This is a genomic window from Streptomyces sp. NPDC127097 (genome assembly GCF_042724075.1).
Taxonomy (GTDB): Bacteria; Actinomycetota; Actinomycetes; order Streptomycetales; family Streptomycetaceae; genus Streptomyces.
Window position 1 is genome coordinate 1 of record NZ_JBHXFI010000005.1, and the last position, 57,671, is coordinate 57,671.

A 57,671-nucleotide genomic window follows, 5' to 3' on the forward strand; every position below is an offset into this window, starting at 1 on the left:
CACGGGTCCCGGCCCGCGCCCGTTGTCCGTGTGACGGCGGCTCATTCCCGGTCCGAGTACCGGTGCAGCACCCAGGCGGGCAGCGCGAACCAGCAGAGCATGAACCAGGCGACGAGTCCGGCGACGATCCAGGGGACGGCGGTGTCGTCCATCGCGATGCGCAGGATCAGCAGCAGTGCGGAGGCGACCGTCGCCAGGAGCAGCACGATCCCGACCATCGACAGCCGCGCGGCCCAGAGCACCGTCTCCGGCTTCAACCGGTGCCCGGTGACCAGCCGGTGGAAGGTCACCGTCCCGATCAGCGCACCGGTCGTGGCCGCCCCGAGCAGGACCGTCACCACGTAGATGGTCTGGTCGGTCTGACTGAGCGTGGGGAAGCGCGGGGTGAAGGCGACGGTGAGCAGGAACCCGAAGAGGATCTGCACCCCGGTCTGGATGACCCGCACCTCTTGCAGCAGCTCGTTCCACCGCCGGTCGGCACGCTCCTCCGGCGACTCGTGGCGTCCCTGCGAGGTGTCCCGCGGGCCCAGTGGAGTCACCCGGACTCCTGCTGCCGCTTGGCGGTACGGAACGCCAGCTCGTTGGCGTCCACCTCGATGCGTACCTCGTCCCCGTTCATCAGGGCGCCGTCGAGCAGCAGCCGCGAGAGCATGTTGTCGATCTCGCGCTGGATGGTGCGCCGCAGCGGGCGGGCCCCGTATTCGGGCTGATGGCCGCGGTGGGTGAGCCAGTCCACGGCGCCGGGGGTGAACTCCACGGTGATGTCCTGGGCGTGCAGCCTGCGACGGGTCCCGTCGAGCAGCAGCTCGGTGATCTGGCGCAGCTGGTCGTCGGTGAGCCGGCGGAAGACGATGATCTCGTCGAGCCGGTTCAGGAACTCCGGGCGGAAGTGCTCGCGCAAGGAACTCAGCGCCCGTTCCCGCGCCCCGTCGCCGGCCTCCGCCCCCGAGATGTCCGGGCCGAACCCGAGCACCCCGCGCCCGCCGCTGAGCGCATCGGACCCGAGGTTGCTGGTCATCACGATGACGGTGTTCTTGAAGTCGACCGTGCGGCCCTGGGAGTCGGTCAGATGCCCGTCGTCGAGGACCTGGAGCAGCATGTTGAAGACATCCGGGTGGGCCTTCTCCACCTCGTCGAGCAGCAGCAGCGAATAGGGGTGGTGGCGCACCGCCTCGGTCAGCTGGCCGGCGTCCTCGTGGCCGACGTATCCCGGGGGCGCGCCCACCAGCCGGCTGACGGTGTGCCGCTCCTGATACTCACTCATGTCCAGCCGCACCATGCGCTCCTCGCTGCCGAACAGCGCCTCGGCGAGCGCGCGGGCCAGTTCGGTCTTGCCCACGCCGGTCGGGCCGAGGAAGAGGAAGCTGCCGATCGGGCGGTCCGGGTCGGCGAGTCCGGCCCGGGAGCGCAGGATCGCGTCGGAGACGGCCGTCACCGCGTCGTCCTGTCCGATCACCCGGGTGTGCAGCCGTTCCTCCAGCTTGAGCAGCCGCTCCTTCTCCTCCTGGGTCAGACTGCTCACGGGCACGCCGGTCTGCCGCGACACGATCTCCGCGATGTCCTCCGCGGTGACCTGCACGATGTGGCAGTCGCTCGGCGGCTCCGCCTGACCGGCCTCGATCCGCGCGGTGAGGTCGGCGATCCGGTCCCGCAGCTCGGTGGCCCGTTCGTACTGCTCCGCGGCGACCGCCTGGTCCTTGTCCCTGACCAGCTGCTCCACCTCGCGTTCCAGATCGCGCACATCGGTGGCCTTGGCGCCCGTACGGAGCCGGACCCGGGCACCGGCCTGGTCGATCAGGTCGATCGCCTTGTCGGGGAGGAAACGGTGGGCGATGTAGCGGTCCGAGAGCTCGACCGCCGCCACCAGCGCCTCCTTCGTGTAACGCACCTGGTGATGGGCCTCGTAGCGGTCCTGTAGTCCGCGCAGGATCTCCACCGTGTCGGCGACGCTCGGCTCGGGCACCAGGATGGGCTGGAAGCGACGGGCCAGCGCGGCGTCCTTCTCGATGTGCCGCCGGTACTCCTCCAGCGTGGTGGCGCCGATGACATGCAGTTCCCCGCGCGCCAGGGCGGGCTTGAGCATATTGCTCGCTTCCAGGGAGCCGCCGTCCCCGCTGCCGCCGCCGGCCCCGACGACCGTGTGCAGCTCGTCGATGAAGACGATCAGCGAGTCGGGGTGCGCCCGGACCTCCTCGATGATGCCGTTCATCCGCTCCTCGAAGTCGCCGCGGTAGCGGGTCCCGGCGAGCACCGCCGTCAGGTCCAGGGCGACCACCCGACGCCCCGCCAGGGTCTCGGGGACGTCCCCGTCGGCGAGGCGCTGGGCCAGGCCCTCGACGATCGCCGTCTTGCCGACCCCGGCGTCGCCGACCAGCACCGGGTTGTTCTTCCCGCGGCGGGAGAGCACCTCGATGGTCTGCTCGATCTCCTCCCCGCGGCCGATGACCGGGTCGATCCGGCCCGCGCGGGCCAGGTCGGTCAGATCGCGGCTGTATTTGTCGAGCGTCGGGGTGTCGTGCTTCGGCGGGGCGCCGTGCTCGGAGCCCGGGTGCGGGGCCCCGTGGCCGCCCTGCGGGGTGGCCTGCGGCTCGAAGTGGGCGAGGTGGAGAATGCGCCCCGCCGCCGAGTCCGGATTGGCCGCCAGGGCGTCCAGCACATGCTCCGGGCCGATGTACGAGGCACCGTTGTCCCGTGCCAGCTCGTGCGCGCTCAGCAGGGCCCGCTTGACCGCGGGCGTCACGGCGACGCTGGACTGTTTCGGGCCCGAACCGGCGGCCCGGTCGATCTCGGCCGCCAGCGCATCGGGGTCCGCCCCGGCGTGCTGGAGCATGCTGCGGGTCGGTTCGGACGCCAGGGCGGCCCGCAGCAGATGCTCGGTGCCGAGCTCCGGACTGCCGTGCTCGGCGGCGTAGGCGGCTGCGGAGGTCACCAGATCCCGGGCGGGGGCGCTCATCATGCGCGCGATGTCCGCCTGCCGGGGCATGGCCTTGCCCTGCTCACCGCCGGCGGACTGCCCGGAACCGAAGAAGCGCGCGAGGAAGTCACCGAACGGGTCCGGGCCGTAACCCTCCGGACCCATGAATCCATTGCTCATGTGTGTCCGTTCCGCTGTCACGGCGGTACCGCGACATGCTGCCTTGTCGGGTGCCTTGTGCTGTTGCCTGGTGGCTCCTGCCCTGCCGGGTGCCCGGGAGAGGCGACGCGACACGTCGTACGCGGCCCCACTGCTTCAGGATCAGGGCCAGCAACTCCATCCGCACCCGGGCGACGGGAGCCCCCGCCGGTGCCATACGTCCTGCCCCACCGGCACCACGGCCCCGCACGGCGGGCGGCCGCGGCGGCGAGGCTCCCCGGCACCGGCGGCAACGGCGTCACATCTCCTTGTGGAGACGGGTCAGATCGGCGGTCAGCGCGTCGAGCCAGATCACCGAGTCGAGCAGCAGCGCGGCCGAGACGGCGCGGGTCTCCGTGTCGGGGCTGTGATGCGGGATGGCCGGCGCGACCGCCAACAGGGCGCGGATGTCGAGTGGTTGCGGAGCGTCCCGGGGCGTGCCGTCGTCCGTGCAGAGGTGTTGGGCGAGGGACCGGTAGTCGGCCGCCGTCCGGTCGGCCGCGTGCCGCAGCCAGGCACCGACCTCCGGCGAGGCGATCCGGCCGGGGCGGCCGGGCAGCAGCCGTTCACCGCGCCGCGCGTCCTTCCCGGCGACCAGCAGCGCGGGCCAGTCCGGCTGTACGGCGTCCTCCCGCGGCTCGGACTGGTACTGGGCCAGGCTCTCCTGCGCGAGGACGAGAGCCCGGTTGAGGGCGAAGAGCTCGGTGCTGCCGGAGCGTTCGACGACCCGTGTGGTGGTGTGCCCGATGGTGTCGGCGATGGCCGAGCACAGCGCGGCCATGCTGCGGCGCACCTCGCCGCTCGCGCCCCGTGGCCAGGCCACCAGCCCGCACGCCAGCCCGATGAGGCTGCCGACCAGCACATCCACCAGCCGCACCGGCGCCAGCTGCCAGGTGACGGGGGAGACCTGGGCGAACAGCGTGGCGACGACCAGCGTGAAGCCGCCCTGCGCCCAGGCCAGCCCGCGCAGCGGCCCCGCGGTGAACGCCACCAGCATCACCACGGGCAGGATGACGGCGTACACCGCGGGCCGGTCGTGGACCAGCGCCAGCATCCCGCCGGCCAGCACCGCACCGACCAGCGTGCCGGTCAGCGCCTGCCGGACCGCGGACCAGGTCTCCAGGCTGGTGGTACGGGTCAGGGTGAGCGTGGCGAGCAGGACCCAGAAGCCGTGCTGGAGGTCCAGGAGACCGGCGATGGCCCGCGCCGCGGCAAGCCCGAGCGCGAACCGGCAGGCGTTCTGGAAGATCACCGAGCGCGGGGTGAGGTGCATGGTCAGCCGCTGCCACCACAGCTCGACGGCGCCGGCCCGCGCGTAGGCGAAGGTGTGCCCGGCGGGGTTCCGTTCGACGGTCCGGTCACCGAGCACCAGCCGGGTGGCCAGGACGAGGACGACGGCACAGTCGGCGGCCTGCACCACCTGCGACCGGCGCCGCAGATAGACCAGCCGGTCATCGGTGCTGAGCCGTTCCAGGGTGTCCACGGCCCGGTGGGCCCGGACGGGGGCCAGCTCCGCCTGGAGGGCCGTGGCGGACGGTCCCTCGCCGGGCCACAGCCGCTTCCTCCGCTGCCGCAGCGCCCCCGCTGCCTCCCGGGCGGCGACGCTGATGCCCTCCAGCAGCGTCACCGTCTCCGGCTGGTACGCCCGCTGCGGCCCGGCCCCGGTGTGCAGGGCGTCCAGCCGGGCCAGCAGGGTGCGGACGGACTCGGCGGCGTGCGCCATGGCCTTGTGGGCGACGCTGGGGGAGGCGGGCCGGTCGGCGGGCGGCACACAGGAGGGACGCAGTGCCTCCCCGGCCGTGCGCGCCTCGGCGAGCGCCTGTACGGGAGGGGGCCCGCCGTGGTGGTCCGCCAGACGCGCGGCGGCGTCCGCGGCGTCGGCCAGCAGCCGGCGGAAGGACGGGGTGGCCGGTTCGGGCATCACGAAACGCTCGCCCAGGGCGAGCAGGACCGCTCCCAGCAGGAAGCCGGACAACCGCTGCCCCAGGGTGTCCGGGGCGTACGGCGGGAAGCACGGCAGGATGTAGAACAGCTGCATCCCCGGTGCCGCCCCGGCGATCCGTGGGCCGGTGGTGCCCGCGTACGCCACCATGAAGCCGATGACGAGCATGCCGACGACGGCCGCCCAGGTCCGGACGGCGAGCAGGGTGCCCAGCGTGATCAGCACGAGCCCGGCGGGGAGCGCGGTGAGGACGGTCGTGGCGCGCTGCCGCCCGGAGCCCGGAATCCGGGCGAGCGCACCGAGCGACACCACGGTGAAGGTGGCGTAGACCGACATCACCGTCAGCCCGAGCCCGTAGCGGCACAGATAGAAGGCGGCGCAGGAAGCGACCGTCACCCGGACCGCGTTGCCCACCACCGTGTGGTGTCCCTGCACTCCGTGTTTGCCGTGCTCCAGCAGGTAGCGCAGCCTGCGCAGCCCGGCCCTGACGGGCCCGCCGGCTGAACGCCGCGCCCCGGCCCCCGGGGAAGCCTCCTGCTGCGGACTCACCTTTCCACTATTGGCCAGCGGGTCCGGGTCCGCACCGCGTGACGCCTGCCACCCCCACACCTCCCGCCCCGCGGCGCCCGGTACCGCGCCCGGCCCGCCTCCCCGCGGTGTTTCCAACCGACATAGCTCTAGCAGGAATGCCAAGAAGCGGAACGGGAGTTGGCGCTGAGCGGTCGGGCAGCGGACGGGCGCGGACCGTAGGATGCCGCACGTGACGGAGAAGAGGGCGGACGCCGCGGACCCCGGCGATGCCGAGCGACCGGCGCTGCCGGCGACCAGTTGGGCGGTACTGGGCCTGCTCTCCTTCGGCGAGGAGCTGTCCGGCTACGACCTGAAGAAGTGGTCCGACTGGTCGCTGCGCCTCTTCTACTGGAGCCCGTCCTTCAGCCAGATCTACGGCGAGCTGAAGCGCCTGGAGAAGGTCGGTTACGTCACCTCGCGGATGGTCGCCCAGGAAACCGGCAACCGCGACAAGCGCGTCTACGTGATCACCGACGCCGGAATGGCGGCCGTGCGTCACTGGGCCCGCGAGGCACCCGTGGAGCCCCCCGTCCTCAAGCACGGCGTGATGCTGCGGATGTGGCTGGGCCACCTGCTGGAGACCGACCGGATGCGCGACGTACTGGGCCAGCACCGCGACTACGCGGAGACCATGCGGCAACGCGCCGAGGTGGACGCCGAGGACACCCGCGACGAGGAGGCATGGGCCTACCCCGCCCTGGTCCAGAAGTGGTCGGAGCGCTACTACGCCGCCGAACGCGACCTGGCCGACGCCATGCTGGCTGATTTGGACGAGCGGGAGCGGCGGCGCTTTTAGGAGGTGTCCGGCGAGTCAGGGCGGGGCGCGAAGACCCTGCGCTGAGCCGACGAGGTGGCGGGCCTGGAGTGCGGCGGCGGTGCGATCCCTCTCGGGCGTGCCCCGCCTCACCCCGTGAGGACGCGCGCGCGGCAGTCGGCCGGCGTGCCCCAGGCGTCGCGCAGGGGGCGGGCCTTGCGGATCCAGAGGGAGAGGTCGAGCTCCTCCGTGTAGCCGATGGCGCCGTGCAGTTGGAGGGCGGTGCGCGCCGCGGCGTACCCGGCCTCGCCTGCCGCGACCTTCGCTGTCGCCACCTCCCGGCCCGCCGACGGGGCGCCGGCCGCCAGGGCCAGGGCCGCCGCATGGACCAGCGGCCGGGCGAATTCCAGTCCGATGAGGGTGTCCGCCAGGCGGTGTTTGACCGCCTGGAACGAGCCGATGGGTACCCGGAATTGGGTGCGCTGCCGGACGTAGGAGACCGTCGCCGCGAGCAGGGCGCGGCCGAGGCCGAGGGACTGTGCGGCGGTGAGCAGCCGGGCGACCTCGGTGGCGTGCGCGGCGGCCGCGGTCACCGCGGGGCCCCGGGCCAGCACCGTGCCGTCGAGCGGGCGGGCCAGACGCCGGGCGGGGTCGAGGGAGGACTGGACCGGGCCGTGGGTGTCCGTACGGGAGACCGTGTCGCCCCGTATGACGAGGACGGCATCGGCGGCGTCGGCGTCCAGGGCGTACCGGGCCGGGCCGTTGGCGTCCGGGGCGTACCGGTCCGGACCGGCGGCGTCCGCGTCCGGGGCGTACGGGCCCGCCCCGGCGCACAGGCTGAGGACGGCCCCTCCCGAGGCGATCCGCGGCAGCCATTCCCCGGCCTCCGTGTCCGCGCCGAGCCGCTCCAGGAGCACCGCCGCCGCCACCGTCTCCACCAGTGGTCCCGGGACGGCGTGGCGGCCCAACTCCTCGAAGGACAGCGTCAGTTCGACCGGTAGTAGCCCCGACCCGCCGTGCTTCTCCGGAACACCGAGGCCGAACACCCCCGCCCCGGCGATCCGCGTCCACAGCGCCCGGCCCGGCCGGTGGTCGCCGGCCGCCCAGGCCCGTGCCACGGCCGGGGTGCCGGACGCGCCCAGCATGCCGTCCAGTGCCTGTGCGAACTCCCGCTGCTCGTCGGTCAGGAGGAACCGCATCAACGGCGTCCCTTCGGCAGGCCGAGCAGCCGCTCGGCGATGATGTCGCGCTGGATCTCGTTGGTGCCGGCGTAGACCGGACCGGCGAGGGAGAAGGTGTAGCCCTCGGCCCAACTCCCGTGTGCGGGCGCCTCGTCGGCGTCGTCGGCGAGCATGCCGTACGGGCCGAGCAGGTCCAGGGCGGTCTCGTGCAGGGCCAGGTCCAGCTCGGACCAGAAGACCTTGTTCAGGCTCGACTCGGCGCCGAGGCCGCCCGCTTTCGGCTGTGCGCGACCGGGGGCGGCCCCCTCGTCGGACGCGAGCCGGGAGGCATGGGCGTAGGTGAAGAGCTGGTAGGCGCGGGCGCCGATCAGGGCGTCGGCCACCCGGTCGCCGAGGGCCGGGCCGGCCCCCTCGGGGGCCTCGTGCCACAGCGCGGCCAGTCGCTCGGCGGCCGCGGTGAAGCGGCCCGGACTGCGCAGCGTCAGCCCGCGTTCCTTGCCGGTGGTGCTCATCGCGATCCGCCAGCCCTGGCCCGGCTCGCCGATGACGTCCGCGTCGGGCACGAAGACCTCATCGAGGAAGAGTTCGGCGAAGGCGGGCTTGCCGTCGAGGCGGCCGATGGGGCGTACCGTCACGCCCGGTGCGTCCAGCGGGAACATCAGATAGCTGAGCCCCTGGTGCGGCCGGGCGGTGTCCGGGTCGCTGCGGAACAGCCCGAAGGCGCGGTCGGCGAACGCGGCGCGGGACGACCAGGTCTTCTGCCCGCTCAGCAGCCAGCCGCCGGCGGTCCGTACGGCGGCCGAGCGCAGCGACGCCAGATCCGACCCCGCCTCCGGCTCCGACCACGCCTGCGCCCAGATGACCTCGCCACGCGCCATGGGGCCCAGCACCCGGGCGCGTTGTTCCTCGGTGCCGTGCTCGAACAGGGTCGGGGCGAGCAGGCTGACGCCGTTCTGGCTGACCCGCCCGGGGGCGCCCGCGGCGTAGTACTCCTCCTCGAAGAGCAGCCACTGCCAGAGCGAGGCGCCCCGGCCGCCGTACTTCTCGGGCCAGGAGACGACCGACCAGCGGTCCGCGGCGAGTTGGTGCTCCCACTCCCGGTGGGCGGCGAAGCCTTCCGCGGTCTCCAGTGACGGCAGCGGGGTGGTGGGTACATTGCCGGCGAGCCAGGCGCGGGCCTCGGCCCGGAACTCCTCCTCGGCGGCGCTGAATTGGAGGTCCATCAGGCGTCCGCCCCCGGTGGGCAGGGGAGTGGCCCGGCACGCGGGGGCGTCTTGTCGTGGGCAGCGGGCATCGCCATCGCGCTCCTTCTCTAACAAGTGTTTGGTAGGTTAACGTAGCGCCATGAGCAGCGTCGAGGCCCCACCGCCGGCGAGTGCCCGCGCTGTTCCGTTACCGGACCGCCCGGACCCGGACCGGCCTGGAGACCATCCGCTGGAGGCTCGCGTATGACACCGCCCCCGTACGTGCCCGGCCACCAACTGCTCGACGGCCGGACCGCCGTCATCACCGCGGCCGCCGGAGCCGGAATCGGCGGCGCCACCGCCCGCAGGTTCCTGGAGGAGGGCGCCCATATCGTCATCGGCGATGCCCATGAGCGCCGTCTGAAGGAGAGTGCGGCGGCGCTGGCCGCGGAGTTCGGCGCCGGAAGAGTCGCCGCCCTGCCCTGCGATGTCACCGACGAGGGCCAGGTCAACGCCCTGCTGGGGCTGGCCGAAGAGCAGCACGGTCGGCTGGACATCGTGGTCAACAACGCCGGGCTCGGTGGCACCGCCGACCTCGTGGAGATGACCGACGCGCAGTGGAGCAAGGTCCTCGATGTGACGCTGAACGGCACCTTCCGCTGCACCCGGGCCGCCCTGCGCCGGATGAAAGCCACCGGCGACGGCGGAGTGATCGTCAACAATGCCTCCGTCGTCGGCTGGCGTGCCCAGCGGGGCCAGGCCCACTACGCCGCGGCCAAGGCCGGGGTGATGGCGCTGACCCGGTGCGCCGCGATGGAGGCCGCCGCGTACGGCGTCCGCGTCAACGCGGTCTCGCCCAGCCTCGCCCTGCACCCGCACCTGGTGAAGGTGACCACCCCCGGGCTGCTCGCGGAGCTCACCGAGCGTGAGGCGTTCGGCCGCCATGCCGAACCCTGGGAGGTCGCCAATGTCATCGTGTTCCTGGCCGGCGACTACGCCTCGTACATGACCGGCGAAACGGTGTCCGTCAGCTCCCAGCATGCGTGAGCCGCGGCGGCCGGACCCGGTACGCGCCACCGCCGGGTTCCGGTGCCCGCCACCGGCCGGGCGCACCGTACGGCCCCAGCAGTTCGCCGCCCGCACCCGCTGGCGCGACCACCTTGCGGAACCGGCCGGCACCTCCGCAGAATCTGACCAGGGAGACCACCATGTCCGAGGCATACATCGTTGACGCGGTCCGCACCCCGGTCGGCAAGAAGGGCGGCGGGCTCTCCGCCGTCCACCCCGCCGATCTGGGCGCCCATGTACTCACGGCGCTGATGGCACGCAGCGGCGCCGACCCCGCGGCCGTCGAGGACGTGGTCTTCGGCTGTCTGGACACGGTGGGACCGCAGGCCGGGGACATCGCCCGGACGTGCTGGCTGGCCGCCGGGCTGCCCGAGGAGGTGCCGGGCGTGACGGTGGACCGCCAGTGCGGCTCCTCCCAGCAGGCCGTCCATTTCGCGGCCCAGGGCGTCCTCTCCGGCACCCAGGACCTGGTGGTCGCGGGCGGCGTACAGAACATGTCGCAGATCCCGATCGCCTTCGCCAGCCGCCAGGCCGCCGCCCCGCTGGGACTGACCGACGGTCCGTTCGCCGGCTCGGAGGGCTGGCGGGCCCGCTACGGCGCGGCGCCCGTCAACCAGTTCCACGGAGCCGAACTCATCGCCGCCAAGTGGCAGATCTCCCGTGCGGAGATGGAGGAGTTCGCGCTCCGTTCGCACCGGCGGGCCGTCCGCGCCATCGACGAGGGCCGCTTCGACCGCGAGCTGGTCGCCTATGGGGACGTCACCACCGACGAGGGGCCCCGGCGCGGCACCTCGCTGGAGAAGATGGCCGCCCTGCCGCCGGTCGTCGAGGGCGGCCGGCTGACCGCCGCGGTCTCCTCGCAGGTCTCCGACGGCGCGGCCGCCATGCTCCTGGCCTCCGAGCGGGCGCTGGCCGACCACGGTCTCACCCCGCGCGCCCGTATCCACCATCTGTCGGTGCGCGGCGAGGACCCGATCCGGATGCTGTCCGCACCGATCCCGGCGACGGCCTACGCACTGAAGAAGGCGGGCATGTCGATCGGCGACATCGATCTGACCGAGATCAATGAGGCGTTCGCGCCCGTGGTGCTGGCCTGGCTGAAGGAGACCGGCGCCGATCCGGAGCGGGTCAATGTCAACGGCGGTGCCATCGCGCTCGGCCACCCGCTCGGCGCGACCGGCGTCCGGCTGATGACGACGCTGCTGCACGAACTGGAGCGCACCGGCGGCCGGTTCGGTCTCCAAACCATGTGCGAGGGCGGCGGCCAGGCCAATGTCACGATCATCGAGCGGCTCTGACGGCTCTGTACGACGACCCCCGTACGACGACCCCATGCACCTGGCCCTGGCCCTGGCCCGGCCGGAACCCGCTCCGGCCGGGCCGCACCGGCCCGCTCAGCCCGCCGCGCCCGGCGGCAGCCCGGCCAGTGTCCGGCGCGCCTCGGCCATGATCCGGTCGACGAGCTCCGCGCACGACGGCAGATCCTCGATCACCCCGGCGACCTGGCCGGAGGCCATCACCCCGAGATCGGTACGTCCCTCGACCATCGACGCCTTGAGCAGCATGGGGGTGTTGGCCGCGAGCAGCAGCTGGCTCCAGGAGAGGTCCTTGCCGTGTCGCATCGCCAGGCCGTCACGGACCATCTGCGCCCAGCTCAGACCGGACAGTTTCCGGAACGACGCGGCATGGCGGACCGCGCGGAGCAGCGTGGTGGCGCGCCCGGACCGCTCCAGCGCCTCGACCAGTTCGCTGCGCAGCATCCGGTGCGGCAGCCCGTCCACCTTCGTGGTGACGGTGATGTCCTTGACGGCCGCCGCCAGATAGCGGGCCTGGACGGCCGGCGGCACGGTGCTGTCGGACGTCAGCAGAAAGCGGGTGCCCATCGCGATCCCCGCCGCACCGTACGCCAGCGCCGCGACCAGCCCGCGGCCGTCGAAGAAGCCGCCCGCGGCGATCACCGGGATCCCGACCGCGTCCACGACCTGCGGGAGCAGCACGCTCGTGGCGACGTTCCCGGTGTGCCCGCCGCCCTCCCCGCCCTGGACGACGACCGCGTCCGCGCCCCAGGCCGCGACCTTCTCGGCATGGCGGCGGGCCCCGACGGACGGGATGACGACCACCCCCGCGTCCTTGAGCCGGGCGATCAGCTCACGGGAGGGGGCCAGGGCGAACGAGGCGACCCGTACGCCCTCCGCCACGACGAGCCGCACCCGCTCCGCCGCATCCCCCGCGTCCGCCCGCAGATTGACCCCGAACGGCGCGTCCGTACGGGACTTGACCTCGCGGACCGCCGCCCGCAGCTGCTCGACGGTCATGGTGGCCGAGGCGAGGATGCCCAGGGCGCCCGCGTTGGCCGCGGCGGAGACCAGCCGGGGTCCGGCCACCCACCCCATGCCGGTCTGCACCAGCGGGTGGCGGACGCCGACGAGCCTGGTCAGCGGGGTCTCGATACCAGTAGTGGCCGTCATGCCGGCGGCACCTCGCGGTCGCGCAGCCCGTCCGGGTCGAGGACCGTACGGATCAGCCGCAGTTCCGTGGCGGTGGGCTCCCGGGTGCACGGCACCTCGGGGAGCCGGGCGAGGGGGAACCCGGTGGCCGCCTGGACCTCCTCGGCGGTCACCCCGGGATGGACGGAGGCGAGCCGCATGGTCCGGTCCGGCGTCTCGAAGTCCAGGACGGCGAGGTCGGAGACCACCCGCGGAATGCGGTGGTAGCGGGTCGCGGACGGGCCGGCGGCGGCCGCGCTGTCGTAGCCGACCCCGCTGATCATGTCGACCTTCTCGACGAAGACCCGCCGCGAATGCTTCGGCACCCAGTAACTCACCGGATTATTGAGGGTGTTGACGGGAGCGCCGCGTACCCCGAGGAGCTGGCGGGCGGGCTGCTGCCAGTCGCCGATGCAGGAGATGTTCTGGTTGCCGAAGCGGTCGAGCTGGCTCGCGCCCATCATCACATGACGTCTGCCGCCGGTGACCATGGTGAGATGCCGGCGGTACGGCAGCCAGCCCTCGGCCTTCCCGTCGAGGCCCACCAGCGTCGCCTCGCCGTCGGTGAGCAGCAGATCGGGCGAGAAGGTGTGCTTGGCGAGCCGGGCGCCGATCGACGGGATCAGGCCCATCGGACTGGCGAGCACCTCGCCGTTGCCGCGCCAGGCGTCGGCGCAGGCGAGCACGCAGTACTCGGCGCGGGTCGTGGTGGTGGTCCGGCTCACGTCTGCTCCTCGTGCCAGGTCTCGACCGCGGACTGGTAACTCTTCTCGTCCCCGCGCAGGAACCGCTCGGCGAACTCCGGCCAGGGCGTGGTCGCATACAGCTTCTGGAATGCCTCGTCACGGCCGTAGTCCGGGACACAGGAGGTGAAGTGCGCGCCGTGCGGGGCCTCGACGACCCCGGTGACCGAGTGCCGGTTCACCAGCAGGGTCTGCGGGGCCGCGCCGGCGAAGTCGTCCACGAGCCGCTCGCAGGAGAGATAGGCGCGGTCCGCGGCCTCGCAGAACAGATCGTCGAAGTACGGGTCGGGGCCCAGGTACTGGCCGTTGCCGAGGCGGTCGGCGCGGTTCAGATGAACCAGCGCGGCGTCCATGCGCAGGGCCGGCACGGCGACCAGGGTCTCACCGTCCTCGTACGGTGAAGTGACGGTACGCAGGCCCGGGTTGACGCGCATCACATCCGAACCGATACCGGCCCGTACGGGCAGGAACGGCAGCCGGTTGGCGGCCGCGTGCAGGCCCCACATGAACATCGCCTCGTCGATCTCCATCAGCTCGAACGCCCCGCGCTGCCGGGCCGCGCGGAAGTGCGGTTCGAGGGGGATCGAGTCCAGCGTCGCGAACGCCGCGACCAGCTTGCGGATCCGGCCCGCGGCGGCGAGCAGGCCGACATCGGGACCGCCGTACGAGATCACGGTGAGATCGGTGAGGTCGGAGCGGAGCAGCGCCCGCACCAGCGCCATCGGCTTACGGCGCGAGCCCCAGCCGCCGATCCCGAGGGTCATCCCGCTGCGCAGGCGGCCGATGACGTCCTCGGGCGTCATGGTCTTGTCGGTCATCGCTCAGCCCTCCCTGTCCGGTGCGCCGTGCGGCGTCCCGAAGGTGTCGCGGACGCGGTCGGCGACCCCGCTGAGGTTCGCCTCGAAGGTGAAGCCCTGCTCGAAGCGGTAACTGCGCCGCACGTCGACCGGGTCGATGCCGTTGAGGGCGGCCTTGGCGAGCCGCAGGAGAGCGCCGTCCTTCCGCGCGATCTCCCGCGCCAGGTCCCGTGCGGCGGTGTGCAGTTCGGAGCGCGGGACGACCTTCCAGACCGAGCCGTGCGCATGCAGCTCGGCGGCGGTGGCGGTGCGCGAGGTGTAGTAGAGCGCGCGCATCAGATGCTGGGGGACCAGGCGCGCCAGATGGGTGGCCGCGCCGAGCGCGCCGCGGTCCAGCTCCGGCAGCCCGAAGGTGGCGTCCTCGCTCGCCACGATCGCGTCCGCGTTGCCGGCCAGGCCGATGCCACCGCCCAGACAGAAGCCGTGCACCGCCGCGACCACGGGCACCTCGCAGGCGTACACCGCCGAAAACGCCTCGGCACAGCCGTGGTTGGCGCCGATCAGGATGCCATGGCCGCCGGCCGCGGTGTCCCGCTGCATCTCCTTGATGTCGACGCCCGCGTTGAAGCCGCGGCCCGCGGCCGTCAGGACGACACAGCGGATGCCGGGGTCGTGGCCGGCCGCGCGCACCGCGTCGGCGAGGTCGTACCAGCCCTGTACGGGAAGGGCGTTGACCGGAGGGAAGTCGACGGTGATGACGGCGACGCCGTTGTCCGGTGTGGAGGTGGAGACACCCATGAGGCGATCAGCTACCTTTCCACCAAGCGTTTGTTAGGTAGCGAAGCTAGCAGCGGATCGCGCGCTGCGGGAGGGGTGCCGAATGAGCCTGACGCTCGATCTGACCGGACGGGTGGCCGTCGTCACCGGTGGCACCCGGGGCGTCGGCGCCGGCATCGCCCGGGCGTTCCTTCAGGCCGGCGCGGAGGTCGTGGTCTGCGCCCGCCGGCCGCCGGACACCCCCGTCACCGCGGCCGGCCGCACCGCGCACTTCCGTCCCCTCGACCTGCGCGACCCGGCCGCCGTCCGAGCCTTCTTCCCGGAGGTCGCGGCGGCGCACGGCGGGCTGGACTGCCTGGTCAACAACGCCGGGGGCACCCCGTACCGGCTGCTCGGGCAGACCGCCGCCGAACGGCACGCCCGGGTCGTCGAACTGAACCTCCTGGCGCCGCTGAACGCCTCGCTCGCCGCGTACGAGGTGCTGCGTGACCGGCCGGGCGGCGGCTCGGTCATCATGATCGGCAGCGTCAGCGGCACCCGTCCCTCGCCGGGCACCGCCGCCTACGGCGCGGCCAAGGCCGGCCTGGACCAACTGGCCCGCTCGATGGCCGTCGAATGGGCCCCCAGGGTCCGGGTCAACACCCTCGTCCTCGGCATGGTGCGCACCGAACTCGCCGCTCTGCACTACGGAGACGAAGCGGGCATCGCCGCTGTCGGCGCCACCGTCCCGCTCGGCCGGCTCGCCGAACCCGCCGAGATCGGCGACGCCTGCGTCTTCCTCGCCTCCGACCGCGCCGCGTATCTGACCGGCGCGAGCCTGCTCATCCACGGCGGCGGCGAACGCCCCGCCTTCCTCGACGCCGCTACGGTCAACCACCCCGGCGCCCCCGAAGCCACCGAGGAGATCCGCCATGACGGAACAGGAGACCTGACATGACCGGCACCGGCATCTGCGCGGGACGCGTCGCCGTCGTCACCGGAGCGGGCCGCGGCCTGGGCCGCGCCCATGCCCTGGCCCTCGCCGCGGAAGGAGCGGCAGTCGTGGTGAACGACCTCGGAGTGGCGCCCGACGGAGCCGGCGCCTCGGCCGGACCGGCCCAGCAGGTCGCCGACGAGATCCGCGCCCACGGCGGCCGGGCCGTCGCCCACACCGGCGACATCACCACCACCGACGGCGCCGCCTCGCTCGTCACCACCGCCCTGGACACCTTCGGCCGCCTCGACGCCCTCGTGAACAACGCCGGGTTCCTGCGCGACCGGATGCTCGTCAACCTCGACGAGGACGACTGGGACGCCGTCGTCCGGGTCCATCTCAAGGGCCACTTCCTGCCGTTGCGGCACGCCGCCGCACACTGGCGCGCCGAAACCAAGGCCGGCCGCACGCCCGACGCCCGGATCATCAACACCGGTTCGGGCGCCGGCTTGCTCGGCAGCATCGGCCAGGGCAACTACTCCGCCGCGAAGGCCGGCATCATCGGCCTCACCCTCGTCGCCGCCGCCGAGATGGCCCGCTACGGCGTACAGATCAACGCCATCGCCCCGGCCGCCCGTACCCGGATGACCGAGCAGACCTTCGCCGCGACGATGGCGGCGCCCGCCGACGGGGAGTTCGACGCGATGGCCCCGGAGAACGTCTCCCCGCTGGTCGTCTGGCTGGCGTCCGCCGCCAGCGCCGGCGTCACCGGCCGCGTCTTCGAGGCCGAGGCGGGCCGGATCACCGTGATGGAGGGCTGGCGCCCCGGCCCCACCGCGGACAAGGCAGGCCGCTGGACCCCCGCCGAGGCGGGCGAAACGGCCCGCGAGCTACTGGCCGCGGCGGAGGCCCCGCGGCCGGTGTACGGCGCGCGGTGACGGGGCCGGCGGCGGGTAGCGAACTGGCTGCGGGGCAAGGGGGTTTGGGTTGCGTCAGGCGGCGTCCTCCGCCGCCACGCCTCGTGCCCGCAGCCGTGGTCGGCGGATGGCGAGCAGGCCGAAGGCGCCGAGGAAGGCCAGTGCGGACGTGCCGCGCAGGACGGACTCGATGGCGGGGCCGTCGGCGGCCGCGGTGGTGGGGGAGCCGCTGACGGCCTCCAGTACCGTCGCCGCGATCGTCACGCTCACCGCACCGAACAGCACCAGCGACGTCAGCACCAGACCCGACGCCGCGCCGGTCCGCTCCGCGGGGACATGCGCCTGGGTCGCCACATTCGTCAGCGCCCATCCCAGCCCGATGCCCACCCCGCAGATCACGAAGACCACCGCGTACCAGCCCAGGGGCCGCACCCAGGTCAGTGCCAGCAACCCGGCACCGCTGGTGAGCATGCCGCAGGCCATCAGGGTCTCGGCATGCCAGCGCAGCGCCAGGTGCCCGGCGCGGTAACTCGCGGCTCCGACGCCGCAGGAGAGGGCCAGGAAGATCAATCCGGCCTGGGACGGCGACAGTCCCCGTGCCTGCTGTAGATAGAGCGCCGAGAGCACCGCGATCAGGCAATAGACCACATTCGACAGCGAGCCCGCGAGGGTGATCACATCGAACTTCACATTGCGGAACAGCGACAGCTCGATCAGCGGCTCCGGCGCCCGCCGCTCCACCGCCAGGAACAGTACGAGGAAGGCGACACCCAGCGCGAAGGTGGCCAGGGTGGGTGCGGAGGCCCACCCCCAGCCCGGCCCCTGGTCGACGGCGAGCATCAGACATGCCAGACCGAGGGCGACGGTCGCCGCGCCGGGAAGATCGAGACGGCGGGTAGCCTGCGCGTCACGGCTCTCGGGGACGAAGCGCAGCACCAGCAGCGTGGCCGTCAGGCACACCGGCACGTTCAGCAGGAACACCGCGCGCCAGCTGACGTGTTCGGCGAAGACACCCCCTACGAACGGCCCGAGGGCGGTGCCGATGGAACTGAACGCGAGCACCGTCCCGACCGCGGGCGCCTGCCGCGCGTCCCGGAAGTAACTGGTCACCACGGCAACGGACACCGGGAAGATCAGCGCCGCACCGGTCCCCTGCACCACGCGCGCGGCGACGAGCCAGGGGGCGTTCTGTGCGGCGCTGCACACCACCGACATGACGGCGAACACGAGCAGGCCGATCACGATGACCCGCCGTCGCCCGTGCACATCGGCGGTCCGGCCGCCGACGATCATCAACGCGCCGATGGCCAGCATGTATCCGCTGACCAGCCACTGGAGGTCGGTCGAGGAGGTCCCGAAGTCGCGGGCGATGACCGGCAGCATCAGATCGAGCGCGAACCAGTCCATCTGCACGATGAGCATGGACAGCGCGGCAGCGGCGATCACTGCCCGGTCCTGGCGCGAGAAGGAGCCGTCCGAAACGGCCTCCTCGACCTTGTTCGCCACGCGCACTCCTCTGCGTTCCGCGGAAAGTGCCGAGCGGTGATGCCTCTGCGTCTGCATCTGCTTCGAACGGCTGCGTCGTGGCTGGTCGCGCGGTTCCCCGCGCCCCTCCGGGCGCACCACGCGCCGGTCCGCGCAGCCGTTCCGCTCCAGGATAGAAGTCGGTGTCCGGGGCCGCACGGCGGCGGAGTCGTGGGTCGCGTCCTGCTGGGCGGCGCCTGGTGCGGCCTCGGGAGTCAGCCCGCCGGCGGGGTCAGGCCGGCGGCGTCGGCGGCCCGGGCGAGGAGTTCGGTGAGCATGGCGGAGGTGAGCCGGCCGGTGAACGTATTGCGCTGGCTGGGGTGGTAGCTCCCGAACACCTGGAGTGCGCGCCGCTGCCCGGTGGCGGGCAGGGGCAGCCGCACCCCGTGGCCGAACGCGGGGCGGGGCCGGGGGAGCGGCCACCCCGTTTCGCCGAGTACGGGCAGCAGCGCCTGCCAGCCGAAGGCGCCCAGGGCCACGACCGCGCGCAGGCCAGGGCTGAGGAGTTCCAGTTCCGCCGACAGCCACGGCCGGCAGGTACGGCGCTCGGCGGGCGTCGGCCGGTTCGCCGGCGGCGCGCAGTGCACCGGTGCGGTGACCCGTACCCCGTACAGCTCCAGTCCGTCGTCCCGGTCCGTCGCGGTGGGCCGGGAGGCGAGGCCGACCGCGTGCAGTGCGGCGAACAGGAAGTCGCCGGAGGCGTCCCCGGTGAACATCCGGCCGGTGCGATTGCCGCCGTGGGCGGCCGGCGCCAGGCCGACGATGGCCAGCGCCGCGTCCGCCGGCCCGAACCCCGGGACGGGGCGGGCCCAGTACTCCTGGCCCCGGAACGCCGCGCGCGGCTGTGCGGCGGTCTCCTCGCGCCAGGCCACCAGCCGGGGGCAGGCCCGGCAGCGGACCAGCTCCGCGTCCAGCTCCGCGAGCCCACCGCAGCGCCCCGCGTGATGGGCGGGGAAGCCGCTCTCGTCCGTGCCCGGCGGTGAACCCTCCGCCTCGGTGTCCTCCATCCCTCCACGCTAGAGGACCCGGGACCCGCATGGAGTGTCTGCGCCCGCGCCACGACTGCCCTGATGGCGCGGTGTCACCACGGGCGCGACCTGCGCCACTCCACTTCTTCGGGCGTCATCGGGGCGAGGATGCGGTAGACATCACCGATCCGCAGATCGTCCGGTGTGGCGTACTTTCCATGGGCCCGGATGACCCTGACGGACACCTGCGAGGTGGGCTGCCAGTAGACGCGGTAGTACGGCGCCTGCGAGGGGAAATCCGGAACCTCCACGAGGGGGGTGCCGCGGTTCTCCAGAAGCCTGCGGAGTTTCTCGAAGCGCAGCCGGCGGTCGAACCGCCCGTACCGGGAGCGGAGCGTTTCGCCGACGACCTTTCCGCCCCGCGCGAGCCGGTGCACCTGGAGGGTGAAGTGGTGGCCGATCCATGGGGCGTCGGCGGAGGCGCGCTGCCAGGAGAACTCCGCCAGACCGTAGTCGCGCCACATGTAGGGATCGTCGGAATCGGTCGGGGGGTTCTCGGCGTACTCCGTGCCCAGGACCTGGGTGACCTCGTCGGGGGAGGCCGTCGGCGGGGCGCCGAGCAGCGTTCCGGTGGTGACCACGTTCAGGTAGAACGCGAGGGAATAGGGGGTCAACTGCCGCTCCTGGAACGGGGAAAGGGGAGCCCTCATGACCGGCTGCGGACAGTGCGCTGCCGCCGGGCCCGTCAGGCGCGTGACGGAGACGGGGTGGATGGCCGCCATCAGGGCAATTGTCGCAACGTGACATTGTACGCTGGCAGTTCGCGGCAACTCGGAGGAGCACGATGGGTGAACTCAAGCATCGCAGCCTGATCACCGCTCAGGAGCGGCTCCGCGATCAGGTCGCCCATCAGCTGCGTGCGGCCCTTGTCGCGGGCGAACTCCGCCCGGGATCGGTCTACTCGGCCCCGGGGCTCGCCGCGGACTTCGGGGTCTCCGCCACCCCGGTGCGGGAGGCGATGCTCGACCTCGCCCGGGAGGGGCTGGTCGAACCGGTCCGCAACAAGGGCTTCCGGATCACCGAGGTGAGCGAGCGCGACCTCGATCAGTACACCGAGATCCGGGCCCTGATCGAGGTGCCGGTCGTCGGCCTGGTCACCCGCACCGCCGGCCGCGCACAGCTGGAAGCCCTCCGCCCGGCCGCGCTGGAGATCGTCGCGGCGGCCCGTGCGCACGACCTCATCGGCTATCTGGAGGCCGACCGCCGCTTCCATCTCGCACTGCTCGGCCTCGGCGGCAATGACCGTCTCGTGGAGACCGTCGGCGATCTGCGCAAACGCTCCCGTCTCTACGGCCTGACCCGGCTCGACGAGCGCGATCAACTGCTGCCCTCCGCCGAGGAGCACGCGGAGCTGCTCGATGTGATGCTGACGGGCGATGCCGAGGCGGCCGAGTCCTGTATGGCCCGCCACCTCGGTCATGTCCGCTCGCTGTGGGCCGGCGACGGGGACGAGCCGGTGGTGCCGCGGCCGCACCTGCCGGGCGTGCGCCGGGCCTGAGGGGCCGCCGGCCCAAGCTCTTCAGGAGAGGAGGCCGGCCATCCACTCCTCCACACCGTCGGCGGTGCGCGGCAGCGCCGAGGACATCAGCCGTGCCCCGTCCGCCGTGATCACCAGATCGTCCTCGATACGGATACCGATCCCGCGCAGTTCGCGGGGCAGGGTCTCGTCGTCCGGCTGGAGATAGAGCCCCGGTTCGACCGTGAGGACCTGTCCCTCCGTCAGTACGCCGTCCAGATACTGTTCCGCGCGGGCCCGGCCGCAGTCGTGTACGTCGAGGCCGAGCATATGTCCCGAACTGCACAGCGTGTAACGCCGGTACAGACCGCTGTCGGGGGCGAGTGCCTGCGCCGCCGGGACGGGCAGCACACCCCAGTCGGCCAGGCCCTCGGCCAGGACGGTCACACAGGCCCGGTGGAAGTCGCGGAAGCTCGCCCCCGGTTTGAGGGCCGCGATGCCCGCGTCCTGCGCGGCGAGCACCAGCTCGTACACCCGGCGCTGCACCGGGGAGAAGCGCCCGGACAGCGGCAGGGTTCGGGTGAGGTCCGCGGTGTAGAGCGAGTCGGTCTCCACGCCCGCGTCGAGCAGCAGCAACTGGTCCGGGTCGAGCGGACCGTCGTTGCGGATCCAGTGGAGCACACAGGCGTGGGCGCCGGCGGCGGCGATGGTCTCGTAGCCGGTGCCGTTGCCCTCGGCGCGGGCGCGCAGCTGGAAGACCCCCTCGATCCAGCGCTCCCCACGGGGGTGGCGCAGCGCGGTGGGGAGGGACCGCACGACATCCTCGAAACCGGTGACGGTGTGATCGACGGCCTGCTGGAGCTGTCCGATTTCCCAGGCGTCCTTCACCAGCCGCAATTCGCTGAGCGCACAGGCGAGTTCGGGATCGCGGGAGGCCACCCGGTCGGCCGTGTGGTGCACCAGGTCGTCCAGGTGAGCGCAGCGGATGCCGGTGAGGTGCGCGGCCTCGGTGAGGTCGGGGCGGCGGCCCACCCAGAACTCTCCGTACTTGCGGTCCCGGTAGAACTCCCCGCTGCCGTCCCGCGGTGAGCGCGGCCGTATGTACAGCACCGCCTCGCCGTCCGGCTCCAGGACCAGCACATGGCCCGGCTGGTCCTCGCCCGTCAGTCCGGTCAGCCAGGCGTAGGCGCTGTGCGGCCGGAAGCGGTGATCGCAGTCGTGGGAACGTACCGTCAACTCGCCTGCGGGGACCAGCAGTCGCTCGCCGGGGAAGCGGGCGGTGAGCCGGGACCGCCGGTCGGCGAAGAGCGCGAATCCGGGGACGCGGGAGCCGGCGGGGAGCGGGGTGGCGGCCCACTGGCCGGTCATGAAGTCGGCGAGGGCGTCCGAGACCGGCAAGTCATGGCTTCCGGTGTGGAGTTGGGTGGTGCGCGAGGTCATGTCGACGCCTCCGGGAAAGATGGGTTCTGAAGCCTTGTCAGTGCAATTTCACATTACTATGTTATAGGTCACACCTCGTGGAGTGAAGGCCCACACCCCCCACCCCCCACACCCAACCCCCCACCCCCTCTCGGAGGTTCAGGTGTCACATCCGCATTCGCCCACACCGCGCAGGATCCTGCTGGCCGCGACACTCGTCACGGCCCTCGCCCTGCCGGTCGTCCAGTCGGCCCAGGCCGCGCCGCACGCGTCGGCCACCCCCGCACAGCAGCTCGGCCGGCGAGCTGCCGCACCCACCCCCAACCCCTTCGACCAGGTCCAGCGCCTCGCCAGGACACCGAAGTTCACCCCGGAACCGGCGCCGGCACCCCGCTCCCTCACCGAGCGGGGCCGGATACCGGGCCCGCAGACCAGACCCGCCGCCGCCCTGCCGCGCGGCTCCAGATCCGTCGTCGCCCCCTGCACCCTCGACGGCATCACGAGGCTGAGTCCCGAACAGTTCGCGGACTTCCTCGCCGACCCGGCCGTCACCGCCGACGACTGTCTGCGCAAGCTCGTGTGGACCTGGGACGCCCGGCTCGTGCCCGTCATGTCCGACGCCCATGTCCAGGCCGTGGCCCGTCGCATCACCGGACTGGCCGCCGCCCACGACGGCAAGAACTCCAGCCATCTGTACGAGATGTTCACCTACCTGCACGCGGTCGCCTACCAGGACTTCTCGCACGACGAGATCGACACCACCGACGGCCCCACCGTCGACGCCATCCGCCGCGCGGTCGACGCCTTCGCCGCCGCGGCCCGTACCTTCGACGTCACCCGCACCAACGCCGACACCCTGCGCGAGGCCCTGAACGCCGCCAGCGCCCCCGGGCTGCGACAGCATCAACTCGGCCTGATCCGCAAGGTCCTGGCGACCATGGACCCCTCGCACACCGCCACCCACAAGGACCCGTCATGGGGGAACGCCGCCCTCGCCGCGCTCTCCGTCAACTACCTGGGCGTCTACCCCGGCAACAAGGACACCGCCTTCCAGGCCGCGGTCACCAACGACCCCGGCTATCGCGCCGTCTTCAAGGGCTTCGTCGGGTACACCCACCTCAAGGGCACACCCAACGCCTGGGTCGTCCGCGACGCCCTGAGTGAGTACGGCCGCTTCGGTGAGATCGCCTCGCTCAAGCCGGGCATCATCACCGACCTCGGCACGCTGCTCCCCACCACCGTGCGGAACTACGGGGAGGGCAGCGAGCCCTGGGCCAAGGTCGCCGGCTGGCTCAACTACTTCGAGGCATGTGCCCCGTACGGGGTGTGCAAGGCGGACATCGAAAAGCGGATCTTCCCGCGCACCTACTCCTACGACAACGGCGCCATCAAGGTCCGCACCGCCCTCGACCGCGCCACCGTCGACCAGCTCTACTATGCGTCCAAGCAGGTCAGGGCACAGTTCCACCGGGTGGTCGGCACCACGGAACCGCTCGCCGGCGACCCCAACACCACCCTGAACATCGTGCTGTACGCCTCGCGCGCCGACTACGAGGTCTACCACCCGCTGCTCACCGGCATGGGCACCAACAACGGCGGCGTCTACATCGAGCGCGGCGCCACCTTCTACACCTACCAGCGCCGCGTCCCCCAGGACTCCACCCTCACCCTCGAAGAGCTCTTCCGGCACGAGTACGTCCACTACCTCAACGGCCGTTTCGCCGTCCCCGGCTTCTTCGGTGAAGGCCCCTGGTACCAGGGCGACCGCACCACCGCCATGGACGAGGGCAGCGCCGAGTTCTTCGACGGCTCGACCCGGGACGACGGGATCGCCGTACGCCGGTCCCTCGTCAAGGGCATCATCGCGGACACCGCGGGCGGCGGACCGCGCATGAGCGTCAACCAGCTGCTGCACGCGACCTACGACGGTGACGGCTTCCGCTTCTACAACTACGCCGGGACGTTCTTCGAGTTCCTGTGGCGCGACTACCCGGCGAAGCTCCAGGAGATGTACCGCCACCTGCGCGCCGACGACCCGGCCGGGTTCGATTCCTGGCGCAACCGCATGGGGTCCGACCAGGGGCTCCAGCAGCAGTACGACGCCTTCCTCGACGCCCAGATCGCCATCGTCGACGACCTCTACGTGCCCAGGACGGCCTTCGTCCCCAACGGCTCCCTGAAACTGTCCCGCCCCGCCGACGTCCAGAGCGCCTTCACCGCCGCCACCGCCAGCCGGCCCACCTGCAAGGACGGCGGCGACCCGGCCTACGGCCGGTTCCTCTGCACCGGCCGGATCACCGCCAACCTCAGCAACTCCGGCAGCCCCGACCAGAACTTCAAGGACATGGCAGAAACGGTCGATTACTTCCTCCTCGACCGTGCCGAGCCCGCGGCGAACAACTTCGCCGATATGAACTGCTCCTTCGGCCCCACCGAGATCTGGTCCTCGGGCAAGGCCGGCACCGCGGACTTCAGCTGTGAGGGGCCGCTGCGGAGGTGACGGACCCGCCACCTCCGGTGCACGGCCCGTCGTCGGCAGGGCGGGCCGTGTCCGGAGGGGCGCCGAGGATGTCGAAGCTGCCGGTGAGACCGACGGCGTCCAGCGTGCGCAGGAAGCGGGGGTCGGTGATTACCAGCGAGAGCCGGCCGCCGTGTGCACGGGCACGGCGGCGGGCGCGGCACAGCACCCCGATACCGCCGCAGTCGAGGAAGTCCACCCGGCTCAGATCCAGGACCATGTGCGGACGGTCCCCGGCCGTCACCGGGTCGAGGCGCCTGTTGGTGCGCGCCGCGCTGGGGTAGTCGAGCTCTCCGAAGAGTGTGACGACGATCGGCGCGCCCACAGGGGGCTCGCGCCTAGGTGTCGTCGACTGCCGCATGGTCCTCACCTGTCCGCACGATTCCGGCCTCCGGGCCGCTGTCACCATCAAAGGCGGCGAGCGCTCCGGGCAGGAGGGCCGGGCGGGCCACGACCGATAGGGCCCTTCGGCCCCTCAGTCCTCGGGCAGGTCCAGCCGCCGGGACGTACCGGGCGCGAGGGAGAACGAGCGGTCGCGCAGGTTCACCCGCACCGCGGCGTTCTCGGAGGCCGGTACCGAGATCCGTACCTGCTCGGCACGGATGCGCAGATCGATGTCCCAGTGCCGCCGGTAGCGGAAGCGCACCCCGAACTTGGAGAGCTCGCGCAGCGGTGCCGGATCGAGCCAGAGTGCCTGGTCACGGGTTTCCAGCCCGGTCATCCCGCGCTGGACGAAGTCCAGGGTGCCGGCCATCGCGCCCAGGTGGATGCCCTCCGCCGTGGTGCCGCCCTGGACGTCCGCCACGTCCCCGGTCAGGGCCTCCTCGCAGTACGTCCAGGCGTCGGGACGGTGCACCCGGGCCAGCACCCAGGCATGGACCAGGGCGCTGAGCGTCGAACCGTGGCTGGTGCGGTGCAGGTAGTAGTCGACGGTGGCGTGCCAGGTGTCCTCGTCGAGGGGGTAGCCGAGCCGGCGGAACACCGAGGCGAGCTCCGACGGGGCGAAGAGATAGCCCAGCATCAGGACGTCGGCCTGTTTGGACGCCTGGTAGCGGTTGACCGTGTCGCCCTCCGCCTCCAGGATCCGGTCCAGCCGGCGGATGTCGCCGTAGCGCTGCCGGTATCCGTGCCAGTCGAGCTCGGCGAGCTCCCCGTACCCGGCGAACTGGCTGATCACCCCGCGGTGGTAGGGCACATGGAGCCGGTGCGCGATGTCCTCCCAGCGCTCGGGTTCCTCCGGGGCGAGCTGAAGCTGTTCGAAGAGCTGCCGCTGATGGGGCTCGGGCAGCGTGCGGCACAGGTCGAGCGCGCGCATCAGCACCCAGGCGGCCGTGACATTGGTGTAGGCGTTGTCGTCCACCCCCGGTTCGGCGGCGTCGGGATAGCCGTCGTGGTACTCGTCGGGACCGACCACCCCGCGGATGCGATAGCGGCCGAGGGAAGCGTCCCAGTCCGCGGCCGCGGCCCAGAAGCGGGCGATCTCCAGCAGCATCTCCGCACCTCTGGTGTGCAGGAACTCGGTGTCGCCGCTGGCCTGTCCGTACTGCCACACGTTGTAGGCGATCGCCGACCCGACGTGGTGCTGGAGCCGGGAGTGGTCGGGCAGCCAGTGCCCCGAGCGCGGATTGAGATGGAGCTGCTGGGTCTCCTCGCGGCCGTCGCCCGCGCTCTGCCACGGGTACATCGCCCCGGTGCGGCCGGCCTCCCGCGCCGCGTGGCAGGCCGCGGGCAGCCGCCGGTAGCGGTAGTCGAGCAGCGCCCGGGAGACCTGCGGGAGATGCAGGTTCAGGAACGGCAGGACGAACAGCTCGTCCCAGAAGACGTGCCCGCGGTACGCCTCGCCGTGCAGGCCCCGGGCCGGCACCCCGACGTCCAGCTCGGCGGTGTGCGGCGAGAGGGTCTGGAGCACATGGAAGAGGTGCAGCCGCAGGATCCGGCCCGACTCCCCGGGGACCTCCAGCTTGGCCTGCCGCCACAGGTTCTCCCAGGCGCGGCGGTGGGCGGCGCGCAGCTGCCGGAAGTGCGGGGCGAGGGCCACCGCGTCCACGGCCGTGTGGCGCGGGCTCTCGATCGCCGGGTCGCGGGAGGTGTAGAGCGCCACCGTCTTGTCGACGACCGCGGGGGAGCCGGGCTCAACCGGCAGTATCAGGGTGTGGAACGCCCGCAGTGCGCTCAGCTGCGGCCGGGCTACCCCGTTGTGGCCGCCCGGGACCCGGGTCCGGGCGGCCAGCGCGATACGGATGTCCGAGTCGAGGGTGCGGCAGCTCAGCCACACCGTGTCCGGCTGCTCGGCGCCGGTCTCCCAGCCCGTCAGATGCTGGTCCGCCAGACCGCGGTAGCGCGCCACGCCGGCATTGCGGACCGCACCGTCGATCCCGGCCTCCACCTCCACCGCGCCCGTCCACCCGTCGGACGCGAAACAGGTGCGCAGCGCGGCCAGATGAGGCTCGCCCATGTGCACCAGACGGCACTGCTCCACGGTCAGCCGCCGTCCCGCCTCGTCCTCGTAGACCGACCAGCGGGTCAGGGTGCCGTGCCGCAGCTCCAGCGTCTGCCGGTGCTCCGTCAGATACGGGTGGTCGGGGGAGAGCCAGGGGCCGGGGGCCGCGTCGGCGGGGCAGATCCGGTAGCGCAGCGGCAGCCAGTTGGGCAGGTTGACCATGTCCTCGTTCTCGACGGAGCGGCCCGCCACGGTGGAGAGGAGCCGGTTGTAGCAGCCGGCGGCATAGGTGCCCGGGTAGTGCACGGGCCCGGAGAGCGTCTCGGACGCCGCGCCGCGGGTGGCGAAGTAGCCGTTGCCGAGGGTGCACAGGGTTTCCCGCAGCCGTTCGGTGTCCGGGTCGTACCCCTCGTACGACCAGGTCCAGGCGTGGGTCATCCGCCCGCTCCCGACGTCAGCAGCTCGCCCGGGTCGGCCACGACCACATCGGCGCCGCGGCGGCGCAACGCGGTGGCGCTGTACGGGCCGGCCGTCCGGTCCACGCCCACCACCAGGCCGAATCCGCCGCGTCGGCCGGCCTCAACCCCGGCCAGTGCGTCCTCCACCACGGCGGTGTCCTCGGGCGGTACCCCCAGCAGCCGGGCCGCTTCCACGAAGAGCGCCGGGTCCGGTTTCCCCGGCAGGTGCAGCCGGTTCGCCTCGTTGCCGTCCACCACCGCCTCGAAGAGTGGGCGCACCCCGGCCGCGGACAGCAGCTCGGTGGCATGGCGCGAGGCAGAGACGGCGGCACACGGCACCCCCTGGCGCCGCAGCTCCTCCAGCAGGCGCACGGTGCCGGGGAAGGGGGCGACGGGGTGGTTCCGCAGACGTTCGCTGAACAGCTCTTCCTTGCGGGCCGCGACGGCGCCGACGGTGCCCGTGCCCGGCGCGTCGTCCGGGGCGCCGGGCGGCAGGTCAAGGCCCCGGGAGCGCAGGAAGGCGGCCGCGCCGTCCTGCCGGGACCGGCCGTCGACATGGCGCAGATAGTCGTCCACCGGGTCGAAGGGACGCTGCCCGCCCACGGCCGCGAGGCAGGCGTCGAAGGCGCCCTTCCAGGCCGCGGCGTGTACCGCGGCGGAGTCGGTGATGACCCCGTCGGTGTCGAAGATGACGGCCCGCACGGAGTGCAGGCAGGCCGCCAGGGACGGCGCGCCGGTCATGGTGACGATTCCGTTCGTCGGTGTCCCTTCCATGGCACCACGGCTGCGGTCCCTGGGCGCGCCGCACGGACCGCCGCCCGGCGCCGGCCCGCCGTGTCACGTCGCCCGCTGTCCCCGGTGGGGGTCCGCCGCCGCCCACTCCCGCTCCCACTGGGCGTAGCGGTGGCGGTTCAGCAGGGCGCGGCCGGAGCGCTGGGCGCCGAGGAGCAGCAGCCCGGCCGAGGTGCCGGCCACGGTACCGACGGCGATGCTCTCGCCCGTCGCCTGTCTGGGGGTGACCGGGTCGCGTATCAGCGCCCCGTGGCGGTCGAGCCAGGCGGTGGTGCGGTCACCGGCGCGCAGGTCCGGTGACACCGTGGTGGTGCCCGTGCGCGCGGTGCCGTCGGCGGCCGTCCAGCGCACCGTCGCGTGCACCCGTGAGCCGACGCCACCGGAGACCTCCACCCCGATCCGGGGCGGCGGGTTCTCGGTCAGTACGGCCGATACGGTCTGCCGGCCCTGCCGTTCCAGGCCGGTGCCGGAGTCCACCGCATTCGCGGCGGCCAGCCCGGCGGCCGGCGCGCCCAGGGCGATCAGCACGGCGGTCACCAGCACCAGCCAGCCCTCCGCCACATCCGAACGCCGCCGGAGCGGGCTGCGCCGCCACGGCCGGAGGAACTCGTTGCGAGCCATCACGCACCCCCTGCGCCTGTGGACCCGACCGTCGCACGCGGCCCGAAGCGGCAGGAGGGGCCGAACGGCCCTCGCGGGGGGCCGGTCGGGGTCGGCCCGGCGGGGGCGGCGGCCCCGTTCGGCCCTGGTGTGCGCACCGCGGCAGGACGACGATGAGAGCACCGCCCGCACCGGACGACCGAGAGCGTGGAGGACGCCATGGGCGACATACGCGAGTTCTCACCGCAGCGGCCGATCCGGGTGTTCCTGCTCGACGACCATGAAGTGGTGCGCCGTGGTGTGCGGGACCTGCTCGACGCGGAACCCGATATCGAGGTGGTCGGGGACGCCGGCACCGCCGAGCGTGCGCTGGCCCGCGGTCCGGCGCTCGGCCCGGATGTCGCCGTGCTCGATGTGCGGCTGCCGGACGGCGACGGGATCAGCGTCTGCCGGGAGTTGCGGTCGCGGCTGCCCGGCCTCGGCTGTCTGATGCTCACCTCGTTCGACGACGACGAGGCGCTGCTGGACGCGATCATGGCGGGCGCGGCGGGTTATGTCCTGAAGGAGATCAAGGGATCCGACCTGGTCGCCGCCGTCCGTACGGTCGCCGCCGGCCGCTCGATGCTGGACCCGGCGACCACCGCGCGACTGATGCACAGCCTGCGCGGCGTGGACACCGGCGAGCCGCCCGCGGCGGACGCGCTGTCCGGCCTGTCACCGCGGGAGCGGGAGATCCTCGGGCTGATCGGCGCGGGATTGACGAACCGTCAGATCGCGCAGCGGCTCTACCTCTCCGAGAAGACGGTCAAGAACCACATCTCGCGGCTGCTGGCCAAACTCGGGGTGGAACGCCGCATCCAGGCGGCCGTCCTCGCCGCCCAGGGACCGCCGCCCGGCGCCGGGGACTCCGGGACGTACCGGATCTGACCCCGGCAGCGGCTCAAGCCGACGGCAGCGGCGCCTGCCACAGCAGGAGGGTGCCACCCTGCGCCGGCGTCGCCAGCGTCATCTCGCCGCCCACGCTCTCCGCCCGCTTGGCGAGATTGCTCAGCCCGCTCCGCCGGCCCTCGCGCGGCAGGCCGACCCCGTTGTCCGTGACGCTCAGGCTCAGCGCCCCGCCGCCGACGGCCAGCGAGACCTCGACCGTGGTGGCGTGCGCATGCCGCGCCGCATTGCTCAGCGCCTCGCCCAGCACCGCCACCACGTGTTCCGCGAGCTCGGCCGGCACATCGGTGTCGATCAGGCCCTGCATCCGGAGCGACGGGGTGAACCCCAGGGCACGGGCGGCCTGTTCGACCACCGTGACGGTGCGGGCCCGCAGCCCGTGGCCGGTCCGGCCCGGCGTATGGGCGCGCAGCCCGAAGATGGTGGACCTGATGATCTTGATCGTCTCGTCCAGATCGTCCACCGCGCGCAGCAGCCGCTCGCTCGCCTCCGGATGGTCCACGAAACGCACCGCGCTCTGGAGCGTCATCCCCGTCGCGAAAAGCCGCTGGATCGCCAGATCGTGCAGATCACGGGCGATCCGGTCGCGGTCCTGAAGGAGGGTGAGCTGCTCGGCGGACCGGCGCTGGTCGGCGAGTTCCATGGCGAGGGCCGCCTGTCCCGCGAAGGTCAGCAGCGGGCCGGTCTCCAGATCGGTGAACGGGGGCCGCTCCCGCACCCGCGCCACCAGCAGGACGCCACGCGGCCGGCCGCCGGTGATCATCGGCACGGCGACCGCGGGCCCCAGCCCCGTCCACCGCGGCGGCCCCGCGGTGATCCGCGGATCCTGTTCGACCTGGGTGCTGATCAGCGGCTCCTGTACGTCGAGCGCTGCCCCCATGAACGACCCGTGGCGGGGGAGGACCAGTCCGCGGTGCGCCTCGGCGTCGACGCCGGAGGCCAGGGCGACATGCAGCGCCCTGCCGTCCTGTTCGGGGAACGCGATCACCCCGAGATCCGCGGTGAGAATCTCCCGCGCCTTGTCCACGATCAGTCCCAGGGCCGCCATCTCGTCCGTCCCCGGCAGCAGCAGCCTGGCGACGATCTCCCCGTTGGCCTGCTGCCACCGCTGCCGGTAGCGGGCCTCCTCGTACAGCCGCGCGTTCTCGATGGCGACCCCCGCCGCCACCGCGAGCGTCGAGAGCACGGTCTCGTCCTCGGCGTCGAACCCGCCGCCGCCCCGCTTCTCGGTGAGGTAGAGGTTCCCGAACACCTCGTCGCCGACCCGGATGGGCACCCCGAGGAAGGAGTGCATGGGCGGGTGGTGCGGCGGAAAGCCGTACGACGACGGGTGCTCGGACAGCTCCGGGAGCCGCAGCGGCCGGGGGTGACGGATCAGCTCGCCCAGGATGCCGTGTCCCTCGGGCAGCCGGCCGATCGCCTGCTGTTCCGCGTCAGTGACCCCGACCGGCAGGAACTGGGTGAGCCGGGTGCCCTCCGAGACCACGCCCAGTGCCCCGTACTCGGCGTCCACGACCACCACCGCCGCTTCCACGATGCGGCGCAGCACCTGGGGCAGATCCAGCTCCCGGCCCACCGACAGCACGGCTTCCAGCAGCAGATTCACCGGTTCGCCGGGCCCCTGCCGCAGGGCGCCGAGACGCTGCTGGAGCTCGTCCGGCAGCGCATCGAGCCGACGCCGGTCGGTATCACGCCGGCCGCTTCCGTGGTCGCCCACCATGGCCTCCGCTGGATGGCCCCTCACGCGGGCGGGGCCGTACCTCCACGGTAGCCGCGGTGTCCCTGCGGGGCTTGTCCCGGCGGCGCGGGCCCGCCGGGACAAGGAGGGCCGGGTGGCCCGCCGCCCGTTGTCCGTCCGGACCTGCACGCACCCCGGACCCGGTGCGACGGTGGCAGTAGGGACATGTCCGCGCCGATGCGAGGAAGGACGTGGGGGCGATGGAGCATCCGCTGGTCGTGGGGACCGATGGATCGGATTCCGCCTTCCGGGCGCTCGACTGGGCAGCGGACGAAGCGGCACGCCACGGCCTTCCGCTGCGGGTCGTCTACGCCTCCCGATGGGAGCGTTTCGAGGGCGCGGTACCGCCGGACGGCGGGGAACGGCCCAGCGAGCAGGTACTCGCCGAGTCCGTCGTCGCCTCCGCCGTGGACGTCGCCGGCCGCCGGCAGCCGGACGTCCAGGTCTCGGGGGAGGTGCTCGCCACCGACGCGGTCACCGCCCTGCTGAACGAGGGGCTGCATGCGACGGCGCTGATCCTGGGGTCCCGGGGGCGTGGCGAGATCGCCGGTCTGCTGATGGGCTCGGTCAGCCTGGCGGTGTCGGCCCGCGCCCGCTGCCCGGTCATCGTGGTGCGGGGTGACGTGGCCGGACTGTCGGGTACGCACGGCCGCATCCTGGTCGGCGTCGCCGACCCGGCCGGGGAAACGGCGGCCGTCCGCTTCGCCTTCCACGAGGCGGCGGCCCGCCAGTGCACGCTGGAGGCGGTATGCGCCTGGCCCCTCCCGGTACGCGACGCGACCGAGGCCCCGCTGCTCGCCGCGGACGCCCGGCGCTACCACGAGAAGCAGGCATCGGCGCTGCTGGACGAGGCGCTGGACGGGGTGACCGGGGCGTATCCGGCGGTGCGGGTGCGGCGGGTCACGGTCGAGGGGCCGGCCCACAAGGTCCTGGTGCACCGTACGGCCGCCGCGGATCTGCTGGTGACCGGAGCACAGCACCGTCAGGGCCACTTCGGCCTCCAGCTCGGGCGGGTGGCGCACACCGCGCTCTGCCACGCCACCTGCCCCGTGGCCGTGGTGCCGCAGCAGGTCTGAAGCGGGACCGCGGCCCCGCCGTCACTGTTCCAGCCCGGCCGCGTGATCGGGAACGTAGGTCTGAAGGTCCCGGGGCGGCCGCTGATAGCCGGTGGCCGACGGCCGCGGCGGGAGTTCCAGCGACGGCGGGGCGATGTCGTGATAAGGGACCGTGGACAGCAGATGGGCGATCATGTTCAGCCGGGCCCGGCGTTTGTCATCGCTCTCGACGACGAACCACGGTGCCTCCGCGATGTCCGTGTGGACGAACATGTCGTCCTTCGCCCGCGAGTACTCCTCCCAGCGGGTCAGCGACTCAAGATCCATGGGGGAGAGCTTCCAGCGCCGCGTCGGGTCCTTCAGCCGGCGCCGGAACCGCTGCTCCTGCACCTCGTCACTCACCGAGAACCAGTATTTGCGCAGCAGGATCCCGTCCTCCACCAGCATCCGCTCGAAGACCGGGCACTGCCGCAGAAACCGCTGGTGCTCGGCCGGCGTGCAGAATCCCATGACCCGCTCGACACCGGCCCGGTTGTACCAACTGCGGTCGAACAGCACCATCTCGCCCGCCGCGGGGAGATGCTCCGTATAGCGCTGGAAGTACCACTGGGTGCGCTCGCGCTCGGTGGGCCGGGGCAGTGCCACGATCCGCGCCACCCGGGGGTTGAGGTACTCGGTGACCCGCTTGATCGTGCTTCCCTTGCCGGCCGCGTCGCGCCCCTCGAAGACCACCACCAGCCGGGCGCCCTCGGTCCGCACCCACTCCTGGAGCTTGACCAGCTCCGTCTGGAGCCGGTACAGCTCCCGCTCGTACAGCGACCGCGGCAGCTTCCCGGGGCCGTTGCCGCCTTGTTTCTCCGCCATATGACGACGGTACGGAGAAAAGCCCCGGCGGGCCTCCCGGCCTCAGGTGTGCGAGCCGAACGGGGCCAGGACCTCGCGCTCGATCCGTCGCCGGACCCGGTCGGTCAGGGTGGAGAGCCGCTTCGACACCCGTGGCCGCACCGGATGCGGCGACCGGATGTAGCGGGCCGTCGCGGGCAGCTCCGCGACATCCGCCACGACCCGCCGCCGGGCGTCCGGCAGCCGGTCACGCGGGGTGGTGCGCACACCGTCGCGCATCAGCGTCTCCAGCAGCGGCGTACTGCCCGCCGGGAGCGGCTCGTCGGCCAGGCCGAGCACATCGTGGCACCCGGGCCGGCGGAAGACCTGCTTACGCCCCGGGGTGGTCAGCTTCGCCGACGACAGCTTCATCACCGGCCGGCCGTCGTAGGCGACGAGCTTGTACGCGGAGTCCAGGGAGGGCGCGTCGGCGCTCACCCCGACGCGGGTGCCCACGGCGTAGACATCGATCGGCGCGCCCGCCCGCGCCAGGTCGTGCACGGCGCACTCGTCCAGTCCGCCGCTGGCGACGATCCGCACCTGCGGCAGGCCCGCGTTGTCCAGGATCGAGCGGGCCCGCACGGCGAGTTCCGCCAGGTCACCGCTGTCCAGCCGGATGGCCGAGCCGTCGCCGCGGCCCAGCCCGTTGAGCACCCGGGCCGCGGCCGCGACACCCGACTCGGTGTCGTAGGTGTCCACCAGAAAGGTCACCGGACCGGGGTGGCAGAGCGCGAATGCGGTGAACGCCGCCTCCTCGTCCTCGAACGCCTCGATGTACGAGTGCGCCATCGTGCCGACGGCCGGCAGATCCTCGGCATGCGCGGCCGCCACATTGCTGGTGCCGGCGAAACCGGTCATGGCAGCGAGCCGGGCCACCTGGAGGGCGGCGGCGGTGCCGTGGGTGCGCCGCAGCGAGAAGTCCACGACGGAGCGGCCCCGTGCGGCGAGCACACAGCGGATGCACTTGGAGGCGATGGCCGTCTGGTGGGTGAGGTGATTGAGCACGAAGGACTCCACCAGCTGCGCCTGCGGCAGCGGCGCGGTGATCTCCAGCAGCGGCTCACCCGCCAGCACCACCCGCCCCTCCGGCACCGCCCGGACCTCGCCGGTGAACCGCATGCCCAGCAGCGGGGCCAGCTCGCGGGCCGGCCGCTGCAACGCCTCGGCGAACACCTCGACATCCTCGTGCCCGACCGTGAAACCGGCCAGGAAATCGAGGACGGTCTCGGCCCCCGCGGCGATCAGGAAGCCCCGTTCCGGCGGCAGCGCCCGAACAAAGCAGCTGAAGGTCGCCGGTTGCGTCATGCCCTCGTGGAGATACGACAGGGCCATGGTGACTTCGTACAGATCGGTGGTCGTCGCATCCGACATGGCCGACTCCTTCCACGGACGGCGAGGCCACCGGCCCCGGTGCCGCCGCCTGCACCGGGCTCACGCCATCGCGTCCGTCCAGCCGTAGGCGACGCGACGCTCCCGCCGGGGCGGTGCGGCACCGACCCCTTCGAGGTCGCTGTCGGCCACCCGCAGCAGCTGCCCGGCCAGATCCCGCACCGCACGCCCGGCCGCGATCTCGTCGCCGATCTCCGGTACGTCCCGGTCCTCGGGGCTGCACCGCGCGATGCCGTGCCCGGTGAGAGTGGTCGTTCCGGTCCGGAGCTCCACGCGTGCCTTGGTCGTCCCGTCCTCCTCGAAGAGGTAGAGACGGACGGGCCACTCGACTGTCTTTGCCATGGCTTGTCTCCGCTTCCTTGCCGGGGGCCGCCGCCGCGGGACCCGGTCCGGACACCCGGCCGGAGCCGCCGGGCCGTCGGCGGCTGAACCCGCTGGATGAGCCCTTACCGTCATCATCCGCCTTCTGCCGTGGCGCGTCCTGGCACGGCCCCTGGGCCGTCACGGACCGTGGCGCCCGCTGCCGTGCGGTCATTCATGGGGCACCACGGCCACCGGACACGGAGCGTGGTGGACGACCGCCTGCACGACATGGCCGATCTTGGGCCCCGGCAGCCGGTGCCGGTCCCGGTGCCGGCGCCCGACGACGAGCAGCCCCGCGTCCGCGGCACTGTGCAGCAGCGCCGGCGCCGGACTCTCCAGCACCACCCGGTCGTCCACCCGCACGTCCGGGAACTTCTCGCGCCAGGTCTCCAGGGCGGCGGCCAGATCCTCCCGCGCGTCCTGCGCCGCCTGCTCGGCGGCGACCGGCTCCACCCCGCCCCCGCGGTTGTAGGCGTACGAGGGAAGGTGCCGACCATGGATGGCGCGCAGGGTGACGCCCCGCCGGGCCGCGCTGGCGAAGGCGAAGGCGAGCAGCGCCTCGCACGGCTCGTGGAGGCTCAGCGCCACCATCACCTCGCCGGCTCCCTCGTTCGCCGCGGAGTCCTGCCGGGCGCGTACCAGGACCGTGGGGGAGTTGGTGTGCACCACCAGCTGGAGACCGAGCTCACCGAGCGCATAGCGCGCTATCGGGCCCAGATCCCGGGAGCCCAGCACCAGCAGATCCGACTGTTCCGCGGCTTCGTGCAGGGCGTCCAGCGGGTCCTTGGCCACCAGCACCTCGTCCACCGGAAGGTCCGGGAAGCGTGCCCGGGCCGTCGCGGCGGCCTCGTCCATCATCCGGTGGGTCCAGTAGTTCTGGCCCTCTCCGGCCTCGGGGTGCGACCGGGGCTCCGGTGCGAGCAGCACCCAGGCGTGCAGCAGCCGCAGCCGCGCATGACGCAGCCGGGCTTCCTCCGCCGCCCACCGGATCGCGGCCAAGGACTCGGGCGTACCGTCCACACCGGCGGTGATGACATCCTTCATGGCTCGCTCCGTTCCTGGCGCGCTCGGCGCGTTCGCGCCCACACCTCAAGGGTGCTCGGCCTCGTCCGCGCCGGCATGAGCCACTCGGCCCCCATCCCGCCGCCAGAGGTCCGCGCGGCCGCTGCCCGGCGCCTCCCGTGCCGAACCGCGGCCCGGACCCCCGCCGTCGCGGCGTGGCGTCAGAGCCGTCCGTGCGCCCGTTGAGCCCGCCGCGACAGCGAGTCGATGACCACGGCGACGAGCAGCACACCACCCGTGATCATGAACTGCACGGCCGTCTGGATGCCCATGAGCGCCACGCCCGAGGCGATCGACTGGATCACCAGGACACCGAGCAGCGCCGACCAGGTCCGGCCCCGTCCGCCGAACAGACTGGTGCCGCCGATGACCGCCGCGGCGATGACGTCCATCAGCAGCAGGCCCGCCCCCGAGGTCTGGCTGGCCGAGGTGACGCGCGAGGCCAGGAACAGACCGCCGACCGCCGCCATCGTGCCGGACATCATGAAGACCGAGATGCGGACCAGATCCACGTTGAGGCCGGTGCGGCGGGACGCCTCGACGCTGCCGCCGAGCGCGAAGATCATGCGGCCGTAGCGCGTGCGGCGCAGCACGTAGTCGAGGCCGACCAGCACGACAAGGAAGATCAACAGGGCCAGCGGGAGCCCCAGGAACTGGTTGAGGACGAATGCCGAGGCCATCGCGATCGCCGCCAGCACGCCGGTGCGCAGCAGAATCTCGCTCAGCGGCCGGGCGGGCACACCGGCGGCCCGGCGGCGGCGCGCGTCATGGTACGAAGCGAGGAAGTACCCGGCGGTGCCCAGCGCCGCCAGGCCGTACGCGGCGGCCACATTGTGGAAGTAGTAGCCGGTCAGCATCGCGAGCAGGCCCTTGTCGTCGATGTTGATCGTGCCGTTGGCGCCCAGGATGTAGAGCATCAGGCCGTTCCAGCCCAGCAGGCCCGCAAGGGTGACCACGAACGCCGGTACCCCGACCTTGGCGAGGAAGAAGCCCTGCACGGCTCCGATCGCCGTGCCGCCGAGCACCGCGATCAGCAGCGCGAGCCCCTCCGGCACTCCGTGGCTCACGTTCAGCACCGCGAACGCGGCCGCCGCCAGGCCGCTCACCGAGCCGACCGAGAGGTCGATCTCGCCCAGCAGCAGCACGAAGACGACGCCCACCGAGATCATCCCGGTGCCGACGATGTCCACGCTCAGATTGGACAGGTTGCGCGGCGAGAGGAAGTTCTCGTTGAGGCTCTCGAAGATGATCCACACCACGATCAGACCGAGCGCGACCGGGACCGAGCCGAGCTCACCGCTGTGGAATCTGCGCTTGAGGATCTCCAGCGGGTTCTGTGTGCCGAACTCGGGCGTGAGCCGGCGCCGGTCGGCAGCGGTGACCGCTGCGCCGGCCGCCTTGTGCTTACGGAGTGCCCAGGTCCGGCTCATGGCTCCGCCTCCCACTCCGGTGCCTTGCGGCGGGTCACGGCGTTGTCCGTGGCGCCGGTGATCGAGGAGATGATCTGTTCGTGGGAGGTGGTCGTCACATCGAAGAACCCGTTGTTCCGGCCGAGCCGCAATACGGCGATCCAGTCCGCGACGGCCTTGATGTCCCCCATGTTGTGGCTGATGAGAAGCACCCCGAGCCCGCGCTCACGCAGCTGGTCGACGAGGTCGAGGACCTGCGCGGTCTGCTCGATGCCCAGGGACGCGGTGGGCTCGTCGAGGAGGACGAGCCGGGGTTCGCCCAGGAGCGAGCGGGAGATCGCGACGGTCTGGCGCTGGCCGCCGGAGAGCGAGGCGACCGGGAGGCGGACGTCGGGCATCCGGATGGCCAGCCGGTCCAGCAGGTCGAGGGTGAGGCGCTCCATCTCCACCTCGTCGAGGACACCGGCCCGGTGGATCTCCCGGCCGAGGAAGAGATTGCCGACCACATCGAGGTTGTCGCACAGCGCGAGGTCCTGGTAGACGGTGGCGATGCCCAGGTCCTGGGCGTCGTGCGGGCGGGTGATCGGGGCGGGCCGCCCGTCCCACTCGATCACGCCCCCGTCGGCGGGGTCGACCCCGGCGATCACCTTGATCAGGGTGGACTTGCCGGCGCCGTTGTCGCCCACGAGAGCGACGACCTGACCGGCGCGGATCTCCAGATCGACATCGGCCAGGGCCTGGACGGCGCCGTACCGCTTGAAGATGCCGTGCAGCGCCAGCAGGGGCGGTGCCGGCCTCGGCCGCCGGAGGGTTGCGCCGGACTCCATGAATGCCTGCCTTACCTGAGGAGCCCCGCCTTCTTGCAGGCGGACTCGAATTTGGGGGTGCAGATCTGATCAATCGTGTACATGCCGTCCTTGACCACGGTGTTCTTGATGTTGTGCACATTCACGGAGACCGGCGTGAGCAGCACGGCCGGGATGCCGCGATGGGTGGGGCTGTTGACCGTGTGCGTCGTGATCCCCTTGAGCTTCTCGCCGCGGCCCAGCGCGACGGCCATGGCGGCGGCGGTGCCGGCCTCGGGCGCGAACGGCTTGTAGACGGTCATGGTCTGATCGCCCTTGACGAGGCGCTGAATGGCGGCGAGTTCGGCGTCCTGGCCGGTGATCGGCGGCAGCGGAGTGACCTTGGCGGCCCGCAGTGCGGCGATGATGCCGGCGGCCAGTCCGTCATTGGCGGAGTAGACGCCGTCGATATGGTCCGCGCCGAGCGCCGAAATGGCGGCGGCCATATTGCGATTGGCGTTCTCCGGCCGCCAGTCGCCGGTCTCGTAAGCCTTCCCGATCTTCACCTTGCCCTTGAGCGCGGCGAGCGCACCCTGCTTGAACCAGGCGGAGTTGGGGTCCGTCGCCGCGCCGTTCATCATGACGATCTGGGCGTCGCGCGCCTTGGGACCGAGCGCCTGGAGCAGCGCCTCCCCCTGAAGCCTGCCGACCGTCGCGCCGTTGAAGGAGACATAGGCGGACACCGGCCCCTCGACGAGGCGGTCATAGGCGACCACCGGAATCCCGGCCCGCCGCGCGCTCTCGACCGACGAACGGAGCGACTTGGAGTCGACGGCGTCCAGGATCAGCACCTGCACCCGCTTGGTGATCATCGCGTCCATCTGCTGCTGCTGAGTGGCCACATCGTGCTGTGCGCTGACCGTCTCCACCGTGCACTTGGGGCACAGGTGATGGATCTTCCGCTCGATCAGCGGCTTGTCGAAGTGGTAGAGGCGCGAGGTGTTGTCCGGGAGCAGTACCCCGATCTTCGGCGCGCCGCCGGAGGCGGACCCGCCCGGCTCCCGTGCCCCGCCGGCCTCCCCGCAGGCGACCGGACCGGCCACCAGACACACTCCGACCAGGACGGCCGCGGCACCACGCAGGCGAGCACGCACCTCAGCGCACCTCCTCACCGTTCCGCGGGCCATCGGTGGCGGCCGGCGTCTCGACGCCGAGCCGCTCGCCCGGCTCCACGGTGATCTCGCTCCACACCTGCTTGCCGCCGCTCAGCGGCACCGAGCCCCAGGACGCCGACATCGCCTCGACGAGCAGCAGCCCGCGGCCACCGGTCGACTCCCAGTCCACGCTCGCCGGCTTGACGGGGGCACGCGGCGAAGCATCGTTCACCCCGATCCGCAGCCGGTCCGCGGCCAGCGTCAGATCCAGCCGTACCTCGCCCTGGGTGTGCGCGATGGCGTTGGTGACCAGCTCGGACACCACCAGCAGGGCCACGTCCTGCTCCTCCGTCACGCCCCAGGACCGCAGGGTGCGCCCGGTGAAGCGCCGGGCGTGCATCACGGCATCCGGGAGCCGCCACACCGTCCAGCGGGCCCGGGTCGGGCGCACCCGCATCCCGTCGTAGCGCAGCACCAGGAGCGCCACATCGTCGTCGCGCCGCTTCGCGCTCCCGAGCAGCGCATCGGCGAGCTGACCGGCATCGGCCGGATCGGCCGCGGCGAGCGCCGCCCGCACCCGGCGGATGCCGTCCTCCAGCGGGAGGGTGGCCGACTCGGCCAGGCCGTCCGTGAGCAGGGCGAGCACGGTGCCGGGGGCCAGGCCCACCTCCGTCAGCGGGAACTCCCCGTCCGCGGCCACCCCCAGCGGCGGGCCGCCCTCGACCGGCAGTTCCTCGGTGCTGCCGTCGGGGAGCCGCAGCAGCGGCGGCAGATGCCCGGCCCGGACGAACCAGGCGATGCCCTCCTCCATGTCCAGGTCCACATAGCAGCAGGTGGCGAACAGATCGGTCTCCATGCCGAGGAGCAGCCGGTTGGCATGGGCGATCACCACATCGGGCGGGTGGCCCTCCACCGCGTAGGCCCTGATGGCCGTGCGCATCTGCCCCATGATCGTGGCGGCGCCGGCGCTGTGCCCCTCCACATCACCGATGACCAGCGCGACATGGCCGTCGGCGAGCGGAATGACGTCGTACCAGTCGCCGCCCACCTCCAGCCCCATCGTGGCGGGCAGATAGCGGGCGACGGCCACCCCGCCGGGCAGCGACGGCAGCTTGCGGGGCAGCAGACTGCGCTGGAGCATCGTGGCGAGCTCGTGCCCGGCGTCCAGCGCATGGGCGCGCACCAGGGCCTGCCCCACCAGACCCGCGGTCGCGGTCAGCAAGGACCGCTCCTCCGGCCCGAAGTGGTGCTCCTCGTCCCAGCCGATCAGGCACACCCCGACGATCCGGCCCTCGGCCGGCAGCGGCAGCACGGCGAGCCCACCGGGCCCGATGCCCGCGAGATCGGGTTCGAGGGCCGCCCCCGCCGGCCACAGGGCGACATGCCCGGTGCGCAGCACGCTCTCCAGCGTGGGCATCGACTGGCAGGCCGCATCGGGCCACTCGGACCGCCATTCGGACCGCCATGCGGCGGGCCACGCCGCGGGCTCCGGCGGGTCGAGCACGGACACCACGAACCGGTCGGCCTCCAGCTCGGCCACCGCCACCCGCTCGGCCGCCAGCGGCGCCCGCAGCGCGGCGACCACCACCCGGCTGACGTCCCGGATCGTCGTGGCACCGGCCAGCGCGGCCGACAGCCGCTGCACGATGGAGACCTCGTCGGCGGTGGGCCGCAGATACGAGGCGTCGGCGACCACGCCCAGCATCCGCGCCGGGGTGCCGTCGGCGTCGACCAGCACCCGGCAGCGCAGGCTCAGCCAGTGCAGCTCGCCATTGGGCCGGCGAATGCGGATCGACAGCTGCTGGCCGGCGGCGGGCAGCCCGCCCGGCTCCACGATCGACATCAGCGCCGGCACATCGTCCGGCACGGTGCGCTCCAGCAGCGTCTCCACCCGCCGGTCGAACTCCTCCGGGGCGATGCCGAACAGCTCCAGCACCTGGGCGTCCGCGTCCATCCGCCCGGTGCGCAGGACCAGCGTGAAGGCGCCGCCCCGGAGGGTGTCCAGCCCCGGGCCCAGCAGGGAGCGGCGCTCCGTCTGCGCCATGGCCCGGGCCGCGACGGCCTCCAGCCCCGCGGCCACCTGGTCGGCGTGCAGCTCCAGGAGCTGGCGACGGTCCGCGTCGAAGGCGTCGGTGGCCTTGTCCATCACCACCAGGCACCCCAGCCGCCGGACGGTCCCGCCCAGGGGCAGCACGCACAACGACACATCGGCCGGGGGCTTCCCGGCACCGTCCCAGGCATCCCCGCCGGGGCTGTCCGCGGCACCGCTGAGGTCGTACTCCGCGAGTTCCGCCGGGCCCAGCCACAGCGGGTCGCCGCTGCGGAAGGCCGCGGCCACCGGAGAGTTGCCGGACAGCGGATAGCTCGTCGGCAACCCATAGGGGACGCCGGAGCCTCCGACCATCTCGGCCAGCTGAAGAACGTCGTCCCCTTCGGCCGGCACATAGACGGCGGTCAGCTCAGCCCCGGTAGACCCAAGGACTCGTGCGGTCACTGCCTGCACCGCCTCCGTACGCCGGAAGCCGTCGTCATAAGCCACGGTCGCCGTATCCGCCCTCGGGGGCCAGGGCGTCCACCCCGCCACCGCCTCATCGGATATGTCGTGAAATTCCGTCTTCTCTCCATGGTGCGGCACGCAGGGAGCCCGGAGCTAGTCGGCGCGGTGGTCACGGTGTGTGATCGGGGAAGTCCTCCGCCAGCAGCACGGCGAGATCGAGGAACGCGTCCTGCGTACGGGCCCGCAGCCGGCCGAGATCGATGTCCCGCTGGCTGTCGAGGCGGTAGTCGAAGGGGACGAAGACCATCCCGCCCGGATGGCCGCGGAACTGCTCGGCGAAGTCGTCCCGCCGGGCCGGCCGGTCCGGCCCGGGAAGGCCGGTGACCGCGAGGACGGCACGCTCCGCCAGCTCCGGGTAACCGCGCTGCGCGAGCCGGGTCAGCAGCGCCTGTGTCTGCCCCATGCCGCGCTCGGTCATCCGGGTCACGACGACCAGACGGTGCGTCATCGACAGGGCGGTGTCGGTGACGCTCTCCGTCCGCAGATGCGCCCAGTCGGCGAGGACGACGGAGAAGTGCCGGCTCAGCAGCTCCATCAGCCGGCGGTACTCCTCCTCGTACACCGGAACCGGCGTGGTGCGGCCCAGGCCGTGGGTGAGCGCACGCAGCCCTGACGGGCCGTCCAGGGTGTGGCGCAGCACCGCCTCGTAGCTGTCGACCGCGGGCAGCGTACGGAGCAGATTGTGGCGCAGGCCGGCCGTGCCGCCGCGGTTCAGCCGGGCGGCCAGCTCGCCGACCGCGTGGCCGGCGTCGAGCGCGATCACCCGCCCGCCGCGCGCGGCGGCCAGCAGCGACCCCAGGGCGACCGTGACGGTGCTCCGGCCGACCTCGCCGTCGACACCGACGACGGTCGTCCGGTAGCTGAACCGCAGGCGGGCCCGGACCAGTTCCAGCTTCCGCTGCTGCTCCGGCCCCATCCGCCGCCGTCCCAGCCGGGGCGCCGGAGCGCCGCCCCGCGACGGCCCGGCCGACGCCTCGTCGGGCGCCGCGGAGCCGTCGTCGAGCGGGACCTGCGGCCCCGGACGGAACGAGTAGTGCGCCGCGCTCCGGGCGCCGTCCGCGTCACCGGACTCGCCGCCGCCCGTCCGCAGCTCCGTCGCCATCGGCACGTAACGGGCGAACGCCTCGGCGACCTCACCGGCGGTCGGGCGGCGGCCCGGGTCCTCGGACAGGCACGCCGTGACGATCTCGCGCAACGGCCGCCAGGTGTCGCCCTGCCACAGCGCCATGTCGCTCTCCGCGGACACCGGGACGTGGTGCTTGTCCCCGAGCCGGCGCAGGATCTGGCCCAGGGACTCGACGTTGTCCGCCATCGTGGGGACGGCTTCCGCCCCGCGGGCCCGGAACTCCCCGTCGATGCCGCACCGGCCCAGCCCGGTCAGCATCAGCGAGCGCCCGACGACATGCACGCTCTGCGGCGTCAGTTCGGGGAGCACCAGCCCCTTGAGGTGGCAGAGGTTGACGGCGCTCGCCAGATGCCATCCGTAGGCGATGGACAGCAGGGTGTCGCGGCGCAGCTGGGAGCCGGTGGCGGCCCGCAGCAGGCTGCTGAGCTGCGGCGGCGGCCCGCCCTGGTCCTGCCCGGACGGCCGGTAGAGCTGCATGGCCAGCCACGGCGGCTCATCGCGCGGGCCGGTCGCGAGCAGCAGCGGCGCATACTGGCCGGCCATCCGCCCCAGCGCCTCCGCCTCGGTGGCGAGCATCGCCGCCGCCTCGTCCGGCGCCCCCGGCCTGATCACCCGGACCGCGGCCTCCTTGCCGTGACGGTCACGGCCCAGGTACACGAGCGACCGCGCGCCGGGCTGCCGGCCGTGCAGGGTGTACGGGCCCAGCCGGCGCGGATCGCGCGAGGTGAGGGGGCGCCAGCCGTCGGGGCCCGCGGGCTCGGTGTCGTCGTCCGGCGGCGCCACCTGCACGGAGGCGCCGAGCCGGGCCATCAGCCGCCGCTCCACGGAGGAGAAGGCGCGCGAGCCGGCCGGGAGGTGGTCCATGCCGTCCGGATGCGCGAGCCAGGCGGGGAAGTCGGGGGAGCGCCCGGCCAGTTGCTCCAGCCGGCGGCCGATGTGCCGGCCGGTGCGCAGGAGTTCGGGCGTGGACACCGCGTCCAGGAGCGCCGACTTGGCCCCCTCGGGGAAGTCGAAGATCCGGTGCTGGTCCCGCAGCGGGCCGGCCACCGGCGCCTCGACGGGGTGCATCAGCCCGCCCAGGAACACCTCGGCCAGATGGGCGGTGTCCGCGGACCACGGCACCGCGGACTGCACCAGCCGCATCACCGGCACGGAAGCGGGCGCCACCGCCGCGATATGCGCCGCGAGCCGGTACGCCTCGGGGGAGGCCGCCGCGCGGAAGTGCCGTACGGAGTCCGTGCCGTCGCCGGACGGGACGACGGGGCGCCCGGCCGGGGCGTGCAGCAGCGGGAGCTGGACCGTGCCGCCGGTCGAGGCGAGCAGCCGGGACCAGGCCGAGACGGGGCCCGCGGAGGTCTCCAGCACCGGCACCGGCAGCCCGTGGAACGGCGCGAGGTCGGGCGGCAGAACCGGGTCGCTGACGCTCCACGAGGCCCCGGCGGCGCCGCGCCGGCGTGTCGTCACCCGCCAGCGGCCGGCCTGGATGCCGGAGCCGCCCCACAGTCGCGGCGGCAGCGCATGCAGCACCGCCACCGGCCCGTTCGCCGCCCAGCGCCCCAGCACCCGGTGCATCCGGCCGTCCCGCCAGGCGGCCCCCATACCGTCGCTCAGCAGCAGGATCAAGGTCTGGCCCGACGGGTCGGCCAGCACCGCCGGCGGCAGCGAGGTGGCGTCCGGGTCGAACGGCCGGCCGCGCAGCAGCGGGGCATCGGGCCCGCGGGTGTCCAGCCCGTGCACATGGACCATCCGGAACGCCCCGACCCGCTGCATCATCGTCCGCCACTCGACGGCGAGCCGCCGCCACAGCAGCATCGACATGCCGTCGTCCACCACGAGCGCGAGGTCGAGCCAGCGTTCGTGCCCGGGACGCAGCACGACATCGGGCAGCCCGCTCTCGGCCAGCGCGGCCGCCGTCGCCGCCTCGTCGAACTCCTGGACGCGGGTGGTGGCCCGGCGCTGCCGCAGCGGGCGCAGGGCGCGGCCGATGCCCAGCTCGCCGAGGAGCGCCTTGTTCTCCGGGACCCGCAGCGGGATCGCCGCACTCGTCTTCGGCGGCAGCGGGAAATCCCGCCGGGGCGGCCGCGGCACCGTCTTCGTCTCCGGCGCGGCATGCAGATCGCCACCGAGGTCGTCCAGCGGCAGGACGTCCGGAGGTTCCGCTTCCGCCATGGCCTCGTCCGGCGGGGGCGGCGGCGGTGGCTCCGGGCACGGCTCGCCGGCCACCGACCGGTGCCCGGGGCCCAACGCCCGGGCGAGCGGCGCCGATTGCGGGCCGGTCGGCAGCCGGCCGGCCAGCCAGAGCGCATCGAGCAGGGAGTGCCGGTCCAGCTCGACACCGGCCCCCGCGAAGACCACGAGCACCTCCCGGAGCCGGTCCGTTCCTCCTGTCATCGCTCAGACGGTCCCGCCGAGTTGGTGCAGCACGGCGTCCAGCAGCCCGTCGGCGTCCAGATCGACGCCGCCGGCGCGCAGGAAGACGGCGTTGAGCAGCTGGTCGGTGGCGAGTTCGCCCGGACCGCGGCGCTGGAGGAACGACCGGAGCAGGTCCTCGACGCCGTCCAGCGCGCCGTCGCCGAGGTGGGCCGCCACGATGGCGCGCAGCCGCTCCTCGTCGGGAGTGGGCAGATCCAGCCGGATACAGCGGCGCAGGAAGGCCGGCGGGAAGTCCCGCTCCCCGTTGCTGGTGATCACCACGACCGGGAATTCGGTGCACAGCACCTTGCCCCGCTCCACCGTGACCGGGTCCTGGGAGTCGGCCGCCAGCACCTGGATCACCGACTGCGCCTCCGGCAGCCTGGCCAGCTCCGGGATCTCGAAGACGCCCTCCTCGAACACGGTCAGCAGATCGTTGGGCAGATCGACGTCCCCCTTGTCGAGCTCGTCGACGAGCAGCACCCGTGGCCGCGGGCCCGGCACCAGCGCCGTGCCCAGCGGGCCGAGGCGGACGAAGCTGCCGATGGACGGCTCGGCCTCCCCGCGGTCCCGGCTGAGGGTGGTCTCCCGCAGCCGCCCGATGGCGTCGTAGCGGTAGAGGGCGTCCTGGACGTTGGCCCGGCTGTTCACCGGCCAGCGCAGCACCTCACCGAGGTCGAGCTCATGGGCGACCGCCCGGGCGAGCGAGGACTTGCCGGTGCCGGCCGGGCCGGTGACCAGGAGCGGCCGGCGCAGATGAAGCGCGGCATTGACCACGTCGGCGTGCTCCGGAGCGATCAGATACGGCAGCGGCCCGGGGGCGCCGCGCCGCGAGCCGCCGAACCTGCGCCAGGGCGGGGCCTGCGGCAGGGTGACCCGGCGCTGGGTGCCGTCTCCCTGGAACAGCCGCCAGTCGGCGGCCGGTTCGGCGTTCATAAGAGCTCCGTGGGTTCGGAAAGCTGGAGTTCGGGCAGGGCGCGGTCGGGGTCGGCCCAGGCCAGGACGGGCCTGCCCGGGTGGTCGGCGGGACGGTGCAGGGTCTTGGCGCGGTAGGAACGGACCTGCTCGGGGAGCGCACGGGCCGGGGCGTCCGCGACCTGCTGGACGGCATGCGAGACCTCGTGCGCCGGACCGCGGTCCCACAGCACGACGGGAACGCCCATGGCCAGACACACCTGGATGATCTCCATCCGGGCCCGTGCGGACACCTCGACCGACACCCGGGCGGCATCGCGCCGGTCGAGCAGCTTGCCGTACACCTCGCGCACTCCGGTGGACGGACCGGTGATGCGGAGGGGGCCGGAGGATTCCAGATGTTCCCAGCGGTGGCGCCAGTCGGTGAGGAAACGCTCGTTGCGGCGCAGGAGTTCCGGGCAGTGCACCACCAGGGCGTACTCCGCGCCCAGCACCCCCGGGATCAGCCCGTCCGCATCGGCGAACTCCCACTCGTCCACGGGGAGTTCGAGACAGTCACGGTCGAGGAGGACCTCGACGACCGGCCGGACGCCCTCGGGCGCGGACCGGCAGAGCCGCTCCAGGAGCTCCAGCACCGCCCCGGCGGTCTCGGCCGCGCTGTACCGGCGGCCGGTCTCGGTCGGCGCCCGGTGCGGGCCCATGCCGTCATCGGTCCACAGGCGCAGATGGAAGGCGTCCGCACCGGCCTTGACCAGATGCACCAGCAGCCTCGGTGGCCGGGTGCGGCGGCGCCGGCCGAGAGCCCATTCGTCCGCGTCGGCACGGCGCTCCCGCAGCGAGGACGCGGGGAGGCCGAGCCGGGCGGCGACACCGTCGGCCCAGAGCCGTAGCCGGGCCCGCTCCGGGGCGGGACACAGCACCGCCACGAATTCGACCGCCCGCAGCAGGCCGGGCACCCGCAGTTCGCCCGGCCCGGAACGGCTGTCGCCGGAGAGCTGCTCCAGCCTGCCGAGCAGCTCGGGAAACCCGGCGTCGCAGGGGAGTTCGGCGACCAGCGGCAGCGCGGCCCGTACGGCCTCGGGCAGCAGATCCACGAACTCGTCCGGCAGCCCGGCCAGCAGCGCCAGCAGCCGGTCGTGCTCCCGCGGCGACAGCAGCCGGGGCACCGCGGACAGCTTCCCCGCCGCGATCAGCGCGGTGACGGCCCCCGGGTCCCTGGAGCGCAGCGCCTCCGTCAGCGCGGCCAGCGCCCGCTCCTCGGTCACCAGGATCCGCGCGAACTCCTCCGGAGACGGGGCGGATCCGTCCGTGGGGTGCCCGAGACCGCAGCGTTCGGCGACCGCCCTGGCGTAGTCGGCCCGGAACATCGGTGCGGGCAGCACATTCGCCAGCAGATCGGCGAGCACGGCCTGCGCGGGGTCGTCGTCGCGCACCGGACGGTCGAGCAGGGACCCGGCGCCGGCCGCCCGCAGCTCCGCCTCGATCCGCTGCCACGGGATGCCCCAACTGCGGCGGGTGACATGCCGGGAGTCGTAGACCTGGTCGACGGGCGGCAGCATGCAGGCGGCCACGAGTCCCACCACCGCCCCCTCGGCCTCCGACCACAGGGGACCGCCGCTGTAGGCGGGCCCGATCGCCATACCGGACAGCGCGCCGTCCAGGTAACCGACCCGGCTGTCACAGGTCTTCACCCGGACATCGGCGTACGAGCCGCTCAGCGCGCTGCCGTGCCAGGCGCGCACGGACTGGCCCACCCGCATCTGCCGGAACTCCGGCGGAGCCGGGCAGCATAACGCGGCGCCGACCCTGAGGACCGCCAGATCGCCCGCCCACTCCAGCTCGCCGCGGCCCGGCGGACCGTCGCCTCCGTCGAGCCGCCGCGGCGGGACCCAGTGGACGGTCTGCGCCTCGTGCAGCTGCGCACCGGACGGGCCGTGGGTCTGCACCCGCAGCGTGACCCCCTCCGGCCGGCGGTCGTCGAAGAGCTCCTTCCCGAGGGCGTCATTGACCACATGGGCGCAGGTGAGCAGGTGATGCGGCGTCAGCACCACGGCCGCGCCGGCCGCTTTGCCGTCCCCGGCATCCAGCACCGACGCCACCCGGAACCGGGGATCCGCCGGATCGTCGGTGCCCGATACGGCGCGGAACCAGCCCATTACTCCGCCCGCTGCGGCTGCCAGGTCGCCGTGATCGTCAGACTCGCATGGCCGTTGGCCCCGACGATGCCGAGCTTGAGATCCTGGCCGACCTGCACCCCGAACTGCACCGACATCTCGTGCGGCGGTCGTTCGGACGCGGTGACCGCATCATGGATCTCCTGGAGCAGCGGCCCGAGCGGCCGCAGTGTCGTACGCATCGCCGCGACGGCACCGGCTCCGGCCGCCGCGCCGCCACGGGCCACGGGTACGGTCGGGCCCATGCCGTCCGGCAGGTCGGCCTCGGGGGAGTGCGCCGGGGGTGCGGCAGCGGTCGCCGGGGCCAGCTCCAGGCGGACCGACGTCCCGTCGGCAAGGCTGAGTTCTGAGAGTTGGGGCACACCTCCATTGTGCCGATCATCCGTGCTCACGGCAGCGGAACGGACGGAACATCCCCGAGGTTCGCCGTGGCGTGGTCAGCGGGTGTAGGGCTGGACGGACTGGGCGTGACGGAAGACATTGCGGGGGTCCCAGTGCTCCTTGACGGCCTGGAGGCGCCCATAGTTGTCGCCGTAGTACAGGCGGTGCGAGGACTCGCCGGAACGGTTCCACTCGGGGTCGTCGAGGTCGGTGTCGGGATAGTTGATGTAGCACCCGTCGGTCACCGGCTCCGGCTGCCCGCCTGCCGGGGCACCGGTCGGCGCCAGGATCGGCACCCCGCCGGTGTCCCGGTAGACGTCGCGGTAGAACTCACGGATCCAGCGCAGATGCGGTGCCGCGATCGCGGGGTCGATCTCGGCGTCGAGATAGTCGGTGACACCGTCGTGGTTGGCGTCCTGGTCCCAGCTCCAGTACGTCTGGTACTGGAGCTTGAGGACCGAACTGCGTTGGTAGACCGCGGTGTCACCGCTGTCGGCGAGGTTGATCGCGCCGCCGTACGAGTCGACCTGGAGCAGCGCCTGGGGGTTGTCGTAGTCCTCGGTCGACAAGTGGTCGTAGATGGCGTCGAGTTGCGCTTCGGTGAAACCGCGCCGCATGTACGCCGACTTGTACTTGCCGCACTGGTTGTCGCCGGAGCCGTTGAGCGTCTGGGTGGCGGTGAGCCAGGGCAGCCGCGTTGGCACGACCAGGCCGCCCATGGGGGCGTGCTCACCCATCCGCCGGTCCAATGGGGTGGGCTCGACGTTCAGATCCTGGGTGATCCAGTCGAGGAAGGCGTTCAGCCGCTGCGCGCTGTCCGGCCTGGTGGCGTCGAGCTGGGTGATCAGGCCGATCTTGCCGTTGGCGCGCTGGTTCAGCTTCAGCAGGGTGAACATATCGCTGTAGTCGCCGCGGAGGGAGGCCGGGAGCCGGGTGGTGTTCTCGTACTCGAAGAACAGCCCGTAGTTGCGCACCAGCGACTTCAAACGGTCCGGGTACCCCAGCAGTTCCTCCCACGGCCACGCGACGGCGTGCAGCAGGACCTGGGAGGGGGGCTCGGGCAGTCCCTTGAACCAATACCGGGTGACCACGCCGAAGTTCCCGCCGCCCCCGCCGGTGTGGGCCCACCACAGCTCCCGCAGCTCCGGTTCGGGCGAGTCGCGGCGCGCGATCACGACCTCCGCATGCTGCCCGTCGCGGACGACGACGACCTCCACCGCGTAGAGGTAGTCGACGGTCAGCCCGTGCTGCCGGGACAGCAGTCCGTAGCCTCCGCCGGCCACATGGCCGCCGGCGGCCACGGAGTAACAGGAGCCGCCGGGCAGGGCGACCCCGAAGGGGGCGTAGAGGTGCGTGGCGACATGCCAGTTGTTCGCCCCCGACTCCACGCAGTACGCGCCCATCTCCTGGTCCAGGTAGGCCCGGTCCAGCTGCCCCAGGTCGACGATCACGCCCACGTCGTCCCCGCAGACGAAGTTCTCGTAGCAGTGGCCGCCGGAGCGGACGGTGAGCCGCCGGTGGAGATCCTCGTCGGAACGGTGGCTCGCCAGATACTTGTTGACCGCGGCGACGACCTCACCCGTCGAGCTGACCACCGACACATAGTCAGGTGTCGCGATGAAGCGCTGGTTGAACCCTCTCCGCAGGGCCTCGTAGCGGGCGTCGCCCCGGCCCACCTCGATCCCGCACTCGACTCCGGCCTGGATCTGCTCGACAGCCATGTGACTCCCCTCGTCCGCACACTCGAAACGGTGAACTGACAGCATTGCGTAATCAGTGGCTACTATCCGTGACGATCGCGGGCGGTGCGAGTACCCGAAAGGCGTCACCTCGTAGATCGGGGTTGACGCTCGCCGTAGGTGCGCGCGGCCCGGTGGCGGCCTCGTCTCCGGTCAGCCGGGCGTCAGCACCGCGGCCCCGTGGACCCGGTCCGCGGCCAGGTCCGCGAGCGCCTCCGGGGCGCGGCTCAACGGGTAGCGGCTGACGGTGACCTGGATGCCGATCCTCGCCGCGGTCGCCAGGAACTCCCGGCCGTCCTCCCGGGTGTTGGAGGTCACGCTGCACAGATTCCGCTCGTAGAAGAGATGGCGCTGATAGGTGAGCGGCGGGATGTCGCTGAGGTGGATACCGGCCACGGCGAGGGTGCCGGAGCGGTCCAGTGCCTCCAGCGCCACCGGCACCAGATCGCCCACCGGCGCGAAGAGAATCGCCGAGTCCAGCGGTTCGGGCGGCCGGTCGTAGGCGTCGCCGGCCGAGGACGCGCCCAGTTCCAGGGCGAGTTCACGGGCCTGCGCGGACCGGGTCAGGACATGGACGGTGGCTCCTTCGGCCAGGGCGACCTGTGCGGCCAGATGCGCCGAGGCGCCGAAGCCGTAGATGCCGAGGCGGCCACCGGCGGGCAGCGCACTGCGGCGCAGCGCGCGGTAGCCGATGATCCCGGCGCACAACAGCGGTGCCAGCAGCGTCGCGTCCTCGGTGTCCGGGAGCGGATAGGCGTAGTCCGCGGGGACGAGGGCGGCCTCGGCGAAGCCGCCGTCGGCGTCCCAGCCGGTGTACACCGAGGCCGGACAGAGGTTCTCGTGGCCCGCGCGGCAGTAGCGGCAGACTCCGCAGGTGCCGCGCAGCCAGGCCCCGCCGACCCGGTCCCCGGCCCGGAACCGGGTCACCGCCGCGCCGGTGGCGGTCACCCGGCCGACGATCTCATGGCCCGGTACGGTCGACGGGCGGTGCGGGGGCAGGTCGCCCTCCGCCAGGTGCAGATCCGTACGGCAGACACCGCAGGCTTCCACCTTGAGCAACAGGTCATCGGGGCCCGGCTCGGGGGCGGGGCGGCGGACCGACGTCAGTGGCCCGGAGGCAACCGGGCCAGGGTGCCGGACGGCCCACCCGGACACGGAGCCCGGGCCTGAATCGGGGGCCATGACTCCAGGATGGCGCCCACCGCGGAGCCGGACAAACGGTGCGCCGCCGGTGTCCGGGCGTCCGACTCAGCCGATGAGCGTGGTCAGCTTCTGCATCAGCCTGGCGAGCGGATGCCTCTTCTTGGCGGGGGGAGCGGGGGCGGCGGTGGCCGGCGGTTCGGCCGGCGGGGGTGCCGGGCGGTGCGCGCGCTGTGCCGGAGGCTGGTCCGTGGGGGGCTTCGCGGGCTTGGTGCGGGTGCGTGCGGCCTCGGCGCGGACGAGCGCGCCAAGAGCGGCAAAGACGTCGAGGGGCATGCCGGATCTCCTGCGGTGGTGGTCCCGAGAGCTGATGACGGCAGGCCGCGGTCGCCCCGGGCCCCGGTCCGGGGAGGGGTGGGCGGATGCGGCCGGGCCCGCTCAGCAGCGCAGGATGGCCACGCGCTTCGGCGAGGCGGGGGCGGCGGTGGTGACCACAGCCGTGGTGGAGGCGCTCTCCGACGCGCCGATGGTTTCCTCGACGAGGGAGTCCCCGAGCGCCTTGCCCCCGGCGCCCGTGGGGATCTGATGGCGGAGATGGCAGGCCGAGGCGTCGCACTTGCGCCGGACGCCGCTGCCCGGATGCTTCCCGGCGCCCTCGGTGGACGCCAGCACCGGCCCCGCCGGAAGGCAGGGCCGTCCGGCCGGGGCGGCCACGGCCGGCGGGCCGTGCTGGAGACGGCAGCCGGCCTCGGTCATCAGGACTTCGGGGGAGCCGGTGGTGAGTGCGGCGTGCAGCAGGGCCAGTAACGCGAGCAACACCAGCACGCGCCGGCCGCCGGTTGCCGCAAAGCGGCCGGTGCTGACGGTGTCGCGCATGCGAATCTCCCAACCCTCTTCCAGGAGGGGATCCCCTGGAAGGGGTGAGGGCACGCCAGATACGCCGCAAGGGGCGACAAAATCACCCGTTCCGGCTATCTGCCCGCAACATGCGCACCATGCTTCGTACGCACGTCCGCTCCGCGCGGCGGGGTGCCGGTGTCGGTGCTGCCCTTCAGCGCCGTCGGCCCGTGGAGCCGCCGTCGGGGTCGCCGGTCGCATAGCGGCCGTGGTAGTGCGAGAATCGCTCCAGCGCGTCCCCGTCCATGCTCCACGGCCAGGGGGTCGCGACGCCGCCGGTGGCCCGCAGCGTGGTCCCGGCCTCGGTCGTCCGGCCGGCCTTGATCAGGGCGTACGCCAGCAGGTTGAGATCGGCCAGGGCCGCCGCGTGGGTCAGGAACCCCGGGCCCGGCCAGAAGTGCGCCGCATGGTCCAGGGCCTTGGCGGCGTCGGGCCGCCGCCAGATCTCCCCGGCGCCGAGGGCCATCAGACCGCCGTCGGCCACGGCTCGCTGGTGGCTGCCGATGAGCGCGGTGAGCTCCAGCCCGGCGGCGGGGGCGTCGGGCGGCATGGCGGCGCGGACACCGTCGAGGAGATCCAGGACCAGTGCGCTGGAGCCGCACTCGTCCGGCGACAGATACCCCAGCGCCTGGAGATGCGCCTCGCGGTTCCACGGATCGCGGGCCTTGATCTCGCGCCAGATCGCCGACAGCTCCGTGGAGGGGCGCTGCTCCAGGCGGAGCGTGGCCAGGTACAGGGTCCACGGTGTGGGGTCGGCGGGGAGCATGTCGGCCGCGAGCCGGCAGGTCTCACGGGTCACGTGCAGATCGACGCCGGATCCCTCCTGCCGCGCCTGCAACAGATCCGACCAGGCGTGCAGCAGCAGCGCGTTCTGGTCCTGCGGGTTGTGCTGCCGCCAGATGCCGGGCAGCGACCGCCCCGCGGCCCGGGCGAGCACCGCCAGCCGGTGGGCCTTGCGGTCCCAGTCGTGGCCCGCCTCGTTGATCACGTCCGCCATCGAGGCCATCACGGCGGTGTCGAGCGAACCGCGGGACCAGCACGTCTCGACGCGGCGCCGGACCTGTCCCAGTGTGCGGTCGTCGAGCTCGGGGACCAGGCGGGGAAGGCTGCCTTTGCGGCGTCTGAAGACGGGCATGTGTTCGGGGAGCCTTCCGTTGGTGGGTCGTATACGGAGCTGAACGGCAGTGTTGCCGAGAGTGGCGCTCAGGCGAGACTACGGGCAGGGGTATGCATAGGCATACCCCTGCCCGTATGGCAGACCGTTCGGTCAGCGGGAGCTGACGGCCTCCTTCTCCGGAGCGCCGCGGCCGAGCCGCTCGCGGACCAGGGAGACCGCGACGACCACGATGGCGAGCAGCACCGACAGCACGACCTGGATCCGGCCGCCGCCCTCACTGTCGTCGGTGAGCATGTAGACCAGCACGAACGAGATCATCGCGATCGTCGCCCAGGTCAGGTACGGGAAGAGCCACATCCGGACGACCAGCTTGTCGGGGTTCTCGCGCAGGATGATCCCGCGCATCCGCAGCTGCGAGAAGCAGATGACCAGCCAGACGAACAGCGCGACCGCGCCGGACGAGTTCAGCAGGAACTGGAAGACCGTGGTCGGCCACAGGTAGTTGAAGCCGACCGCGATGAAGCCGAAGACGACGGAGGCGATGATCGCGGCCTGCGGGACGCCCCGCGCGTTCGTCCGGGCGAAAGCCTTCGGGGCGTCGCCACGCTGGCCGAGCGAGAAGGCCATCCGGGAGGCGGTGTAGAGGCCGGAGTTGAGGCAGGACAGCACCGCGGTCAGCACGATGACGTTCATGATCTGGCCGGCGTGCGGGATGCCTATGGAGTCGAGGGCCGCGACGTACGAGCCGTGCTTGGCGATCGACGGGTCGTTCCACGGCAGCAGGGAGACCACCACGAGGATCGAGCCGAGGTAGAAGATGCCGACCCGCCAGATGACGCTCTTGGTGGCCTTGGTGACCGCGCGCTGCGGGTCCTCGGACTCACCGGCGGCGAGGGTGACGATCTCGCTGCCCATGAAGGAGAAGACGACCATCAGCACACCGGTGAGGATCGCGCTGGGGCCGTTCGGCAGGAAGCCGCCATGGGAGGTGAGGTTGGCGAAGCCGGTCGCCGCGTTGTCGGAGCCGGGCAGCACACCGAAGATCGCCAGACCGCCGATGACGATGAAGGCGGCGATGGCAACGACCTTGATGCCGGCGAACCAGAACTCGAACTCACCGAACGAGGAGACCGAGGCGAGGTTGGTGGCGGTGAGCACGACCATCACGATCAGCGCCCAGGCCCACTGCGGGACGGCCGGGACCCAGCTGGTGAGGATGGCGGCACCGGCGGTCGCCTCCACGGCGAGCACCACGACCCAGAAGAACCAGTACAGCCAGCCGATCGAGAATCCGGCCCAGCGGCCGAGCGCCCGGTCCGCGTAGGCGGAGAACGAGCCGGAGGTCGGGTTGGCGGCCGCCATCTCACCGAGCATCCGCATCACGAACACGACCAGCGCGCCGACCAGGGCGTACGACAGCAGGATGCCGGGGCCGGCCGCGGCGATGCCGGAGGCGGATCCCACGAAGAGGCCGGCGCCGATGACCCCACCCACGGCGATCATGGACAGATGGCGGTTCTTGAGGCCCGACTGAAGACCTGACTGCTGCGGAGACTGCCCGTGCCCCGGCGGAGCGGGCGGAGCGGCCACGGGGCTGGGGGGAGGTGTAGTCATCTTCGACATCCATTGAGGGTTGGAGGGGTCATGCACGTGGTGACTGCTGGGATCGCCTCGGTAGGTGGACGCACGCAAGGGCCGGTGCTGGAGATGGCGATCGTGGCCCTGACGAGGTGCGAAGGCGCGGTGAGTGGCCGTGGCCTTCGGATGCCTGCGCGGGTGGGGGAGCGCTTCTTTGCGCCGCCGCGCTACTGCCCGTCCTCCTCGTGAGAGGTGAGCCGCATCACGTCCGGATTGGGATTTGCGTAAGCGTATGTGGCGGTGCGCGGCGGCGTATTTGTGAGACCGGACAAATTCGCCCCCGATGGCTGTCCGTTCGGCTAATGCGGAGGACCGGAACGGAGGATTCGCGCCCGGGGCGCGCGGGGAGATCCGGAGGCGCCGACGGCTCGCCGGGCCCGTCCCGGCGGGCATCGGGACGGGGCTGGTGCGGACGGACAACGCCGTCGGCGAAGCCTTGGCCGACGGAACAGACGTCCCGGACCGCCCGCGCCCTAGCGTGAGTTCGGCCCTGGGGCCTCGCGACCGGCCCCGCCGCCGGCCGACGAGCAAGGGGACTCCATGGCCACCCTTCCCTCCGCCCGACAGACCCGGACCGCTCCCGCGACCGCGCCCTCACCCACACCATCAGGGGTGGGCGACCGCCGCGCGTCGCAGGACGGAATGTCATGTGAACGGCGCGGTGAACCACCGGAGCCACGCTCCGCTGAACTGCCGGGCGAAAACGGGGATATCGCTGCAAATCCGGCAGAACGGAACCCCGTGATCGTGGTGATCGGAGCCACGACGCTCGCGCGCCGGGTCTGTGCCTCCCTGGGAGAGAGCGGGCACCCGGTCGACCACCTCGCCGCGCCGGACGACCAGGACCTGCGCCGGGCCCTGGCCACACCGCCGGCCGCCCTCGCGGTCCTGGTGGGCGACGATCTGTCCGCGCTGCGCTACGCCCTCGCCGTACGCCATGTCTGCGACTCCGTCCGGATCGTCGTCACCGTCTTCGACCGCACCGTGGCGCAGCAGCTCCGGCTGCTGCTGCGCGACTGTGTGCCGGTCTCGCCCGCCGACCTCCTGGCGCCGACGCTGGCCGGACTGTGTGTCGACCCCGACGCGCTGGCCGTGTGGGACGACGGGCAGGGGGCGGTCGCGGTCCGCCCGGGGGAGGACCGGCTGGTGGAGACGGCGTGGCGGGCGAGCCCGGCCGCCCGGCGGCGGGCGCTGCTGGGACGGCTGCGGGGGCAGTTGCAGCCCCACGACGCGGATGCCCGTCTGCTGCTCATCGGGCTGCTGGGCATCGTGACCGTCCTGGTCCTGGACTGGATCTGGCTGGTGGGCGTCTTCCACAAGCCGGTCAGCACGGCGTTCCTGGAGGCCGCCCGGGTGGTGGCGGGCGTCGGTCCGGCCGCTCCGCACGAGGGGCATCCCGGGTACGAGGTGGTGTCCGGCGTGGCGATGCTGGTGACCGTGGGATTCACCGCGCTGCTCACCGCGGGCATCGTCGACCGGCTGTTCGGCCCGCGGCTGGTCGGGGTCCTCGGGCCGAGGGTGCTGCCGCGGGCCGGTCACGTCATCGTGGTGGGGCTGGGCCAGGTCGGCCTGCGGCTGTGCCAGACCCTGCGGCAGCTGGGGGTTCCGGTCGTCGGGGTCGAGCGCGAGCCCGCCGCCCCGAACCTGCGCCTCGCGCGGTCGATGGGGATACCCGTGGTGCTGGCGCACGGGGAGGACCGTGCGGTGCTGGCGCGGCTGGGCCTGGGGCGGGCCCGTGCGCTGGCCGCCGTCGGCTCCGATGAGCTGGACAACATCGCCGTGGCGGTCGCCGCCCACGGTGTGGCACCCGATATCCGGGTGGTGCTGCGGGCCGGTGAGGACGAGGCGACCGCCGAGACCCGCGCGCTGCTGCCCCTCGGGCTGACCCGCGACATCGTCAGGACGAGCGCGGCCTTCGTGACCGCCCAGCTGACCGCCGGGCGGGCCGGCGGGGCGCCGCGCCGCGTGGTGGCCGGCACCGACTGCGACTATGTCGAGCTGCCCGGACGCGGTCTCGTCGGCTGGCCCGTCCCGGATGGGGACGACTGCGGCCATGTGCCCGGCGGGGGCGAGCGCGACAGCGTGCGGAGCGCTCTGGGGGCGGGCTGAGCGAC

46 protein-coding genes are annotated in these 57,671 nt (G+C 72.7%); 10 read left to right on the forward strand and 36 right to left on the reverse strand.

All coding sequences use genetic code 11. The features are described 5' to 3' along the window. Positions 1-41 precede the first annotated feature (41 nt). The 3 genes from ACFWJW_RS06575 to ACFWJW_RS06585 form a co-directional block, all read right to left on the reverse strand. Complete coding sequence (locus ACFWJW_RS06575; protein ID WP_387235849.1) at positions 42-539, reverse strand: DUF6328 family protein; 498 nt, start codon at positions 537-539, stop codon at positions 42-44. Continuing rightward, on the reverse strand, positions 536-3,094 hold the full coding sequence (locus ACFWJW_RS06580) for an ATP-dependent Clp protease ATP-binding subunit (protein ID WP_387235852.1): 2,559 nt from the start codon (positions 3,092-3,094) through the stop codon (positions 536-538). Before ACFWJW_RS06580 ends, ACFWJW_RS06575 begins: the two co-directional genes overlap by 4 nt. Before the next feature lie 277 nt (positions 3,095-3,371). Next, entirely contained in the window at positions 3,372-5,603 is a 2,232-nt protein-coding gene (locus ACFWJW_RS06585) for an FUSC family protein (protein WP_387235855.1), read from the reverse strand. 211 nt (positions 5,604-5,814) lie between these two features. Here ACFWJW_RS06585 and ACFWJW_RS06590 point away from each other — a divergent pair, with 211 nt between their 5' ends. Beyond that, entirely contained in the window at positions 5,815-6,420 is a 606-nt protein-coding gene (locus ACFWJW_RS06590; RefSeq protein ID WP_387235858.1) for a PadR family transcriptional regulator, read from the forward strand. A gap of 107 nt (positions 6,421-6,527) precedes the next feature. Here ACFWJW_RS06590 and ACFWJW_RS06595 read toward each other — a convergent pair whose 3' ends face one another. Both ACFWJW_RS06595 and ACFWJW_RS06600 read right to left on the reverse strand, forming a co-directional pair. Beyond that, complete coding sequence (locus ACFWJW_RS06595; protein WP_387235861.1) at positions 6,528-7,577, reverse strand: acyl-CoA dehydrogenase family protein; 1,050 nt, start codon at positions 7,575-7,577, stop codon at positions 6,528-6,530. Further along, complete coding sequence (locus ACFWJW_RS06600; RefSeq protein WP_387235864.1) at positions 7,577-8,782, reverse strand: acyl-CoA dehydrogenase family protein; 1,206 nt, start codon at positions 8,780-8,782, stop codon at positions 7,577-7,579. Before ACFWJW_RS06600 ends, ACFWJW_RS06595 begins: the two co-directional genes overlap by 1 nt. A 225-nt stretch (positions 8,783-9,007) precedes the next feature. Between ACFWJW_RS06600 and ACFWJW_RS06605 the strand changes: the two genes are divergently transcribed. Continuing rightward, complete coding sequence (locus tag ACFWJW_RS06605; RefSeq protein ID WP_387235867.1) at positions 9,008-9,790, forward strand: SDR family oxidoreductase; 783 nt, start codon at positions 9,008-9,010, stop codon at positions 9,788-9,790. A 161-nt stretch (positions 9,791-9,951) separates the two neighbouring features. Next, entirely contained in the window at positions 9,952-11,109 is a 1,158-nt protein-coding gene (locus tag ACFWJW_RS06610) for an acetyl-CoA C-acetyltransferase (protein WP_387235870.1), read from the forward strand. Between the two features lie 96 nt (positions 11,110-11,205). Here the strand turns inward: ACFWJW_RS06610 and ACFWJW_RS06615 are convergent, their stop codons facing one another. Genes ACFWJW_RS06615 through ACFWJW_RS06630 form a run of 4 tightly spaced genes read right to left on the reverse strand, consistent with a single transcriptional unit; the run spans position 11,206 to position 14,635 of the window. Next, entirely contained in the window at positions 11,206-12,279 is a 1,074-nt protein-coding gene (locus tag ACFWJW_RS06615; protein WP_387235873.1) for an NAD(P)H-dependent flavin oxidoreductase, read from the reverse strand. Beyond that, positions 12,276-13,022, reverse strand: a complete 747-nt coding sequence (locus tag ACFWJW_RS06620; protein WP_387235876.1) for a CoA-transferase subunit beta — start codon at positions 13,020-13,022, stop codon at positions 12,276-12,278. Before ACFWJW_RS06620 ends, ACFWJW_RS06615 begins: the two co-directional genes overlap by 4 nt. Beyond that, the gene (locus tag ACFWJW_RS06625) at positions 13,019-13,858 is read right to left on the reverse strand and encodes a CoA transferase subunit A (protein WP_387235879.1); all 840 of its coding nucleotides are present in this window, start codon (positions 13,856-13,858) and stop codon (positions 13,019-13,021) included. The genes ACFWJW_RS06620 and ACFWJW_RS06625 overlap by 4 nt, the downstream gene beginning before the upstream one ends. 3 nt (positions 13,859-13,861) lie before the next feature. Then, on the reverse strand, positions 13,862-14,635 hold the full coding sequence (locus ACFWJW_RS06630) for an enoyl-CoA hydratase family protein (protein WP_387235882.1): 774 nt from the start codon (positions 14,633-14,635) through the stop codon (positions 13,862-13,864). Positions 14,636-14,717: 82 nt separating this feature from the next. Here ACFWJW_RS06630 and ACFWJW_RS06635 point away from each other — a divergent pair, with 82 nt between their 5' ends. Both ACFWJW_RS06635 and ACFWJW_RS06640 read left to right on the forward strand, forming a co-directional pair. Then, entirely contained in the window at positions 14,718-15,551 is an 834-nt protein-coding gene (locus ACFWJW_RS06635) for an SDR family oxidoreductase (protein WP_387235885.1), read from the forward strand. Further along, positions 15,548-16,465: an SDR family oxidoreductase gene (locus tag ACFWJW_RS06640; RefSeq protein ID WP_387235887.1), complete on the forward strand. Its 918-nt coding sequence runs from the start codon at positions 15,548-15,550 to the stop codon at positions 16,463-16,465. The genes ACFWJW_RS06635 and ACFWJW_RS06640 overlap by 4 nt, the downstream gene beginning before the upstream one ends. 54 nt (positions 16,466-16,519) lie before the next feature. Here ACFWJW_RS06640 and ACFWJW_RS06645 read toward each other — a convergent pair whose 3' ends face one another. From ACFWJW_RS06645 to ACFWJW_RS06655, 3 genes are all read right to left on the reverse strand, one after another. After that, a complete protein-coding gene (locus tag ACFWJW_RS06645; RefSeq protein WP_387235890.1) occupies positions 16,520-17,950 on the reverse strand; it encodes an MFS transporter in 1,431 nt (476 codons plus the stop codon). Between the two features lie 233 nt (positions 17,951-18,183). After that, positions 18,184-18,975 (reverse strand): uracil-DNA glycosylase, encoded by a 792-nt coding sequence (locus ACFWJW_RS06650; protein ID WP_387235892.1) that lies wholly within the window; start codon positions 18,973-18,975, stop codon positions 18,184-18,186. 74 nt (positions 18,976-19,049) lie between these two features. Next, the gene (locus ACFWJW_RS06655; protein ID WP_387235895.1) at positions 19,050-19,610 is read right to left on the reverse strand and encodes a hypothetical protein; all 561 of its coding nucleotides are present in this window, start codon (positions 19,608-19,610) and stop codon (positions 19,050-19,052) included. 170 nt (positions 19,611-19,780) lie between these two features. Here ACFWJW_RS06655 and ACFWJW_RS06660 point away from each other — a divergent pair, with 170 nt between their 5' ends. Continuing rightward, complete coding sequence (locus tag ACFWJW_RS06660; RefSeq protein WP_387235898.1) at positions 19,781-20,494, forward strand: GntR family transcriptional regulator; 714 nt, start codon at positions 19,781-19,783, stop codon at positions 20,492-20,494. Between the two features lie 21 nt (positions 20,495-20,515). Here ACFWJW_RS06660 and ACFWJW_RS06665 read toward each other — a convergent pair whose 3' ends face one another. Continuing rightward, entirely contained in the window at positions 20,516-21,892 is a 1,377-nt protein-coding gene (locus ACFWJW_RS06665) for an aminopeptidase P family protein (RefSeq protein ID WP_387235901.1), read from the reverse strand. 142 nt (positions 21,893-22,034) lie between these two features. Here ACFWJW_RS06665 and ACFWJW_RS06670 point away from each other — a divergent pair, with 142 nt between their 5' ends. Beyond that, a complete protein-coding gene (locus ACFWJW_RS06670) occupies positions 22,035-24,371 on the forward strand; it encodes a collagenase (RefSeq protein WP_387235904.1) in 2,337 nt (778 codons plus the stop codon). On the opposite strand, the gene ACFWJW_RS06675 is transcribed toward ACFWJW_RS06670, so the two are convergent. The 4 genes from ACFWJW_RS06675 to ACFWJW_RS06690 form a co-directional block, all read right to left on the reverse strand. Then, positions 24,343-24,750 carry an STAS domain-containing protein gene (locus ACFWJW_RS06675; RefSeq protein ID WP_387235906.1) on the reverse strand — a complete coding sequence of 136 codons (408 nt, stop codon included), beginning with the start codon at positions 24,748-24,750 and terminating at the stop codon, positions 24,343-24,345. The two genes, ACFWJW_RS06670 and ACFWJW_RS06675, sit on opposite strands and share 29 nt — an antisense overlap. Before the next feature lie 114 nt (positions 24,751-24,864). After that, positions 24,865-27,267 (reverse strand): glycoside hydrolase family 65 protein, encoded by a 2,403-nt coding sequence (locus ACFWJW_RS06680; protein ID WP_387235909.1) that lies wholly within the window; start codon positions 27,265-27,267, stop codon positions 24,865-24,867. Next, positions 27,264-28,028, reverse strand: a complete 765-nt coding sequence (locus ACFWJW_RS06685) for an HAD family hydrolase (protein ID WP_387235912.1) — start codon at positions 28,026-28,028, stop codon at positions 27,264-27,266. Before ACFWJW_RS06685 ends, ACFWJW_RS06680 begins: the two co-directional genes overlap by 4 nt. Positions 28,029-28,124: 96 nt before the next feature. After that, positions 28,125-28,700 (reverse strand): hypothetical protein, encoded by a 576-nt coding sequence (locus ACFWJW_RS06690; RefSeq protein WP_387235915.1) that lies wholly within the window; start codon positions 28,698-28,700, stop codon positions 28,125-28,127. 198 nt (positions 28,701-28,898) lie between these two features. Here ACFWJW_RS06690 and ACFWJW_RS06695 point away from each other — a divergent pair, with 198 nt between their 5' ends. Next, positions 28,899-29,606 (forward strand): response regulator, encoded by a 708-nt coding sequence (locus tag ACFWJW_RS06695; RefSeq protein ID WP_387235918.1) that lies wholly within the window; start codon positions 28,899-28,901, stop codon positions 29,604-29,606. A 13-nt stretch (positions 29,607-29,619) separates the two neighbouring features. Here ACFWJW_RS06695 and ACFWJW_RS06700 read toward each other — a convergent pair whose 3' ends face one another. Next, on the reverse strand, positions 29,620-31,344 hold the full coding sequence (locus ACFWJW_RS06700) for a GAF domain-containing sensor histidine kinase (protein ID WP_387236268.1): 1,725 nt from the start codon (positions 31,342-31,344) through the stop codon (positions 29,620-29,622). 218 nt (positions 31,345-31,562) lie between these two features. Between ACFWJW_RS06700 and ACFWJW_RS06705 the strand changes: the two genes are divergently transcribed. Further along, positions 31,563-32,438, forward strand: coding sequence for a universal stress protein (locus ACFWJW_RS06705; RefSeq protein WP_387235921.1), 876 nt, complete (start codon positions 31,563-31,565; stop codon positions 32,436-32,438). Between the two features lie 21 nt (positions 32,439-32,459). On the opposite strand, the gene ppk2 is transcribed toward ACFWJW_RS06705, so the two are convergent. The 18 genes from ppk2 to ACFWJW_RS06795 all read right to left on the reverse strand — a co-directional run bounded on the left by ppk2 (position 32,460) and on the right by ACFWJW_RS06795 (position 55,533). Beyond that, positions 32,460-33,281 carry a polyphosphate kinase 2 gene (ppk2, locus tag ACFWJW_RS06710; protein ID WP_387235924.1) on the reverse strand — a complete coding sequence of 274 codons (822 nt, stop codon included), beginning with the start codon at positions 33,279-33,281 and terminating at the stop codon, positions 32,460-32,462. A gap of 42 nt (positions 33,282-33,323) precedes the next feature. Next, on the reverse strand, positions 33,324-34,670 hold the full coding sequence (locus ACFWJW_RS06715) for a nicotinate phosphoribosyltransferase (protein ID WP_387235927.1): 1,347 nt from the start codon (positions 34,668-34,670) through the stop codon (positions 33,324-33,326). Positions 34,671-34,730: 60 nt separating this feature from the next. Further along, the gene (locus ACFWJW_RS06720; RefSeq protein WP_387235930.1) at positions 34,731-35,030 is read right to left on the reverse strand and encodes a dsRBD fold-containing protein; all 300 of its coding nucleotides are present in this window, start codon (positions 35,028-35,030) and stop codon (positions 34,731-34,733) included. A gap of 189 nt (positions 35,031-35,219) precedes the next feature. Further along, a complete protein-coding gene (locus ACFWJW_RS06725; RefSeq protein WP_387235932.1) occupies positions 35,220-36,095 on the reverse strand; it encodes a universal stress protein in 876 nt (291 codons plus the stop codon). Positions 36,096-36,274: 179 nt separating this feature from the next. Then, positions 36,275-37,543, reverse strand: a complete 1,269-nt coding sequence (locus ACFWJW_RS06730) for a sugar ABC transporter permease (RefSeq protein WP_387235935.1) — start codon at positions 37,541-37,543, stop codon at positions 36,275-36,277. Next, positions 37,540-38,349, reverse strand: coding sequence for an ATP-binding cassette domain-containing protein (locus ACFWJW_RS06735; RefSeq protein WP_387235938.1), 810 nt, complete (start codon positions 38,347-38,349; stop codon positions 37,540-37,542). The genes ACFWJW_RS06730 and ACFWJW_RS06735 overlap by 4 nt, the downstream gene beginning before the upstream one ends. A gap of 11 nt (positions 38,350-38,360) precedes the next feature. Then, positions 38,361-39,461, reverse strand: a complete 1,101-nt coding sequence (locus tag ACFWJW_RS06740; protein ID WP_387235941.1) for a substrate-binding domain-containing protein — start codon at positions 39,459-39,461, stop codon at positions 38,361-38,363. A 1-nt stretch (position 39,462) separates the two neighbouring features. Next, positions 39,463-42,000: a SpoIIE family protein phosphatase gene (locus tag ACFWJW_RS06745; RefSeq protein WP_387235943.1), complete on the reverse strand. Its 2,538-nt coding sequence runs from the start codon at positions 41,998-42,000 to the stop codon at positions 39,463-39,465. A 127-nt stretch (positions 42,001-42,127) separates the two neighbouring features. Further along, positions 42,128-45,535, reverse strand: coding sequence for an SAV_2336 N-terminal domain-related protein (locus ACFWJW_RS06750; RefSeq protein ID WP_387235946.1), 3,408 nt, complete (start codon positions 45,533-45,535; stop codon positions 42,128-42,130). Between the two features lie 3 nt (positions 45,536-45,538). Next, positions 45,539-46,492: an AAA family ATPase gene (locus ACFWJW_RS06755; RefSeq protein ID WP_387235949.1), complete on the reverse strand. Its 954-nt coding sequence runs from the start codon at positions 46,490-46,492 to the stop codon at positions 45,539-45,541. Beyond that, complete coding sequence (locus ACFWJW_RS06760) at positions 46,489-48,627, reverse strand: trypsin-like peptidase domain-containing protein (RefSeq protein WP_387235952.1); 2,139 nt, start codon at positions 48,625-48,627, stop codon at positions 46,489-46,491. The genes ACFWJW_RS06755 and ACFWJW_RS06760 overlap by 4 nt, the downstream gene beginning before the upstream one ends. Then, a complete protein-coding gene (locus tag ACFWJW_RS06765) occupies positions 48,627-49,007 on the reverse strand; it encodes a CU044_2847 family protein (RefSeq protein WP_387235955.1) in 381 nt (126 codons plus the stop codon). Before ACFWJW_RS06765 ends, ACFWJW_RS06760 begins: the two co-directional genes overlap by 1 nt. A 75-nt stretch (positions 49,008-49,082) precedes the next feature. Beyond that, positions 49,083-50,747 carry an FAD-dependent oxidoreductase gene (locus tag ACFWJW_RS06770; RefSeq protein WP_387235958.1) on the reverse strand — a complete coding sequence of 555 codons (1,665 nt, stop codon included), beginning with the start codon at positions 50,745-50,747 and terminating at the stop codon, positions 49,083-49,085. 171 nt (positions 50,748-50,918) lie between these two features. After that, entirely contained in the window at positions 50,919-51,947 is a 1,029-nt protein-coding gene (locus tag ACFWJW_RS06775) for a zinc-dependent alcohol dehydrogenase family protein (protein ID WP_387235961.1), read from the reverse strand. A 66-nt stretch (positions 51,948-52,013) separates the two neighbouring features. Beyond that, complete coding sequence (locus tag ACFWJW_RS06780; protein ID WP_387235964.1) at positions 52,014-52,241, reverse strand: hypothetical protein; 228 nt, start codon at positions 52,239-52,241, stop codon at positions 52,014-52,016. A gap of 102 nt (positions 52,242-52,343) precedes the next feature. Next, positions 52,344-52,781 (reverse strand): hypothetical protein, encoded by a 438-nt coding sequence (locus ACFWJW_RS06785; protein WP_387235967.1) that lies wholly within the window; start codon positions 52,779-52,781, stop codon positions 52,344-52,346. Positions 52,782-52,956: 175 nt separating this feature from the next. Then, on the reverse strand, positions 52,957-53,937 hold the full coding sequence (locus ACFWJW_RS06790) for a hypothetical protein (RefSeq protein WP_387235970.1): 981 nt from the start codon (positions 53,935-53,937) through the stop codon (positions 52,957-52,959). A 132-nt stretch (positions 53,938-54,069) separates the two neighbouring features. Continuing rightward, a complete protein-coding gene (locus ACFWJW_RS06795) occupies positions 54,070-55,533 on the reverse strand; it encodes an amino acid permease (RefSeq protein ID WP_387235973.1) in 1,464 nt (487 codons plus the stop codon). 771 nt (positions 55,534-56,304) lie between these two features. On the opposite strand from ACFWJW_RS06795, the gene ACFWJW_RS06800 reads away from it, so the two are divergent. Continuing rightward, positions 56,305-57,666, forward strand: coding sequence for an NAD-binding protein (locus ACFWJW_RS06800; RefSeq protein WP_387235976.1), 1,362 nt, complete (start codon positions 56,305-56,307; stop codon positions 57,664-57,666). Positions 57,667-57,671 lie beyond the last annotated feature (5 nt).

Excerpts from the sequence above, each read along its gene's own strand:
- ACFWJW_RS06640 (WP_387235887.1), top strand. The coding sequence starts at position 15,548 with ATGACCGGCACCGGCATCTGCGCGGGACGCGTCGCCGTCGTCACCGGA.
- ACFWJW_RS06760 (WP_387235952.1), bottom strand. The coding sequence starts at position 48,627 with ATGGGCTGGTTCCGCGCCGTATCGGGCACCGACGATCCGGCGGATCCC.
- ACFWJW_RS06700 (WP_387236268.1), bottom strand. The coding sequence starts at position 31,344 with ATGGTGGGCGACCACGGAAGCGGCCGGCGTGATACCGACCGGCGTCGG.
- ACFWJW_RS06790 (WP_387235970.1), bottom strand. The coding sequence starts at position 53,937 with ATGCCCGTCTTCAGACGCCGCAAAGGCAGCCTTCCCCGCCTGGTCCCC.
- ACFWJW_RS06600 (WP_387235864.1), bottom strand. The coding sequence starts at position 8,782 with ATGGACCTCCAATTCAGCGCCGCCGAGGAGGAGTTCCGGGCCGAGGCC.
- ACFWJW_RS06685 (WP_387235912.1), bottom strand. The coding sequence starts at position 28,028 with ATGACCGGCGCGCCGTCCCTGGCGGCCTGCCTGCACTCCGTGCGGGCC.
- ppk2 (WP_387235924.1), bottom strand. The coding sequence starts at position 33,281 with ATGGCGGAGAAACAAGGCGGCAACGGCCCCGGGAAGCTGCCGCGGTCG.
- ACFWJW_RS06625 (WP_387235879.1), bottom strand. The coding sequence starts at position 13,858 with ATGACCGACAAGACCATGACGCCCGAGGACGTCATCGGCCGCCTGCGC.
- ACFWJW_RS06785 (WP_387235967.1), bottom strand. The coding sequence starts at position 52,781 with ATGCGCGACACCGTCAGCACCGGCCGCTTTGCGGCAACCGGCGGCCGG.
- ACFWJW_RS06580 (WP_387235852.1), bottom strand. The coding sequence starts at position 3,094 with ATGAGCAATGGATTCATGGGTCCGGAGGGTTACGGCCCGGACCCGTTC.
- ACFWJW_RS06680 (WP_387235909.1), bottom strand. The coding sequence starts at position 27,267 with ATGACCCACGCCTGGACCTGGTCGTACGAGGGGTACGACCCGGACACC.
- ACFWJW_RS06725 (WP_387235932.1), bottom strand. The coding sequence starts at position 36,095 with ATGAAGGATGTCATCACCGCCGGTGTGGACGGTACGCCCGAGTCCTTG.
- ACFWJW_RS06705 (WP_387235921.1), top strand. The coding sequence starts at position 31,563 with ATGGAGCATCCGCTGGTCGTGGGGACCGATGGATCGGATTCCGCCTTC.
- ACFWJW_RS06720 (WP_387235930.1), bottom strand. The coding sequence starts at position 35,030 with ATGGCAAAGACAGTCGAGTGGCCCGTCCGTCTCTACCTCTTCGAGGAG.
- ACFWJW_RS06690 (WP_387235915.1), bottom strand. The coding sequence starts at position 28,700 with ATGGCTCGCAACGAGTTCCTCCGGCCGTGGCGGCGCAGCCCGCTCCGG.
- ACFWJW_RS06780 (WP_387235964.1), bottom strand. The coding sequence starts at position 52,241 with ATGCCCCTCGACGTCTTTGCCGCTCTTGGCGCGCTCGTCCGCGCCGAG.
- ACFWJW_RS06610 (WP_387235870.1), top strand. The coding sequence starts at position 9,952 with ATGTCCGAGGCATACATCGTTGACGCGGTCCGCACCCCGGTCGGCAAG.
- ACFWJW_RS06770 (WP_387235958.1), bottom strand. The coding sequence starts at position 50,747 with ATGGCTGTCGAGCAGATCCAGGCCGGAGTCGAGTGCGGGATCGAGGTG.
- ACFWJW_RS06775 (WP_387235961.1), bottom strand. The coding sequence starts at position 51,947 with ATGGCCCCCGATTCAGGCCCGGGCTCCGTGTCCGGGTGGGCCGTCCGG.
- ACFWJW_RS06730 (WP_387235935.1), bottom strand. The coding sequence starts at position 37,543 with ATGAGCCGGACCTGGGCACTCCGTAAGCACAAGGCGGCCGGCGCAGCG.
- ACFWJW_RS06650 (WP_387235892.1), bottom strand. The coding sequence starts at position 18,975 with ATGGAGGACACCGAGGCGGAGGGTTCACCGCCGGGCACGGACGAGAGC.
- ACFWJW_RS06795 (WP_387235973.1), bottom strand. The coding sequence starts at position 55,533 with ATGACTACACCTCCCCCCAGCCCCGTGGCCGCTCCGCCCGCTCCGCCG.
- ACFWJW_RS06755 (WP_387235949.1), bottom strand. The coding sequence starts at position 46,492 with ATGAACGCCGAACCGGCCGCCGACTGGCGGCTGTTCCAGGGAGACGGC.
- ACFWJW_RS06630 (WP_387235882.1), bottom strand. The coding sequence starts at position 14,635 with ATGGGTGTCTCCACCTCCACACCGGACAACGGCGTCGCCGTCATCACC.
- ACFWJW_RS06695 (WP_387235918.1), top strand. The coding sequence starts at position 28,899 with ATGGGCGACATACGCGAGTTCTCACCGCAGCGGCCGATCCGGGTGTTC.
- ACFWJW_RS06615 (WP_387235873.1), bottom strand. The coding sequence starts at position 12,279 with ATGACGGCCACTACTGGTATCGAGACCCCGCTGACCAGGCTCGTCGGC.
- ACFWJW_RS06750 (WP_387235946.1), bottom strand. The coding sequence starts at position 45,535 with ATGACAGGAGGAACGGACCGGCTCCGGGAGGTGCTCGTGGTCTTCGCG.
- ACFWJW_RS06605 (WP_387235867.1), top strand. The coding sequence starts at position 9,008 with ATGACACCGCCCCCGTACGTGCCCGGCCACCAACTGCTCGACGGCCGG.
- ACFWJW_RS06595 (WP_387235861.1), bottom strand. The coding sequence starts at position 7,577 with ATGCGGTTCCTCCTGACCGACGAGCAGCGGGAGTTCGCACAGGCACTG.
- ACFWJW_RS06715 (WP_387235927.1), bottom strand. The coding sequence starts at position 34,670 with ATGTCGGATGCGACGACCACCGATCTGTACGAAGTCACCATGGCCCTG.
- ACFWJW_RS06660 (WP_387235898.1), top strand. The coding sequence starts at position 19,781 with ATGGGTGAACTCAAGCATCGCAGCCTGATCACCGCTCAGGAGCGGCTC.
- ACFWJW_RS06635 (WP_387235885.1), top strand. The coding sequence starts at position 14,718 with ATGAGCCTGACGCTCGATCTGACCGGACGGGTGGCCGTCGTCACCGGT.
- ACFWJW_RS06675 (WP_387235906.1), bottom strand. The coding sequence starts at position 24,750 with ATGCGGCAGTCGACGACACCTAGGCGCGAGCCCCCTGTGGGCGCGCCG.
- ACFWJW_RS06735 (WP_387235938.1), bottom strand. The coding sequence starts at position 38,349 with ATGGAGTCCGGCGCAACCCTCCGGCGGCCGAGGCCGGCACCGCCCCTG.
- ACFWJW_RS06665 (WP_387235901.1), bottom strand. The coding sequence starts at position 21,892 with ATGACCTCGCGCACCACCCAACTCCACACCGGAAGCCATGACTTGCCG.